Origin of the sequence: Larkinella insperata (assembly GCF_026248825.1) — a bacterium.
GTDB lineage: Bacteria > Bacteroidota > Bacteroidia > Cytophagales > Spirosomataceae > Larkinella > Larkinella insperata.
Map to the genome: position 1 here is coordinate 5310347 of NZ_CP110973.1, position 57671 is coordinate 5368017.

At 54.5% G+C, this 57671-nt stretch carries 46 protein-coding genes (1 of these 46 cut by a window edge); 17 read left to right on the forward strand and 29 right to left on the reverse strand.

The genetic code is table 11. The annotated features are described in order from the left end of the window. Positions 1-150, forward strand: the 3' portion of a protein-coding gene (locus OQ371_RS21400; protein ID WP_265990366.1) for a hypothetical protein. 276 nt of this gene lie to the left of the window's left edge; only the last 150 of its 426 coding nucleotides appear in the window; its start codon lies beyond the left edge, outside the window; it ends in the stop codon at positions 148-150. A 62-nt stretch (positions 151-212) separates the two neighbouring features. On the opposite strand, the gene dnaE is transcribed toward OQ371_RS21400, so the two are convergent. From dnaE to OQ371_RS21425, 5 genes are all read right to left on the reverse strand, one after another. Continuing rightward, on the reverse strand, positions 213-3785 hold the full coding sequence (gene dnaE, locus OQ371_RS21405; protein WP_265990367.1) for a DNA polymerase III subunit alpha: 3573 nt from the start codon (positions 3783-3785) through the stop codon (positions 213-215). Positions 3786-3984: 199 nt separating this feature from the next. After that, on the reverse strand, positions 3985-4788 hold the full coding sequence (locus OQ371_RS21410) for a hypothetical protein (protein ID WP_265990368.1): 804 nt from the start codon (positions 4786-4788) through the stop codon (positions 3985-3987). 89 nt (positions 4789-4877) lie between these two features. After that, complete coding sequence (locus OQ371_RS21415; RefSeq protein ID WP_265990369.1) at positions 4878-6029, reverse strand: NRAMP family divalent metal transporter; 1152 nt, start codon at positions 6027-6029, stop codon at positions 4878-4880. A gap of 117 nt (positions 6030-6146) precedes the next feature. Continuing rightward, complete coding sequence (locus OQ371_RS21420; RefSeq protein ID WP_265990370.1) at positions 6147-9911, reverse strand: hydantoinase B/oxoprolinase family protein; 3765 nt, start codon at positions 9909-9911, stop codon at positions 6147-6149. 195 nt (positions 9912-10106) lie between these two features. Continuing rightward, entirely contained in the window at positions 10107-12635 is a 2529-nt protein-coding gene (locus OQ371_RS21425; RefSeq protein ID WP_265990371.1) for a PIG-L family deacetylase, read from the reverse strand. A gap of 223 nt (positions 12636-12858) precedes the next feature. Between OQ371_RS21425 and OQ371_RS21430 the strand changes: the two genes are divergently transcribed. After that, positions 12859-15543 carry a sodium-translocating pyrophosphatase gene (locus OQ371_RS21430; RefSeq protein ID WP_265990372.1) on the forward strand — a complete coding sequence of 895 codons (2685 nt, stop codon included), beginning with the start codon at positions 12859-12861 and terminating at the stop codon, positions 15541-15543. A 133-nt stretch (positions 15544-15676) separates the two neighbouring features. Here the strand turns inward: OQ371_RS21430 and OQ371_RS21435 are convergent, their stop codons facing one another. The 4 genes from OQ371_RS21435 to trpS all read right to left on the reverse strand — a co-directional run bounded on the left by OQ371_RS21435 (position 15677) and on the right by trpS (position 19034). After that, positions 15677-16243, reverse strand: coding sequence for a 50S ribosomal protein L25/general stress protein Ctc (locus OQ371_RS21435; RefSeq protein ID WP_265990373.1), 567 nt, complete (start codon positions 16241-16243; stop codon positions 15677-15679). Positions 16244-16345: 102 nt separating this feature from the next. Beyond that, positions 16346-17287, reverse strand: coding sequence for a ribose-phosphate pyrophosphokinase (locus OQ371_RS21440; RefSeq protein ID WP_265990374.1), 942 nt, complete (start codon positions 17285-17287; stop codon positions 16346-16348). Positions 17288-17419: 132 nt separating this feature from the next. Next, complete coding sequence (locus tag OQ371_RS21445) at positions 17420-18049, reverse strand: phosphatase PAP2 family protein (protein ID WP_265990375.1); 630 nt, start codon at positions 18047-18049, stop codon at positions 17420-17422. A 10-nt stretch (positions 18050-18059) separates the two neighbouring features. Continuing rightward, positions 18060-19034, reverse strand: a complete 975-nt coding sequence (gene trpS, locus OQ371_RS21450; RefSeq protein WP_265990376.1) for a tryptophan--tRNA ligase — start codon at positions 19032-19034, stop codon at positions 18060-18062. Positions 19035-19188: 154 nt separating this feature from the next. Here trpS and OQ371_RS21455 point away from each other — a divergent pair, with 154 nt between their 5' ends. Together OQ371_RS21455 and OQ371_RS21460 are read left to right on the forward strand one after the other, a co-directional pair. Continuing rightward, the gene (locus OQ371_RS21455; protein WP_265990377.1) at positions 19189-19899 is read left to right on the forward strand and encodes a DUF2461 domain-containing protein; all 711 of its coding nucleotides are present in this window, start codon (positions 19189-19191) and stop codon (positions 19897-19899) included. A 73-nt stretch (positions 19900-19972) separates the two neighbouring features. After that, complete coding sequence (locus OQ371_RS21460) at positions 19973-20974, forward strand: type I glyceraldehyde-3-phosphate dehydrogenase (protein ID WP_265990378.1); 1002 nt, start codon at positions 19973-19975, stop codon at positions 20972-20974. 15 nt (positions 20975-20989) lie between these two features. Here OQ371_RS21460 and OQ371_RS21465 read toward each other — a convergent pair whose 3' ends face one another. Continuing rightward, positions 20990-21283, reverse strand: a complete 294-nt coding sequence (locus tag OQ371_RS21465) for a GNAT family N-acetyltransferase (RefSeq protein WP_265990379.1) — start codon at positions 21281-21283, stop codon at positions 20990-20992. Between the two features lie 187 nt (positions 21284-21470). On the opposite strand from OQ371_RS21465, the gene OQ371_RS21470 reads away from it, so the two are divergent. Next, the gene (locus OQ371_RS21470; RefSeq protein WP_265990380.1) at positions 21471-22790 is read left to right on the forward strand and encodes a peroxiredoxin family protein; all 1320 of its coding nucleotides are present in this window, start codon (positions 21471-21473) and stop codon (positions 22788-22790) included. A gap of 18 nt (positions 22791-22808) precedes the next feature. On the opposite strand, the gene OQ371_RS21475 is transcribed toward OQ371_RS21470, so the two are convergent. Together OQ371_RS21475 and OQ371_RS21480 are read right to left on the reverse strand one after the other, a co-directional pair. After that, positions 22809-23204, reverse strand: coding sequence for a DoxX family protein (locus OQ371_RS21475; protein ID WP_265990381.1), 396 nt, complete (start codon positions 23202-23204; stop codon positions 22809-22811). 90 nt (positions 23205-23294) lie between these two features. Beyond that, positions 23295-25349, reverse strand: a complete 2055-nt coding sequence (locus OQ371_RS21480; protein ID WP_310586589.1) for a TonB-dependent receptor — start codon at positions 25347-25349, stop codon at positions 23295-23297. A 202-nt stretch (positions 25350-25551) separates the two neighbouring features. On the opposite strand from OQ371_RS21480, the gene OQ371_RS21485 reads away from it, so the two are divergent. From OQ371_RS21485 to OQ371_RS21505, 5 genes are all read left to right on the forward strand, one after another. Continuing rightward, positions 25552-26622: a sensor histidine kinase gene (locus OQ371_RS21485; protein ID WP_265990383.1), complete on the forward strand. Its 1071-nt coding sequence runs from the start codon at positions 25552-25554 to the stop codon at positions 26620-26622. A 15-nt stretch (positions 26623-26637) separates the two neighbouring features. Beyond that, entirely contained in the window at positions 26638-27684 is a 1047-nt protein-coding gene (locus OQ371_RS21490; RefSeq protein WP_265990384.1) for a sensor histidine kinase, read from the forward strand. Beyond that, positions 27685-28269, forward strand: a complete 585-nt coding sequence (locus tag OQ371_RS21495; protein WP_265990385.1) for a Crp/Fnr family transcriptional regulator — start codon at positions 27685-27687, stop codon at positions 28267-28269. Between the two features lie 87 nt (positions 28270-28356). Next, entirely contained in the window at positions 28357-29475 is a 1119-nt protein-coding gene (locus tag OQ371_RS21500) for an oxidoreductase (RefSeq protein ID WP_265990386.1), read from the forward strand. Positions 29476-29672: 197 nt separating this feature from the next. Further along, complete coding sequence (locus OQ371_RS21505; protein WP_265990387.1) at positions 29673-30452, forward strand: LytR/AlgR family response regulator transcription factor; 780 nt, start codon at positions 29673-29675, stop codon at positions 30450-30452. Between the two features lie 9 nt (positions 30453-30461). Here OQ371_RS21505 and OQ371_RS21510 read toward each other — a convergent pair whose 3' ends face one another. The 7 genes from OQ371_RS21510 to OQ371_RS21540 all read right to left on the reverse strand — a co-directional run bounded on the left by OQ371_RS21510 (position 30462) and on the right by OQ371_RS21540 (position 36298). Beyond that, a complete protein-coding gene (locus OQ371_RS21510; RefSeq protein WP_265990388.1) occupies positions 30462-30932 on the reverse strand; it encodes an SRPBCC family protein in 471 nt (156 codons plus the stop codon). A gap of 74 nt (positions 30933-31006) precedes the next feature. Beyond that, complete coding sequence (locus OQ371_RS21515; RefSeq protein WP_265990389.1) at positions 31007-31453, reverse strand: hypothetical protein; 447 nt, start codon at positions 31451-31453, stop codon at positions 31007-31009. An 85-nt stretch (positions 31454-31538) separates the two neighbouring features. Further along, entirely contained in the window at positions 31539-32108 is a 570-nt protein-coding gene (locus tag OQ371_RS21520; RefSeq protein ID WP_265990390.1) for a Crp/Fnr family transcriptional regulator, read from the reverse strand. 42 nt (positions 32109-32150) lie between these two features. Then, positions 32151-32798 carry a DAPG hydrolase family protein gene (locus OQ371_RS21525; RefSeq protein ID WP_265990391.1) on the reverse strand — a complete coding sequence of 216 codons (648 nt, stop codon included), beginning with the start codon at positions 32796-32798 and terminating at the stop codon, positions 32151-32153. An 11-nt stretch (positions 32799-32809) separates the two neighbouring features. After that, complete coding sequence (locus tag OQ371_RS21530) at positions 32810-33958, reverse strand: FAD-dependent monooxygenase (RefSeq protein ID WP_265990392.1); 1149 nt, start codon at positions 33956-33958, stop codon at positions 32810-32812. A 481-nt stretch (positions 33959-34439) separates the two neighbouring features. Beyond that, entirely contained in the window at positions 34440-35777 is a 1338-nt protein-coding gene (locus tag OQ371_RS21535) for a sensor histidine kinase (RefSeq protein ID WP_265990393.1), read from the reverse strand. Positions 35778-35878: 101 nt separating this feature from the next. Next, complete coding sequence (locus tag OQ371_RS21540) at positions 35879-36298, reverse strand: EamA family transporter (RefSeq protein ID WP_265990394.1); 420 nt, start codon at positions 36296-36298, stop codon at positions 35879-35881. Positions 36299-36565: 267 nt separating this feature from the next. Here OQ371_RS21540 and OQ371_RS21545 point away from each other — a divergent pair, with 267 nt between their 5' ends. Next, the gene (locus tag OQ371_RS21545; RefSeq protein WP_265990395.1) at positions 36566-36928 is read left to right on the forward strand and encodes a hypothetical protein; all 363 of its coding nucleotides are present in this window, start codon (positions 36566-36568) and stop codon (positions 36926-36928) included. Positions 36929-37031: 103 nt separating this feature from the next. On the opposite strand, the gene OQ371_RS21550 is transcribed toward OQ371_RS21545, so the two are convergent. Further along, positions 37032-39299, reverse strand: a complete 2268-nt coding sequence (locus OQ371_RS21550) for an aconitate hydratase (RefSeq protein WP_265990396.1) — start codon at positions 39297-39299, stop codon at positions 37032-37034. 467 nt (positions 39300-39766) lie between these two features. Here OQ371_RS21550 and topA point away from each other — a divergent pair, with 467 nt between their 5' ends. Continuing rightward, positions 39767-42334 carry a type I DNA topoisomerase gene (gene topA, locus OQ371_RS21555; protein ID WP_265990397.1) on the forward strand — a complete coding sequence of 856 codons (2568 nt, stop codon included), beginning with the start codon at positions 39767-39769 and terminating at the stop codon, positions 42332-42334. A gap of 80 nt (positions 42335-42414) precedes the next feature. After that, the gene (locus tag OQ371_RS21560; RefSeq protein ID WP_265990398.1) at positions 42415-43119 is read left to right on the forward strand and encodes an SIR2 family NAD-dependent protein deacylase; all 705 of its coding nucleotides are present in this window, start codon (positions 42415-42417) and stop codon (positions 43117-43119) included. Here the strand turns inward: OQ371_RS21560 and OQ371_RS21565 are convergent. Next, on the reverse strand, positions 43097-43987 hold the full coding sequence (locus tag OQ371_RS21565) for a YitT family protein (protein WP_265990399.1): 891 nt from the start codon (positions 43985-43987) through the stop codon (positions 43097-43099). The genes OQ371_RS21560 and OQ371_RS21565 overlap by 23 nt on opposite strands. A gap of 198 nt (positions 43988-44185) precedes the next feature. After that, a complete protein-coding gene (locus OQ371_RS21570; protein ID WP_265990400.1) occupies positions 44186-44554 on the reverse strand; it encodes a hypothetical protein in 369 nt (122 codons plus the stop codon). Positions 44555-44715: 161 nt separating this feature from the next. Here OQ371_RS21570 and OQ371_RS21575 point away from each other — a divergent pair, with 161 nt between their 5' ends. Next, entirely contained in the window at positions 44716-45597 is an 882-nt protein-coding gene (locus tag OQ371_RS21575; protein WP_265990401.1) for a bifunctional 5,10-methylenetetrahydrofolate dehydrogenase/5,10-methenyltetrahydrofolate cyclohydrolase, read from the forward strand. A 41-nt stretch (positions 45598-45638) separates the two neighbouring features. Here the strand turns inward: OQ371_RS21575 and OQ371_RS21580 are convergent, their stop codons facing one another. Beyond that, complete coding sequence (locus OQ371_RS21580) at positions 45639-48521, reverse strand: hypothetical protein (RefSeq protein ID WP_265990402.1); 2883 nt, start codon at positions 48519-48521, stop codon at positions 45639-45641. Between the two features lie 164 nt (positions 48522-48685). On the opposite strand from OQ371_RS21580, the gene OQ371_RS21585 reads away from it, so the two are divergent. After that, the gene (locus OQ371_RS21585) at positions 48686-49126 is read left to right on the forward strand and encodes a response regulator (protein ID WP_265990403.1); all 441 of its coding nucleotides are present in this window, start codon (positions 48686-48688) and stop codon (positions 49124-49126) included. 7 nt (positions 49127-49133) lie between these two features. On the opposite strand, the gene OQ371_RS21590 is transcribed toward OQ371_RS21585, so the two are convergent. Next, on the reverse strand, positions 49134-50084 hold the full coding sequence (locus tag OQ371_RS21590; RefSeq protein ID WP_265990404.1) for a hypothetical protein: 951 nt from the start codon (positions 50082-50084) through the stop codon (positions 49134-49136). Between the two features lie 121 nt (positions 50085-50205). Beyond that, complete coding sequence (locus tag OQ371_RS21595) at positions 50206-51636, reverse strand: aldehyde dehydrogenase family protein (RefSeq protein ID WP_265990405.1); 1431 nt, start codon at positions 51634-51636, stop codon at positions 50206-50208. A gap of 74 nt (positions 51637-51710) precedes the next feature. On the opposite strand from OQ371_RS21595, the gene OQ371_RS21600 reads away from it, so the two are divergent. After that, the gene (locus OQ371_RS21600; protein WP_265990406.1) at positions 51711-52790 is read left to right on the forward strand and encodes a helix-turn-helix transcriptional regulator; all 1080 of its coding nucleotides are present in this window, start codon (positions 51711-51713) and stop codon (positions 52788-52790) included. A gap of 84 nt (positions 52791-52874) precedes the next feature. Next, on the forward strand, positions 52875-54569 hold the full coding sequence (locus OQ371_RS21605; protein ID WP_265990407.1) for a hypothetical protein: 1695 nt from the start codon (positions 52875-52877) through the stop codon (positions 54567-54569). A 5-nt stretch (positions 54570-54574) separates the two neighbouring features. Here OQ371_RS21605 and OQ371_RS21610 read toward each other — a convergent pair whose 3' ends face one another. The 4 genes from OQ371_RS21610 to OQ371_RS21625 all read right to left on the reverse strand — a co-directional run bounded on the left by OQ371_RS21610 (position 54575) and on the right by OQ371_RS21625 (position 57603). Beyond that, complete coding sequence (locus tag OQ371_RS21610; protein WP_265990408.1) at positions 54575-55354, reverse strand: hypothetical protein; 780 nt, start codon at positions 55352-55354, stop codon at positions 54575-54577. A gap of 170 nt (positions 55355-55524) precedes the next feature. Continuing rightward, entirely contained in the window at positions 55525-55776 is a 252-nt protein-coding gene (locus tag OQ371_RS21615; RefSeq protein ID WP_265990409.1) for a helix-turn-helix domain-containing protein, read from the reverse strand. Positions 55777-55779: 3 nt separating this feature from the next. After that, positions 55780-56397 (reverse strand): DUF2975 domain-containing protein, encoded by a 618-nt coding sequence (locus OQ371_RS21620; RefSeq protein WP_265990410.1) that lies wholly within the window; start codon positions 56395-56397, stop codon positions 55780-55782. Positions 56398-56535: 138 nt separating this feature from the next. After that, positions 56536-57603 carry an AMP-binding protein gene (locus tag OQ371_RS21625; protein WP_265990411.1) on the reverse strand — a complete coding sequence of 356 codons (1068 nt, stop codon included), beginning with the start codon at positions 57601-57603 and terminating at the stop codon, positions 56536-56538. Between the last annotated feature and the right edge of the window lie 68 nt (positions 57604-57671).

Consider the following 57671-nt stretch of genomic DNA (forward strand, 5'->3'; position numbering starts at 1 on the left):
GCGCGTTTTGACGATCCATCGGGTAATCAGCAGAATGCCATTATTACGCTCGAAGGCAAAGACGGCAAAATAACGTTTCTGATGGAAGTAGCCGAAATGCCCGACCGAAAAATCCGGGTCAATGTCGATAAATTTGAGGAAAAGAAATAAAGTATATTCATTGGCGGCTATCGTTCATAACACTCGGTGTGATCGATAGCCGCCGAACGTTTTTAATTCAGTCGGTATCCTACCCCGTCCATCGCATCGAGCGCTTTGAGCAGCTCGTTGACGGGCGTAATTTTGAAGGGGCGCGATAACATGCTGACTTCCAGCCGATCTTCTTCGTCGGTGACCCGAAGCACCAGGTTACAGGAGCCCGGATATTCTTTCACCAAATCGGTTATTTTGGCCACAAACTCGTTGTTGATCAGCTTTAAGTCCAGCTGCACAGAGAGTTCTTTGCTGTATTTTGTCCGCACCTCGGTAAGCAACTGAATGAAGTTCGGGCGGAACTCAAAAGCGTCGGAGTTCCAGCGGTTTTGCAGCTTTCCTTTCACGTGCAGAAACAGCCCTTCCTCGATATAATTGCCCAGCCGGACAAAATCTTCCCCGAACAAACTCATCTCAACCGAGCCGTTGTAATCCTCCAACTTGAAAATCACGAACGGGTTCCCGTTTTTCGACTGCCGGAGCTGTTTGCTCGACACGATTCCCCCAACGGTTATTTCTTTCCCCTGGTTCGATTCATCAAACAGCTTGTCCACCGTGCAGGTGCAGAAGCTTTCCAGTTCGATCCGGAATTCGTCCAGCGGGTGGCCGGAGATGTAGAAACCAACGACCTCTTTCTCGAATTTGAGTTTTTCGATTTCGCTCCAGGGCTGAACATTCGGCGGTTTGGGAAGCGGAATGTTGGGTTCCCCGCCAGCGCCCCCAAACAGCGACTGCTGAGCCGCCGACTTCTCGGCGTGGTAGTTGTTGGCGTAGCGGGTCAGCTTCTCAATAAAGGTGGCCGTTTCGCCCGCCGGAATGTCGAAAAACTGCGCCCGGTGCATTTCTCCCAGGTTGTCAAATGAGCCCGCGTAAGCCAGCGATTCGAGGGTTTTCTTGTTGACCGTCCGCAGGTTAACCCGGATGACGAAGTCAAAAATATCCTTGAACGGACCGCCTTTTCTGCGTTCCTCAATGATCGATTCAACGGCGGCATCCCCCGTGCCTTTGATAGCCCCCAGCCCAAACCGGATTTCGCCCTTCTGGTTGACCCCGAAAAACCGCTCCGATTCGTTTACATCCGGCCCCAAAACCGGAATGCCGATCGCCTTACACTCTTCCATGAAGAAAGTGATCTTTTCGATGTTGCCCAAGCAGCTCGTCAAGACGGCCGCCATGTACTCGGCTTTGTAGTGCGTCTTGAGGAAGGCCGTCTGGTAGGCCACAAACGCGTAACAGGTCGAGTGCGATTTGTTGAAGGCGTAGGAGGCAAACGCTTCCCAGTCGGTCCAGACTTTCTCGCAGGTTTTGATGTTCAGTTTGTTGGCTGCGCAACCCTCCACAAACTTGCCCTTCATTTTGTCGAGTGTCGCCTTGTCTTTTTTCCCCATTGCCTTCCGCAACACGTCGGCATCACCCTTCGTAAAACCAGCCAGCTTCTGCGACAGAAGCATGATCTGCTCCTGGTAGACGTTGATGCCGTAGGTGTCGGCCAGGTATTCTTCCATTTCCGGCAGGTCGTACTTCACTTCCTCGCGCCCGTGTTTCCGGTTGATAAATGTCGGGATGTAGGCAATCGGACCCGGTCGGTAAAGGGCGTTCATGGCAATCAGGTCCTCAAACCGGTCGGGCTTGAGGTCCTTCATGTATTTCTTCATTCCGTCGGATTCGAACTGGAAGATGGCGTTCGTCTCCCCGCGCTGGAAGAGTTTGTAGGTTTCCTCGTCGTCCAGCGGAATGTCGTCAATGTCGGTTTCGACACCGTTAATGAAAAAACCGCCGTGGTTTTGCCGGATCAGCCGCAGGCACTCCTTGATGATGGTCAGGTTTCGCAGACCCAGAAAGTCCATCTTGATAACGCCCGCATCCTCGATCACCCGGCCCTCGTACTGCGTGATAATCAGTTCGGATTCTTTCGACGTCGATACCGGAACAATGTTCGAGAGATCTTCCGGCGCAATAATGATCCCGGCCGCGTGAATCCCGGTGTTCCGAATGTTGCCTTCCAGCTTCCGGGCCTGTTTCAGCACCTTGGCCTGCAAATCGTTTCCGGATTCGATGTGCCGCATCCGCTTCACGTTCTCGACCTCCTCCGGCTGGATCATCTGCCCCAGCGAATCAATCGGATCCTCAAAAATCTTCTTGAGGGTCATGTTGTAGGTCGGCTTGTCGGGCACGAGTTTGGCCAGTGCGTTCGATTCGGGCAGCGGCAACTCCATCACGCGGGCCACGTCTTTAATGGCCGACTTGGCCGCCATCGTACCGTAGGTCACGATCTGGGCCACCTGCTGCTTCCCGTATTTCTTGACCACGTAGTCGATCACCTTCTGACGGCCTTCGTCGTCAAAGTCGGTATCAATATCGGGCATCGACTTCCGGTCGGGGTTCAAAAACCGCTCGAACAGCAGGTTGTACTTGATGGGGTCGATGTTGGTGATTCCGATGCAGTAGGCCACCGCCGAACCAGCCGCCGAGCCCCGGCCCGGGCCAACCATCACGCCCAGGTCGCGCCCGGCCTTGATGAAGTCGGAAACGATCAGAAAGTATCCCGCAAAACCCATCTGCCGGATGACACCCAGCTCAAACCGCAGCCGTTCATCGGCTTCCGGCGACAGAATCTTGTAGCGTTGCTTGGCCCCTTCGAAGGTCAGAAACTCCAGGTAATCGTCCTGGGAGGCAAAGCCGTCGGGAATCACGAAGTTGGGCAGCAGAATGTCGCGCTTCAGCTTCAGCGTTTCCACCTTGTCGACAATCTCGTTGGTGTTGTCAATCGCTTCCGGCAAATCCTTGAAGAGCGTCGACATTTCCTCGGTATTCTTAAAGTAGAACTGGTCGTTAAAAAACGCAAACCGGGTTCCTTTCTTGAAGCCTTCTTCGTCGTTAAACTCCTTTTCGGAGGGCGTACTCAGTTTTTCGTTGGTATTGACGCATAGCAGGATATCGTGCGCGACCCAATCTTCCCGATCCACGTAATGGGAGTCGTTGGAAGCAATAATTTTGACGTTGTATTTCCGGGCCAACCGCACTAGCACCTCATTCACCTTGATCTGGTCGGGAATCTCGTGCCGTTGCAGCTCGACGTAATAGTCCTCACCAAACCGATCCAGCCACCACTGAAACTCTTTCTCCCCGGCTTCCTCGCCTTTCTTCAAAATGGTTTTGGGTACCGACGCCCCGATGCAGCAGGTCGACGCAATCAAGCCTTCCTTGTACTGGTCAATCAGCTCCTTCGTAATCCGCGGATACTTGCCGTATAAGCCTTCCATGTAGCCCAGCGAGCAGAGCTTGATCAGGTTTTTGTAACCCGTCGGGTTCTTGGCCAGCAGCAGCTGGTGGTAGCGAATGTCTTTCTGTTCTTTGGTAAACTGCTTTTTGGTGTGGTCTTCCACCACGTAAAACTCGCAGCCAACCACCGGTTTGATGCCCTGCTTGGCGGCTTCGGCCACAAACTCAAACACGCCGAACATGTTCCCGTGGTCGGTAATGGCGACGGCGGGCATGTTATCGGCTTTGGCCTTCTTAATCAGTTTCTTGATTTCAGCCTGCCCGTCGAGCAGGGAGTACTGGGTATGGCAGTGGAGGTGGGAAAATTGCATCAGTCCTTGTTTTCAGGAAGAATTTGTTAGCTAAAAATAAGCCTTTCCTGCGAGGTAAACAGGGATTGTCGGCGAAAAATTTCCCCACGATTGATTGTCAGTGATTTAAAAACCGCCCTGTTTTAAGGTTTCGGTCTTCCGATTCTAACGGTGGGCATCCAAACCGCTCCGCCTTTTCAAGCCGCTGCTGGGGTCATTGTCACGTTCTCCGTTTCTTCTTTTTCACCCACTCCTGCCGGAGGGTAATCATCACCGACTCGTGTTCGGATACCGGGTAATTGACCAGCATGTAGGTGGCTTCCCGGCTCATGGGCAGGTACACCAATCCCCGGACGGATTCCCCGGGTTGCAGCCTCGTGGGTTTCATCGACAAGTCCTTCCAACGGTAAGTTTCGTACTCGTAGCGCTGCATCCGGTCGGCAAATAATCCGTGGTCGATCATGCGCTTGGTTTGAATAGCCGCGTAGATGTTGTTGTGCGTCACCCGGTTCTGCACCCAGCGCTCGGGCCGGTGGTTGTTGCGGTTGGTCGAGGTAGCCACGTCGCTGGCAATGGCGGCCACCATCAACACGGTGTTGATCACCTTGGCCGTTTTCAGCCGTTTTACTTCGCGCTGCTGGTTGATGGCCGTGCGGTCGGCTTCCCGAACCGGATCAGCCGCCGAAAACATCAGGGGTTTCTGGGGTGTCCCGACGGCGCTAAACAGCGTTTTCTGTTCCTTATCCAGGGCCGTGTATTCAAAATCGGCCGGATGGACCTCGAAAGGGTGGTCGGTTTTGTTTTTTACTTCAATATCCAGCGCAACGTATTGCAAATCCAACCGCTCAAAGGAGGCTACCACGGCAATACCGTCCTTTTCGGCTTTCGTCGTCGGTCGACCTTCGATCTCGGCCACATCACCGGAAACAGGCGTGAGTTGGTAAACCTTGCTGGCACAGCCGCTTAAACCGCTCAGCGACACGAGACAAACCCACCCGATCAGTATCTGTATTCCTGTCTTCATACCGTCCCTTGTTTGATACCGAAGGTACGCATCTCCGAAGCCAAAATCAATGAACTTTGTGATGAATGATCGCAGGCTTCGATAAACCGTTAACGAAACAAATTCTGCACGGCCAGCCAGACGTTCCAGCCGCCAAAAAGCAGCGAGACGGCCACCACCGTGAGCATCGCGACGTTTTGCAACACCGAGTTCCGGTATGCCTCCGGAATGAGCGTGCGATCGTTGACGGCCAGAAACAAAAACACCGTCACCACTGGCAGCAGAATCCCGTTGATGGCCTGAACCACCACAATAATGGTCACCGGATTGTAGTCCGACAGGCCGAACGCCAGACCAATGCCCAGCACCAGCAGCCAGACCAGCCGGTAATTCCAGGACTTTACCGACCAGCCCAGCAGACTCCGGGCCGTAACCGCAGCCGCCAGCGGGGCCGTCAGCGACGAAGCAAAACCGGCGGCAAACAAGCCAAACGCAAAGAGCATGCCGCCCCAGCTTCCCACCCGGTTGCTGAGGACGTCGGCCATGTTGGTAAAAGAAAAGCCGCCCGTAACGAGCAGCCCCGCCAGCAGCAGCACGACCGAAATCAATCCGCCCAGCAGGACGGCCACCCAGATGCCCAGCCGCATTTCGCTCAGCGTCTGGCCCGACGTAATGCCTGAACCGAAAAACAGGTTGTACGGCACAATGGTGGTTCCGATCAGGCTGTTGATGAGCAGCAACGAACCCGCCGGAAACGACGGCGTCACCAGCGCCCGGGTTACCTCCACCGCCGAGACGGGCGCGCCAAACGCCACGTACACAAAAGCCCCGCCCATCGCAAAAACAACGATGCCCAGAAAATTGGCAATCCACTGCGTCGAGCCAATAGCCAGCAGAATCAGGCAAACCAGCCCGATACCGCCCGTCAGGGCTTTGACCGGCCAGCCCGTCAGCAAGGCCAGACCGGAAACCGCCCCGAGAATATTACCGGCCTGGTATGCCGCACACCCCATCCAGACGGCCAAAAACAAGAGCAACGGTATGGTTTTACCGCGCTGCTGATTGGCCAGCGCAATGGTCTGGCCCAGATCCCGGCCGGTCGCGATGGTGATGCGCGAAGCCGCTTCCTGAAGCCAAACCGTCCCGAGCGTCGCAAACGTCAGCACCCACAGCAGGCTCAATCCGTACTGCGCCCCGGCCATCGTGCAGGCTGTAACCGAACCGGGACCAATAAAAGCGGCCGAAATTACCGACCAGAACAAAATACTGCCCAGACCCGAGCGAAAAGAGAGCGTTTTGATAAGGTAAGAGTTATGAGTTAAGAATTAAAAGTTAAAATAGCGGCTTTTAGCAAACTCTTAACTCCTAACTCTTAATTTTTAACTCATAACGCCCCACCCGCCCCCGCCCGGCGTTTCAATCCGGATGCGTTCGCCGGGCTGCATGGGGCGGGTGAAAATTCCGGGCAGCTCGGTTTCCGCACCGTTGACAGCGATCAGCGTTTGCTGGCCGGTTTGGCCCGCTGCTCCGCCGGCCAGCCCGTAGGGCGCAACGGTTCGGTGCTGACTCAGCAACGTGGCCTGAACGGGTTCCAGAAATTCGATTTCACGAACAATACCGTCGCCCCCGCCCCACGCCCCCGCCCCGCCCGAGCCGGCCCGAATGGCAAATTGATGCAGGCGCACCGGATACCGCCGTTCCAGTTCTTCGGGGTCGGTCAGTTTGGTGTTGGTCATGTGCTGGTGCACCGCCGAGCGCCCCGCAAAACCGTCGCCCGCTCCCGCGCCCCCGCCAATGGTTTCGTAGTAGCCAAACCGCCCGTTTCCAAACAGAAAATTATTCATGGTTCCCTGACTACAAGCCGCCAGTCCTAGGGCTTTCAGCAACGTGTCGACCAGCCGCTGACTGACTTCGGTATTTCCGCCCACCACCGCCGGACACTCCGCCGGGTCATCAGAAAACGTCGGGTTCAGAAAACACGCGGGCAGGTGAAGGCTAACCGGAGCCATCAGCCCCTCGTTCAGCGGAATATCCTGCGGCCCGACCGACCGTGGCCCGCACCACAGTCGTAAAACGTACAGAAGGGCGCTGTTCAGAATGGAGACGTTGGCATTCAGGTTGTGCGGATGCACGGGTGATGTGCCGGTAAAGTCAAAGGTAATGGTTTGGTTTTTCACCGTGATGGTTACGCAAATCCGGTGGCCGTCGTCCAGTTGTTCTTCCGCCGAAAACGTTTGCCCTTCATAGCCGCTCAATACCGTTTGGAGCGCGTCCGTGGCCGACTGTTGTAGCCGTTGCATATACTGGCGGACGGTCGGCAAGCCGTGCTGCCGGACCAGCGCCCGCAACGCCATCTCGCCGGACCGCAACGAGGCCAGGGCGGCTTCCATATCGGCCCGGTTTTCGGCCAGAGCGCGGGTCGGGAAAACGGCTTCCTCGAACCGCTTCTGAATTTGATCCCACAAAAAACGGCCCTTCTTCACGATGTACTGCGGTTCCAGCACCACGCCTTCTTCCACCAACCTGGTGGCGTCGGGGGGCATCGAACCGGGCACTTTGCCGCCAATTTCGGCGTGGTGCGCGCGGTTGATCACGTAGCCGATCAACGCTCCATCGTCGGTAAATACCCCCGCCAGCAGCGTGACATCCGGCAAGTGCGAGCCGCCGTACTGGGGGTGATTGGTAATGATTACATCGCCCGGTTCCAACGGCAGCTTTTCCAGAACGAGCCGGGCGCAGACGCCCAAACTTCCCAGGTGCACCGGAATGTGGGGTGCGTTTACGAGCAATTCGGCCTTCGCATTCAGCAGGGCACAGGAAAAATCCAGCCGTTCTTTCACATTCACCGAAAAGGCCGTCCGCTGCAACTGCGCGCCCATCTCTTCGGCGATGGCCACAAACCGCCGGGCAAATAACTCGGTCTGGGCGGCTTCCAGCAAAGGCACATCAACGATATCGGCCTGGCCAGTAATTCGGGCCACGGCGTTGCGGTTTGGCCCCACCGTGACCTCCCAGCCCGTGGCCAGGTAGCTCGACGAGGTGGTGTTCAGCAGCAACGCCGGTCCGCTGAAATAGTCGCCTTCCCGCAGCTGTGTCCAGGCATACACGGGCAGCTCTCCCGCCGAAAAAGACGGTTCGACGGGCCGGGCTACCGCCGTTGAAACCAGAACCGGCTCCTGCGGTTTTACACTGCTGACAAGCACCCGAATGCTTTCGAGTTCGATGGAACGATGGGCCGGAAAATGACCGTACAATTGCTCGTAACGTACCCGAAAAAGCCGCTGAATAGCATCCATCTCCGCATCGGCTGTTCGGGAGTGGGTACCGGAATACGGAATTTCGAGTGTGCTTTCCTGCCCCTGCAACCGCATGAAAAGGAGCACGTTGCTTGCTTCAATTGGGGTGTCTGCTCCAACGTCCTGCCGCAGATCGTCCGTGGCTCTCTGAATCAAATTTCCCACTAGTGTTGCCAGGTTCGGCGCCACTTCCGCCAGGGGTTGCAGCACCTGCCCGGCGGCCGTTCGCTCGATTCGGGCCTGCCCGATGCCGTAGGCGCTTAACAGACCACCATCGAAGGGTAAAATGAGCGATTGAATCCCGAGGAGTTGCGCCACCGCACAACCGTGCAAACCGCCCGCCCCCCCGAAGACCAGTAGCGCATACTCTTTCGGGTCAAACCCGCGGGCAACGGAAATTTTTCGGATCGCGCCCGCCATGGTTTCGTTGGCAATCCGCTCAAAACCCAGCAAGAGACTTTCTTCCTCTACCGGCTGCCCGGTGTGTCGTTCCATTTGCTGCCGAACGGTCTCCAACGCGGCCCGGGCCTTTTCCGGGCTAACCGGAATGCCAAACAGGGCCGGGTGCAATCGTCCCAGCAGCAGGTTAACATCAGTAACCGTCAGCGGTCCACCAGCCCCGTAACAAGCCGGACCGGGAGCCGCCCCGGCGCTGTGCGGCCCCACCCGCAATTGTCCGTCAAACCAGCAAACCGAACCGCCCCCGGCCGCTACGGTCTCCACCGCCAGCGAAGGCGATTGCAGTTCAAACGAGCCGACTTTCGTTGTAAACTGGTAATCAACCCGGCCATCAAACCGGGCCACGTCGGTGCTGGTGCCGCCCATGTCGAGCGTCAGCGTCCGGGCGATGGACGACGCGTGGGCGATGTGTCCCGCACCAATAACGCCCCCCGCCGGACCGCTCAACAGACTGTCCTTGGCCAAAAACAAGTCGGCTTTCACCAGGCCCCCTCCGCTGGTCATCACCCGAACGGGACGACCGCCCAGTTGCCGGGTCAGATTTGCCAGGTATGAGCGGAGAATGGGTTTTAAGTACGCATCCACGACGGTAGTTTGCGTGCGGGGAACGTACTGAATCGCCGTCGAAATTTCGTGGGAGAGACTTACGCTAAAACCCGCCTTCCGCAAGGCATCGCCCACCTGCTGTTCATGAACCGGATTTCGGTAGGCATTCAGCAGCGACACGGCAACTCCGTCCGGTCTGGCTTCCTGAAGCTGCCCCAGCAGGTGGGCAATGGTCTGGTCAGACAGAGGCTGAATGACCCGTCCGTCGGCAGCCATGCGTTCGTCAAGCTCGCAGGCGGTTTCATACACGACCTCGGCGGGTGGAATATCCAGTTGAAACAGGTTCGGGCGCTGCTGGGTACCGATTTGTAACAGGTCTCGGAAGCCTTTGGTAACCACCAGGGCCACCCGCCCCCCTTTTCGTTCCAGCAGGGCGTTGGTTCCCCGGGTGGTTCCCAACCGCATTTCCAGCGGTGGAAACGGCCGATCTAACGGTGTTAGCGTCAGAAGCCGGGCGGCCAGAATCGGCGCTTCTTCGCCCGTGGACAGTTCAACGGTTACTGGAGACAAAAGCCCCAAATCATTGCGAAGCTGTAAGTTTCCTTCGGAATCCAGGCTCAGAATTTGCGTTGTTTCACCGGTTTCCAGAACCCGCAGCCGATACCCGCCAAAGATGGGTGCCTGCAGCCAGGGAGCTTCCAGCCGGAGCGTCTCGCCCGACGGTCTGACCACTGCCCGGAGGCTACTGCTGCTGAGCACTTTAGTTCGGTGCAGATGCCCGTCCGGGTCCGTTGCCATACCGTCCGTGAACGTTCCGCCGGTATCAATCCAGATTTTCCACATGAATGATTGCCTTCCTAATTGTCCCGCAAAAATGGGGGCTATTTACGGTTTACAAGGCGCTTTCCTGAATTTTTAAGCTCGCTTCGACATTTTGACCTCCAGATTGGCCTAAAAATGAGAGCCGCCCAGTTTCCCAGGCGGCTCCATCTACGGCTTTGTTTCAAATCTGTTACCGAATTCCCCGATCCGGCGGAGTTACTTTCCGACCGAAATCATGTTGGCAAACAGGCGGTATGCACCCGGTACACCCGCGGGTAACTCCCGGAAGAAAACCAGTCCCGTATACATAAAGTGTCCCTTTCCGTATTGGCAGTAAAGTAAACTTCCTTCCTTCGGGGCTTCGTTGGTATCGTGGGCCGAGAAAATCGGTTGATAGGCTTTGTCCCATTCCTGCGCAAAATAAATTCCCCGCTCCTGAACCCAGCCGTGAAAATCCTGATCCGTGATTTTGTTGGGTATATTGAGCAACGGGTGCTGCGGGTTGAGGAACGTCATTTTGGCGTCTTCTTCCGTCACGCGGTCGCGGCCCACCGTGAACGGGTACGGCCCGATCTGATTCACCTTTAAACCGTTCTGAATGAACGAGCTGCCGGGCGTGACGTACTGCACAATCATCCGACCGCCGTTTTTGACGTACTCCATCAGTTTAGCCTGGTAGTAGCGCAACCAGTCTTCGGTGTTGTAGGCCCGGACGCCCACCACAATGGCATCAAAACCCGCCAGTCCGGCGTTGATTTCGCGGGGTCCGAGGGGCGTAACCGTACACCCAATCTGTTGCAGAGCCGCCGGGATTTCATCGCCCGCCCCGGCAATGTAGCCGATGTTTTTGCTCTTGACCTTGATGTCCAGCTTCACCAGCTTGGCTTCGGCCGCGGGAAATATTGTTTGGGTCGGGATGTGCTTGTAGGCCACAACGCGCAGGCTGTTGGCGGCTACCGGCTGGGCCGACGTGCTTTCGCTGACCACCGCCCGCAGTTTTCCTTCGCTATAGGTAGCCGACGGAAACACCCGGAACGACACCCGGACTTCCTGCGATTTTTGCTTGAAATCATACGGTATTTGCGCCGGTTCCACCCGCCAGCCCGCCGGAACCTCCAGTTTCAACGATCCGGCAACGCCCGCCCGGCCAGCCCGCACCACCACATCGACGGTTTTGGGCGTGTTGTCGGCAAATACGTAGACCCGTTCGGCCAGATTCGCCATTACGACCGGTTGCACCACAAAAGGTCGGTAAACTTCGCCATCGACCGGATCGGTTTCCTTGTAATTCCACCCCCGGCTGAAGGTAAATTTTTCCCCGCCGATGTCAAATGTATACAGCGTGGTAAACGCAGACGGGTTTTCGGGCAGGCCGATCAGCGTCTGGTCGTTTACCTGAAATAAGCCTTTGCTCACCGGTTTTTCCAGCCAGTACGGTTGCGAAACGGGCTGATTCGCCGGAATGGAAACCGTCGTTTTAAACTGCGCCACATCGTTGGGTTTCAGAATGAGATTGGTCGCCGTGTCTTTTTCCAGACCCGGCATTTGCAGCCCGACCAGTTTAACCGGAAAGTTAGAGCGGTTGACGGCGGTGCTGGTGACCTGAATCCGGTCGCCCGGGGCCACGGCGTACTCCACCGGGTTTGTTTCAAACCACAATCCCAGACACTGCTGGATCAGGTCTTCCACTTCCAAACGCTTGGCCTTCACGTACGTATTGTTGGCGTCCAGTTGGTTTAATGCCTTATACAATTGCACCAAAACCGGCACGGAAGCCGCCGGTTCATCGGGTTTGAAGCTCGTAATGGTTTGGTTGACCAGTTGCTGCACTTTTTCGCTGCCGCGCACCCGCTTCCAGCTCAGATCAATTCCGTCGAACGGGTCGCTGGGGGCCGGGTCGCCCCCCTTCAGTAGCAGGTAATCGATCTTCACGCCCCGGTTCGGCGCCACACCGAAACCCTGGCTTTTGTGCTGGCTCCGGCTTTCGGCCGCCAGTTCTCCGTACGATTTCCCGAATAAAGGATTGTACAAACCGGTTTCAACGGCAATCACGCCTGCTTCGTCGGGCCGTTTGTTGCTCATGAACGCCCCCGGAATGAACACGTTCCAGAAGATGCGCCGGGGTTGCCAGGGCTTCACCCACTTCAGCTGCTCGGGGTATTTGGTGGGATCGTTGGCGATTTTGAAGGCTTCCTCGGCCAGGTACCCCGACGCGCTGTGGTGGCCGTGACCGGCGCGGGCGTCGGGCGGAAACCGCGTAATGATTACATCCGGCTGGTATTTGCGAATCATCCAGACCACATCGCCCAGCACCTGATCCCGCCCCCAGGTTTTCACGGCTTCGTCCGTCGATTTGGAAAAGCCAAAGTCATAGGCACGGCTGAAAAACTGTTCCGGCCCGTCGATGCGCCGGGCGGCCAGCAATTCCTGCGTGCGAATGACGCCGATGTATTCGCCCTGCTCCGGCCCGATGAGGTTTTGTCCGCCATCGCCCCGCGTCAGGGCCAGGTAACCGGTTCGGAGCTTTCGTTCGTTGGCCAGGTAGGTCAGCATCTGCGTATTCTCGTCGTCGGGGTGGGCGGCCACGTACAAGACCGTCCCGACAACGTTTAATTTCTTAAGCCCTTGGAGAATCCCCCCGGGTGCGGCCGGTTTATTCTGGCCCGAGCAGACGGTCTGCACCCCCAGCAGGCTTACAATCAGGTGAAATGCGTAAAAACAACGTAGTAAAAGTTGGTTTGTCATCGGAAGGAAACGTTCGCGTAAGTATAAAAATCAGTCAGGTCGGGATAACTACTTGTTTTTAAACACCGGCCTTTGGCTTTATAGTTTCTCGATTTTCTGCACCATAAGAAAAGCAAAATATTTTCCCTAAAAAATCTAGCAAATCAACGGTGTTCATTTTCAAATGATACCAATCCGTTTATATTTGCGACGTTCCAAAATATAACCCTATTATTCCTTCAGCATGAATTTCAGCATTTACCTTGTTCCCATTCTGGGTCTGATTGGCCTGGTGGTGATGTACTCCAAATTTATGTGGGTTTCGCGCCAGGAAGCTGGCAACGATCGGATGCAGGAAATTGCATCCTACATCGCCGACGGTGCCATCGCCTTTCTCAAAGCGGAGTGGCGGATTCTGATCGTATTCGGCATTGTGGTGGCTGCCCTGCTCAGCTTTGCCGGTACATTGGTTGAAAATTCCGACTGGCCAATCGGGATTGCCTTCGCCATTGGTGCCTTTACCTCGGCTTTAGCGGGTTACATCGGCATGAAAATCGCCACCAAAGCCAATGTCCGCACCGCCCAGGCCGGCCGGACCAGCCTGACCCGCGCGCTGAATGTTTCGTTCACCGGCGGTTCGGTGATGGGTATCGGCGTTGCCAGCCTGGCCGTTATTGGTTTAAGCCTTCTTTTTATTCTTTTCCATTCGATTTACGTTGGAACAACCGGCGACGTAAACGGGATTCCAATGGAGAAAACGCTGGAGGTACTGGCCGGTTTTTCGCTGGGTGCCGAGTCCATCGCTCTTTTTGCGCGCGTGGGGGGCGGTATTTACACGAAAGCCGCCGACGTGGGGGCCGACCTGGTGGGCAAAGTAGAAGCCGGTATTCCGGAAGATGACCCGCGCAACCCGGCCACCATTGCCGACAACGTAGGCGACAACGTGGGCGACGTAGCGGGTATGGGTGCCGATTTATTTGGCTCCTACGTGGCCACTATCCTGGCCACGATGGTACTGGGCCGCGAAATCCGCATTCCGGAAGCCGAGAATATCCTGGGCCATTCGCCCATCGTACTGCCCATGCTCATTGCCGGTCTGGGCCTGATTTTCTCCATTGTGTCCACTTATTTCGTCCGGGTTAAAGACGACAAGGGCAACGTTCAGGCCGCGTTGAACCTGGGCAACTGGGCTTCCATCATCCTGACGGTTATTGCTTCTTACTTTCTGGTGAATGCCGTTCTGCCCGCCGGTACGCTGGAAATTCGGGGCGTTGAATTCACGCGGATTGATGTGTTTTACGCCATCTTCACCGGTTTGGTGGTGGGTGCATTAATGTCCATTATCACTGAATATTATACGGCCATGGGCCGCCGTCCGGTGATGACCATCGTTCGGCAATCATCGACCGGCCACGCAACGAACATCATCGGCGGTCTTTCCGTCGGCATGGAATCCACGGTATTGCCGATTTTGACGCTGGCCGCCGGTATTTTTATTTCTTACAAATTTGCCGGTCTGTACGGGGTTGCTATTTCAGCCGCCGGTATGATGGCTACCACCGCCATGCAGCTCGCCATCGACGCCTTTGGCCCGATTGCCGACAACGCGGGCGGGATTGCCGAAATGAGCGAATTGCCCGAGGAAGTACGCGGGCGGACGGATATTCTGGATGCCGTTGGCAACACCACGGCGGCCACCGGTAAAGGCTTTGCCATCGCGTCGGCGGCCCTGACCTCCCTGGCCCTGCTGGCTGCGTTCGTGGGCGTTTCGGGCATTACGGGCATTGATATCTACAAGGCCGACGTGCTGTCGGGTCTGTTTGTCGGCGGGATGATTCCGTTTATCTTCTCGTCGCTGGCGATTGCCGCCGTGGGGCGGGCGGCCATGAAAATGGTGGAAGAGGTTCGGCGTCAGTTCCGCGAAATTCCGGGCATTCTGGAAGGAACCGGCAAACCAGAATACGAAAAATGCGTCGCTATTTCCACCCAGGCTTCCATTCGCGAAATGATTCTGCCGGGAGCCATTGCCCTGATCTCTCCGGTTCTGGTCGGCTTTTTGTTTGGGCCGGAAGTGCTGGGCGGTTTCCTGGCGGGCGTTACGGTTTCGGGCGTCCTGATGGGTATTTTCCAGAGCAACGCCGGGGGCGCCTGGGACAACGCCAAGAAGTCGTTTGAAAAAGGCGTAGAAATCAACGGCCAGATTTACTACAAGAAATCAGAACCCCACAAAGCGTCTGTAACGGGTGATACCGTTGGTGATCCGTTCAAAGATACTTCGGGCCCGTCGATGAACATCCTCATCAAACTCATGTCGATTGTCTCGCTGGTTATTGCGCCGTACATCGCCGTGCATTCCAACGAAACGGCGGGGTATGCGCAGGAAGGCGTAGTGGCCGAAGGGACCACGGACGGGGTCGATCTTGAAAAATCGACGGCGGCTGACAATGAAACGGTGTATACGCCCAACCTCGGTTCTTTCCAGGCCGTTAAGCTCACCAACGGGGTGGATCTGACGCTGCCCGAACGCGGAGTTGAGAACAAACTGCTGGCCTTCATTCAGGACGACGACAAAGCCGTAGACAAGGAAACGTGGTTCGATTTCGACCGGCTGACGTTTGAAACGGGCAGTGCCACGCTGGTGTCTTCCTCGCAGGAGCAGTTGAAAAACATCGCGGAAATTTTGAAAGCGTATCCCAATGTCAACGTCAAACTGGGCGGCTACACCGACAACACCGGGAACGCGGCTTCCAACCAGAAACTTTCGGAAGACCGGGCCAATTCCGTTCAGAAGGAACTGGTTGATCTGGGCATTGCCAAAGACCGACTGGAAGCGGAAGGCTACGGGCAGGAACACCCGGTAGCCTCGAACGACACCGAGGAAGGCCGGGCGCAAAACCGCCGGATTTCAATTCGGGTGACGAAAAAATGACTTTTTTAGACCAGAGAGGGTAGACAAAAGACCCAATCTTTCATCTTTTGTCTAACTTCTCCCGTCCAATCAAAGAGAAAGCCCGGTCAAATGACCGGGCTTTCTCTTTAATCTATTAGTTGAATGACCGCAATTAGGCTGCGGTTTTACCCCGCATAGAGCGCGGAATTTCGATGCTGGCAATGGGCAGCAGCGGACCGTCGAGGATTTCAACACCGTCCAGCGTTACCGCACCTACTTTGATTGTTTTGCCCAGATCCAGTTCAGCAACGTCCACATCCACAAAATCCGGGATGCGATCAACCGCTCCGCGCAGTTTCAATTTGCGCATTTTCTGAATCAGCTTGCCCCCTTTTTGCACACCGGGAGCCGTTCCGACGAAACGGATGGGTACTTCAACTTTAATGTCTTTACCTTCAACGATTTCCAGGAAATCCGCGTGAATCAACTGGTCGTTGACCGGGTGAAACTGCGTGTCCTGCAAAATGCCGACGTATTCGTCTCCTTCAATGTTCAGCGTTACTTCGTACGCTTCGGGCGAAGTCAGCAACTGCCGGAACAGAATGGCCGGTGCATAAAAGTGAACTTGTGACTTACCACCGTATATCACACCGGGTACGTAGCCTTCGGCACGAAGAGCCTTCGACTCCGTCTTACCGAGATTCGCTCTGTTATACCCTACAATCTCGTGTTTTTTCATTTTTTTGAAATTTAGATGTTTAAGGAAGATCAACGACTTAAAACAACGGGTAAAACAGGCTAATCGCTGGTCTTTCCTCTGTTGTCTATCCTCTTTGTTCCCCTAGTATTTTATAAAAAGTGAACTAATAGATTCGTGGTCACGAATGCGGCCGATGGCTTTGGCGAACAAGTCCGCTACCGTCAGCACGCGTACTTTGGGGTTCGGCTGGCGCAGCGGCAACGTATCCGACACCACCAGTTCTTCCAGAACCGAATTGGCAATGTTTTCGTGCGCTTTTCCCGACATCACCGGGTGCGTACAAATGGCCCGCACCGATTTTGCGCCTTTTTCCAGAATAATTTCGGCGGCTTTGCACAGGGTGCCCCCGGTATCGATCAGGTCATCGACCAGCACGACGTTGGCGCCTTCCACGTCCCCAATGACCTGCATCGAGGCAATTTCGTTGGCGCGTTTGCGGTGTTTATCGCAAAGCACAATGTCGGCGTTGAAATGCTTGGCAAACGCCCGCGCCCGGGCTGCTCCGCCCACGTCCGGCGACGCGATCAGCAGGTTGTCCAGGTTTAGACTCTGGATGTAGGGCACAAATACGGATGCGCCCTCCAGATGGTCCACCGGGAAATCAAAAAATCCCTGAATCTGGCCCGCGTGTAGATCAATCGTCATCAGCCGGTCTGCCCCGGCGGCTGCCAGCATGTTGGCAACCAACTTGGCGGCAATGGCCACGCGCGGTTTGTCTTTCCGATCCTGACGGGCGTACCCGAAGTACGGAATCACGACCGTGACGTAGTGAGCCGACGCCCGACGGGCGGCATCGACCATCAGCAGCAACTCCATCAGATTGTCGGCGGGCGGGTTGGTGGAGTGAATCAGAAAAACATCACACCCCCGAACCGACTCTTCGTAGCTGGGCGATAGTTCGCCGTCGCTGAATTTACGCAGGGTGTAACCACCCAGGTCCTTGCCGTACTGACGAGCAATCTTCTCTGCCAGATAATTGGATTGACTACCTGAAAAAATCTTAACCGTGTTGAGGGATGCCATTCGGTGCCGAAAATTTCCGCAAAAATACAAAGATTGTTCGACTCTTGGGAAGTGTCGCCCAAAGTTTTCTGCAATTAGGCCAACAATAAGATTTCTACTTTATTTTCTTGAACAATGGGATGAAGTTTTCGCCTACTTTTCTGCCAGCGCGAATCGTTTTGAAAGCCTGCGGTATAAAACAACGCACCCAACGGCCATCAAAATCCCAACTCCGGCCCCCGCTAGCACGTCCAGCGGATAATGCGCGCCCACGTAAATCCGGCTGTAGGAAACCAGTAGCGCCCACCCAAAAAGCCACTTGACCCCCGGAAACCGCCGACCCACCAGCAGCCACAACGCCATCGACAGAGCAAACGTGTTGGCGGCATGGGAGGACGCGAATCCGTAGGTCCCTCCGCATTCGAGCACGGGGTGAATCAGCTTTTGCAGCGCTGGTTCGTGGCAGGGCCGCAGCCGCAGCGTCAACGGTTTCAGCAGCGCCGAAGCCGTCTGATCACTCAGGGCCACGGCTGCTACCAGTGTCAGCACCAGCCCAATGGCCTGTTTACGGTATTGAAAACTCAGCCAGCCAATCAGCAGCACATAAAATGGTATCCAGGTATTTCGCTTCGTCGCCCAAATCATCACTGCATCCAGCCAGGGCGCATACAGGCCGTTTAGCCAGAGAAAAAGATCAGTATCGAGTTGGTTGAGGGTTTCCAAATTGAATGAGTGAATGAGCGAATAGCTCCGCTGAAAGGGGTAATTTACAGAGCTATTCACTCATTCACAATTAATTGTAGCCTAGTTTTGTCCGGACGCGTTCGAGGGTTTTGGCCGCCACGGCCCGGGCTTTTTCTTCGCCCACCCGCAGTTCCTTTTCCAGCTCGTCGTTGTTTTCCATGTAGTACGTAAACCGTTCGCGGGGTTCGGCAAACTGGTCGATGATCAGTTCGTACAGTTCTTTTTTGGCGTGACCGTACCCGTACCCGCCGGCCAGGTAGTTCTGGCGCATCGTTCCAACCTGCTCGTCACTGGCCAGCAGGGCGTAGAGCTTGAAGGTGATGTCGGTTTCCGGATTTTTGGGTTCCTCAAGGGGCGTTGAATCCGACACGATTTTCTTGATCACCTTATATAACTCGTTGGCGGGCTGGAAAATATCGATGTAGTTGTTATACGACTTGCTCATCTTCTGGCCGTCGATGCCCGGAATGGTCATGATGCGCTCGTCGATCTTCGACTCCGGCAGCACAAACACGTCTTCACCCACCTGATTGTTGACCGCGCTGGCCATATCCCGGGTCATTTCGACGTGCTGCCGCTGATCTTTGCCCACCGGCACAATGTCGGCGTCGTACAGCAGAATATCAGCCGCCATCAGACACGGGTAGGTAAACAAACCCGCGTTGACGTCCGACAGCCGCTCGGCTTTGTCCTTGAACGAATGCGCGTTGGCCAGCATCGGAAACGGCGTGAAGCAGTTGAGATACCAGGCCAGCTCGGTGTGCTCCGGTACGTGCGACTGCCGCCAGAACGTATTTTTGGTCGTATCGAGCCCAAACGCCAGCCAGGCCGACGCCACCGCCCGGATGTACTCCCGACGCAACGCCCCGTCCTTGATGGTGGTCAGCGAATGCAGGTCGGCAATAAAGAAAAACGAATCATTATCGGGCTGCTCCGAAAGTTTGATGGCGGGTTTGATGGCCCCCAGAATATTCCCCAAATGCGGTCGCCCGCTGCTTTGAATACCGGTAAGAATGCGAGACATGGCTTTTTGAATGAGCGAATAAGTGAATGATAGAATGGAAGAATAGCTTTGCAAAAACCTGCAACTTGAGAAGCTATTCGCTCATTCACTCATTCACTCATTCACAATTAAACTTCGTGCAAACTTCGCTATTTCTGGTTAGCTTTGGAACAGTATGAAGACGAAAAACACTCCTAATTCGCAGCTTACCGTTCAAACATTTGACTTTCTGCGCGATCTGGCCCAGAACAACAACCGTGAATGGTTTCAGGCCAACCGCGCCCGTTACGATGCCGCCAAAACCGAATTTGAAGGATTCGTGGGCCGATTGTTGCAGGGCATCGACTCCTTTGAGAGCCTGCCCAATACCACCGTGAAAGACTGCATTTTCCGGATTAACCGCGACATCCGGTTTTCGAAGGATAAAACCCCGTACAAAAAACATTTTGCCGCGGCCGTCGGACCGGGCGGACGGCATTCGGGCCGGATTGACTATTACCTGCACCTGCAACCCAACGGCGAAACGTTTCTGGGTGCGGGCATGTGGCAACCCACGCCCGCGCATCTGGCCAAATTCCGGCAAGAGGTGGATTACAACGTCGATGAACTGAAGGACATCATCGAAGCGCCGGAATTCCGCACCTACTATCCGGAGGTTTCCGGCGAAAGCACGAAAACCGCCCCGAAAGGCTACTCGGCCGACCACCCGGAAATTGACCTGCTGCGCCGGAAAGAACTGTTTTTCATTCACCGGTATTCGGATAAGGACGTGCTCAAACCGGGCTTTGCCGACGAGGTGGTGAAGGGCTGCCGACTGATCAAACCGTACTGCGATTACCTGAATTACCTGTTTTACGACGAAAAGGACGAAACCGTGAGCCTCTGACGGGAATCAAAAAGCAAACGGTTCGTGTTACCAAGATGAACCTTTTTGTTTCATCTGTTTGACCCCATCTGTTATGGCGACTATTGCTCTGCATGGTTTCGGGCGCATCGGACGACAATTCCTGCGCGTTGCGTTAAGCAAAAATCTCTTTGTACCGGTTTCAATTTCCGACATTCGCGATGAAGACACCCTGGCGGCTCTGTACGCGGTCGACACCAACTACGGGCGCTGGCCCGAGCCGGTGTCGGGCACCGAGGGCAAACTGACCATCGGCGACCGGGACATTCTCTACATCAATTCGTCCAAAGAGATTCCGGACTGGGCCGCGCTGGGCGTCGATCTGGTGGTCGACTGTACGGGCCGGGCAACGGTTCGGGCGGGGGCGCAGGCTCACATCGACCGGGGTGCCAAATACGTGCTGGTCAGTGCGCCCAGCAAGTCACTGGCCGACTGCGACGCCGTGCTGTTGAAAGGAATCAACCTGGATACGTTCGATCCGGCCAATCACCACATTGTGAGCATGGGGAGCTGTACGACCAACGCCCTGGCCGCCCCCATCAAGGTTATTCTCGAAAACTTCGGCATCCAGTACGGTTTGTTCTCGACGGTTCACTCCTACACAAACACCCAGTCGCTGACCGACCAGCCCATGAAAGACCGTCGCGATTCCTGGGCCGCGGCCGAAAACATCATCCCCTCGTCGTCGGGAGCCGCCCGGGCTTTGCAGTTTATCTGGAAAGACCTCAAAATCACCGGAAAAGCCTACCGCGTTCCGACCCGTACGGGCAGCATCGCCGAATTGAACCTGATTACGGAAAAAGACTGCACGGTCGAAGAAGTCAACGATGCGTTCCGCAAAGCCGCGGCTGAAGGACCGCTGAAAGGCGTGATGGACGTGCTGGAAGGCGAATGGGCCTCGTCGCGCATTGTGGCCGACCCGCACACCTCGCTGATGGATTTGCCGCTCACCGCCAAACAGGGCAACCTTTTGTCGATTGCTTCCTGGTACGACAACGAGTGGGGCTTTTCGAACCGGCTGGCGGAAGTAGCCGCTTACCTGGCCGGACGGATTTAACCGTTCCCGTCCGCCCTAGCGTTCCGGCGTCCAAACGTCCTTGTACCGTTCCGGATGCCGCTTGAACTGAACGTGTACGTAAGGGCACAGGGGCACCACTTTGAGATTATTCTGGCGGGCGTACTCCACCATCGCGGTGAGCAGTTCGCCCGCTATTCCTTTTCCCTCCGCTTCCGGCACCACTTCGGTATGGTAAACCGTCAGGGCTGAATCAGACTTATCAAAAACCATCTCGGCAATGGTGCGTTCTCCTTCGCGGATGTAGAACATTCCCTTCCCCTTAAGGAGCATCAACTGAACTTTTTCCATAACAAAAGCTTCTCTAAAAGCCGGTTCCTCCGGCCCAACGGTGCAATACCGACAAGGTCACGATAAATTCAGTATTGCGCAACGATAAGCGCCAAGATTTTCGCGGGTTTTACCGGTTCTCCCCCATTGATGAGCTTGTCTTTTGGCGATAAATCCGTTTATTTCAGGGCAATTCCTCCCTACCGAAATGAAATATCCGTTGGTTCTGGTTTTCTGGTCCGCCCTGCTTTTCACGGCCTGTCAGCAGCAGAAAAAGCTCCCCGTCACCCTGCAACTTCCGCTGGAGATCAAAGACGGCTACGGACCGTTTCAGCCGGGTTTTGGCGAGCTGACCCCCGAATCGGACGACTACCCTAAGAGTGTCCCCAACCGAACCAGCCGTTTGCCAATCAAGGGCATTCCAAAAACCTGGGTAAATACGGTTAAAATCCGAATTGACCTGCAGCCTTATCAATTTATCTACCAAAATTTTTGCGCTGGCAACATTGATACGGCCTGGTTCAACGGATTTCAATCATACTGGAAATGGACGCCGGATGAACGGGCCTTTTCGGCCAGCCCCATCCGCTGTTTCGTGTATGCCATCAAAGGATTTGACACCGTAGCCGACGAGTGGGCCGTGATGGTCGATACAAACAACAACCTTGATTTTAGCGATGAAACCGCCGTTTATCCGGAGGTGATTCGTGACGGAGCCATACCCGACGAGATTCGTAAACCGCTGAGGGTTGAGTATGAAGTTTATCAGCACGGAAAAGTCCGTAAGGCCCAGACCCTCATGAGCATTCGCCGGAAAGGGGAGCTGTTCCTGTACAACTTTCCGCACCATGCCGTCGCCACGGACCCAGGCGGGAATACCAACCGGCGCATTTTCGTATCGTCCGGTTTTTCCCATCTTGATTTTACCCTGCCGGATCTCGCCCTCCCCGCTTCGGTGAACAGAACGGGGAAAGTCGATCCGCAGGAACTCATTTCGCTTGGAGAAATTATTGAACTTGAAGGGGTTGCGTACCGAAATAAAGGTGTAGACTTTGCCCGTAACGTCTTGCGGCTGGAGCGCGCCGATCTGGCTACGCAGACCTTTACCCTGCAGCCGGGGCAGCCATTTTGGCCCTTTGAAGCCCGCGAATTCACCACCGGCAAATCCGTAGCGCTGGCCGATTTTCGGGGCAAATACGTCTACATTGATTTCTGGGCTACCTGGTGCAAGGGCTGCGTGGAGGATATGCCGGCGCTCAAAGAAGTGTACCGCAGTCTCGACAAAAACCGTTTTGCCTTTCTGGGCGTGGTGAGCGCTGACAAACCCGAGCGGGTCCGGGCATTCCTCCGAAAAAGAGCCGTTGAATGGCCGCAGATTTTCTCGGATTCGACGGATAAAATCACCCAAACTTACGGTATTCGGACACTTCCGGTTACGGTTTTGCTCGATCCCGACGGCAATGTGCTGGCCAAAGACCTTCGCGGAGCAGCCCTATCGGAAAAATTACGCGAACTAGCCGCCCGGTGAACCGTACGGTTCACGCATTTATGGACGGTTTTCGGCTTCGCGCAGCAGAAAATAAAACGCCAGTACGTGAATGAGCTGAATGCTGACGGCGCTCCACTCCTCCCGGAGCGCCGAACCGAAAATCAGGGAAGCCATCGTCAGACCACCCGCCAGACCGCCCCAGATCAGGAACCGGCCGCCTAGAAACAACAGAATCCCGATGGCCAGTTCAACAAACGGCAGCGTCAGGCCGAAGCCGCGAACCAGAAAATCCGGCAAAATGGTAGCCGAAAAATCCCCGACCATTTTGTCCGCAAACTTCGTCAGTTTAGGAATGCGCACCAGACCGTGCATCGCCAGGTCGACGCCCAGCCCGAGTTGCAGAATCAGAAAAGCAAATTGCGTGTTATTTCGTGGAAAACTTCCTCTCGCCATTGTTGAAGTACAGTTGTGGCCTGAAGTTTAGTACTTAATATACCGTCTACCAACACACTAAATACTAAACTTCAGCCAGTAAGACTTAAATTACCACCTGACCGCCAGCTTGACACCGCCCGTCAGATTGCGGCCCGGAGACGCATTGTAATACCGTCCGCCGAACGCGTTCAGGTCATAGCCCAGGCTGTAGGTCTGGTCCAGCAGGTTGTCTCCGCTCAGGTACGCTTCCAGCGTCCAGCGGCTGGCCAGCGTTTTCCGGTAGCCAATGGTTGCGTTGAGCAAACGGGCCACGTCGGACCGAACCGTATTGGCATCGTCCAGCGGAAACCGGTCGATAAACTGGTGCGTCACGTGGGCGTAGAAGCCCAGTTTCGTTTCAGCGTCGATACCCGTTGCGACCACCGTCGGCGGAACGCCCGTCACGCGGTTGCCCGACACGTTGACATCCCCCTGCTGGTAATTGCGGAAACGGTAGTTGGTCAGCGTCGTGCTGTTCCAGACCCGGACGTTTTGCCAGAAATTAGCCGGTTTCGGCACCACAATCGCGTACGACAACTGGGCTTCCAGTCCTTTCTGATCGGTGGCCCCGGCATTGATGAAATACTCGGCTCCGCTTTCGACCGAGCGCCGGACAATCGTCTGCCGCAGCCGGAATTGATAAGCCGTCAGGTCAAACTGGAACCGGTTCAGCCGTCCGCGCACTCCGAGTTCCAGGTTGGTGCCGCGCTCGGGTTCCAGCGTCGGATTGAACGTTCCTTCCGAGGGCCGTACTTCCTGAATCGTGGGGGCGGAATACCCCGTGCTGAGGCTGGCAAATGCCGACACGTTCTCCCCGATTTTTTTCAGCAACGCCACGCGCGGCAGCCAGACCGGGTCAAAACCGCGCGGCTGGGCCACAACCGGCTGCACCGAAAACCGGGTAAACTGGTAGGCGACTTCGTTGCGGCTGATCCCGGCGGTGGCAATGATGCCCAGCGGCAGGGTGGCTTCGAATTGAGCAAAAATGACCGATTGCGTAGCCCGCAGTTCGTCATCGGCCTGCAACGTGTCAGGCTGCCCGGCCCGGTTTCCGTAGTTTCTGTCGACCGTGAAGTTATTCTGCCACTCCCCCCCAAAGACGAGTTGCGTCGGAACGCCCTCTTCAATCATCTGCCAGCGCGTGACGGTCCGGCCACCGATTCCCTGATCAGCCCGCTTTTCGTAGTTGGTGATGAAAGGGTTGGCGAAATCGGTGAGAGAACCGTATACAACCGTGGTGTTCTGGATGCGGTCGCTCCAGCGGTATTGGTGCGAAAAGCCCAGGTAACCGGTTTTCTGGTAGATGGCCGCCCGCTGCCCCACGCTCCCCGGCGACACGCGCGTGGCCGGACGAGCCTGCCGCGGATCGGCCAGGTACTGCGCCTGGTTCAAGCCGCCCGGCGTCTGGTACATTAGATCGGAATATAGACCGATAATGGAAATCGTCTGTTTAGGATTGACGGCAAACGTAGCGTTCAGGTTCAGGTTGTCGCGGTACATGCGGCTGTTCTCGCGGTATCCATTGGATTGCAAGTGGCCGTAGTTGACCGAAATCGCTGCGTTGTTTTTACCGGTCTGAATGGTATAGGTCTGGCCCGACAAGCCGTAGGCTCCCACCAGCGCCCCCACTTCGGCACGGTTGGCCTGCTGACCCACGGAACTGGTCTGGCCACCCAACAATACCGTCCCCCCCGTTCCCGCTCCGTATATACTCCCCGAGGGTCCCTTGATAACTTCCACCCGGCCCACCGACCGCACATCGACCGCGTTCAGGTAAGTCGTTCCGCCCGCGTCGGTCAGCGGGAGTTCGTTCCAGTAAATTTTCACGTTGCGCACCCCAAACGGCGAACGGATGAGACTGCCCCGAATGGAAAGCCGGTAACTGCCCGGCGACCGTTCGTCCATCCGCACCCCGGGCAGCGTATTGAACGCGGGCACGAGGCTTGGCTGACCGAAGCGCTGATTGAGATCTCTGGCGGAAAGGGTATTGATGGAAGCCGCCGTTTCCATCAGGGAACGGTTTGTTTCGTACCCCCGAACCGTCACCTCCGCCAGTTGAACCGTATCGGTTTCCAGACGGGTAGAAGACGGTTGCTGGGCGGCTACCGCAATTGGTAATAGCACTAAAACGGAAAAGTATGCATTCATATTTATACGGACTACTTGGGTTTTCTACAAAGCTAACGCGTCCAAAGGATATTTTACTCTTTAGCGTGTACTAACCTCAATTCAACCCCAAAAGTCGGCGTTTCAAGCAAGTCTATATTGAGTAAGCGGTCTGCGACCCCTTATTTTTACAAAAAATTAAATTCAAATTACAAAGTACGTGACAACGTTTGAGAGACCGAACGACCGATGGCTCCGCTGGATAGGAATCCCGCTGATTGTCCTGCTGGCGAATCTGCTTTATCTGAAGGATGATCAGCACAACCCGGTGTTGTACACCGGCTGGGTATTTATCGGAATGGCGTATGTCACGCTGGCTTGGGAAGGTTCGGTGAGCTGGGTGTATTACGTGCGCAAACTTTTCCCGGATGCCCGGCATTCGCTCCGGCGCATCCTGATCACGTTTACCGGCTATTTTCTGCTGGCGGTGGTTTGCCAGTCGCTGTTTGTGTTTCTGACCGACCTCAGCGGGCTGGCCATCATTCCCATCACATCCCACGTCTACCAGGCTTACATCGGCATCGGTATTTTTTGCTCGCTGCTGCTGGGCATCACCTACGAAATCATCTATTACCTGCACCAATACCGTCAGGCCGTCGCCGAAGCCGAAGCCATTCAGAAATCCCGGATTCAGGGGCAGTTTGATAGCCTGAAAAGCCAGGTCAATCCGCATTTTTTATTTAATTCGCTCAACTCGCTTTCGGCCCTGATTTCCGAAGACAAACAGCAGGCCAACCGGTTTCTGGAGGAAATGTCGAGTGTGTACCGGTATCTGCTGCAATCCAACGACCGCAAGCTGGTTACGCTCCAGACCGAAATCCGGTTTATTGAATCTTTTTTTTACCTGCTGAAAGCCCGCTACGGCCCGGCGATTGAACTGCACACGCACATTGCGCCCGAGTTGCTGGATCATTACCTGCCCCCGTTCAGTTTGCAGATGCTGATCGAAAACGCCATCCGCCACAACATCATTTTGGCCGACCGCCCGCTGGTTATCTCGCTCCAGGCCGACGCCAAAAAACACACCGAGCCCACGCGGTTGCAGGTTTCCAACAACATCCAGCGCAAAAACATCCAGGTCAAGAAGCAGCCCGGCGGACTGACGCAGCTCACGGAACGGTTCAAGCTCCTGCGATTGCCCCGCCCCATTATTCAGGACGACGGCCTTGCGTTTAGCGTGCACGTGCCGCTCATCACGAAAGATGCCGATTTTTTGATACATTTACCCTGACTTTTCCGTACCAATGTGGGCTTAACATTAAATCGGTATACCCAGAAAGATACCTGGATTGCCCTGGGTATTCTGCCGACTTACTACTTTTTTCTGAACTACATGCTGTTGGGGCGGATTTACCTTCAACGGCTGGACGTTTTTGTACTGTCTACCCTTTTTACGGCGCTGGTCTGGACACCGGCTTTTTTTCTCCACGCCCTGCCCGCCGTTTATCTGCGCCAACGCTACCCCCACATCCGGCAGACCTGGATGCGCCTGAGTTTCGCCGTGCTCATCCACATGATCATGTCTTCGGCGGTGATTATTCTGCTGTTTTACCTGTACGGCTGGGTCGACTTTCCGGGGTTTGAATTCAACACGGATCGGCTGCGGTGGGCGCTGGTTTTGGGCATCGTGGGAAACCTGGTGGCTAACATCGTTCACGAAAGCGTGTACACGTTTGAAAAATGGTCGCAAACCATCAGTGAGACGGAAAAACTCAAGAAAGCGAACCTGCAAAGCCAGCTCGATAGCCTCAAACAACAGGTAAATCCGCACTTTCTGTTCAATAGCCTCAACACGCTCTCTTCACTGATCGACGAAGACACCGAGAAAGCGGAGCTGTTCATCGAAGAATTGTCGAGCGTGTACCGGTATCTGCTCCAGACCAACGAAAATGCCCTGACCAGTCTGCGCGACGAAATGGCCTTTATTGAATCGTATTTTCACCTGCTGAAAACCCGTTACGGCAGCGGTATTGAACTGGATGTGAGTATTGCCGACCGTTACCGCGAAGCCCGCTTGCCGCCCCTGACGCTCCAGATGCTGGTCGAAAACGCCGTCAAACACAACATTATCCTGTCGGAGCAACCGCTGCAAATCCGGATTGAAACGACGCCGACCGGCCAGTTATCGGTTTCCAACAACGTCCAGCGTAAGAACGTCCGGGTGGCTTCCAACGGCGTCGGGCTTTCCAATATCGCCACGAAATACCAGTTGCTCGGCCACCAGGGGTTGGAAATCGACAAGTCCGAAAGCTGTTTTCGCGTCACGCTACCGCTGTTGCCCCTCGAGCCGTAAATGAATACGTTTCATGCTTTACGCCGTCATATTGAACGCAAAATTCCGCTGACGGACGGCGAATTTGCCCACGTTACGGCGCTGTTTGCGGTAAAAGAGCTGGCGAAAAAGCAGTTTCTGCACCGCCAGGGCGAAGTCTGCCGCTACGAAAGTTTTGTGGTGAGCGGCTGCCTCAAATCCTACCACACCGACGAAGGGGGCGATACCCACATCCTTCGTTTTTCGGTGGAAGACTGGTGGGCGGGCGATCTTGACAGTTTTCTTCACCAAACGCCCTCATCTTTCAGCATCGAAGCCGTGGAGCCCGTCACGCTGCTGGTCATCGACAAACCCGGCCTTGCTTTGCTCTACGAACGCGCGCCTAAACTAGAGTCGTTTTTCCGCATCCTGAACGAAAATGCGCTGATTGCCACTTCGCAGCGGGTTATCAAAAACCTGAGCCTGCCCGCCGGGGAACGGTACCGGCTCTTCCGGGCCGCCTACCCCCAGCTGGAACAACGGGTTCCGCTGAAAGACATTGCTTCCTACCTGGGCATCACGCCGGTTTTTCTGAGCAGACTCCGCAACGAACGAGCCTCCGACTGAAGCCCAACAACGGCCCATTTCTAAAACTAGGTTAAGCGTAAAGTCGGCAAAGCGCGGGAATTTTGTACGCATCAATCCCTTACGAACATGAGCCAGATTCCCGCTTTCTTCGACACCATTGCGCTGGGCCGTCACCGGCTGTCCAACCGGTTTGTGGTAGCCCCCATGACCCGCATCAGCGCCACCGACGCGGGTGTTCCGACCCCGGCCATGAGCGACTATTACGAAGCGTTCGCAACCGGCGGTTTTGCCGCCATCATCACGGAAGGCACTTACACCGACGCGCTTTTTTCCATCTCCAACCCTAACCAACCCGGCCTGGTGACTGCCGACCAACTTGCTGGCTGGCAGCGGGTTGTGGAGCGCGTAAAAACGCACCCGACGGTTTTCATTGCCCAGTTGATGCACGCCGGGGCCCTGTCGCAGGTGCTGACCAAAACCGTAGCGCCTTCAGCCATCAAACCGCTCGGCAAACCGTCGGCTTCGTCCGGTGGCAACTCGGCCTTCGTCGTACCGGAAGCCATGACGCCCGCAATGATCCAGACGGTAATGGCGGGTTACGTTCAGGCGGCCCGCAATGCCGTGCTAGCGGGTTTCGACGGGGTAGAAATCCACGGAGCCAACGGCTATCTGCCGGATCAGTTTCTGACGGCTTACACCAACCACCGCACCGACCAGTACGGCGGCAGCGTCGCCAATCGGTTCCGGTTTGTGGCCGACATTATTGAAGCCGTCCGGGCGGCCGTACCGAGCGGTTTTCTCGTCGGATTACGGTTGTCGGAAGGCAAAGTAAACAACCTGGCCTACCGCTGGGAAGAAGGGGCTGACATGGCCCGGGCGGTTTTCGCCGAAGTCCGGAAAGCCGCGCCGGACTACCTGCACATTGCCGCCGAAGGCGGGGGCTGGATGCGGGAATGTCTTTACCCCGACGGCAGTTCCTCCACCGGTATTGCCCGCCAGCTGCTGGATTGCCCGGTTATTGCCAACGGCGGTCTGCACGACCTGAATCTGGCCAGCCAGCTTCTGACCGAAGGCCACGCCGACCTGCTGGCCATTGGACGGTACGCCATTGCCAATCCGGACTTTCCGCAAAAAATCAGGCGGGGCGACAAACTGATTCCCTTCCGCAACGAGATGATCAAACCGTCGGTTTCCCTGGAAAATACCCGGCAGTATTTCGGTCAACGGACCTGCCAGGTAGACTGATACCGGTTATTGCCGAATAACCGCATCCGGCGTTGGCGCAAGGGGGCCGGTTCATGGCTTCCCTGTGCCGCTTCGCCCCGCCATTATGCGGTTTCAACGGGGTGGCATTTGGAAAAAAGGGGGCAAATATGCTATTTGTACAACAATTTAACCCTTGAACAAACACTCCTTTTGCCCCTGAATAACGACCGATGTGTATGGATGTACTGGTAATTGAAGATGAAGAACTGGCGGTTCGCAAGCTAACGAAGCTCTTACAGGATGTCGATCATTCCATACGAATTGTCGGCACAGCCGCCAGTGTGCGCGCATCGGTGCAATGGTTGCAAACGAACACCTCGCCCGATCTGATTCTGATGGATATTGAACTGGCCGACGGCCAGAGCTTTGAAATATTTGAGCAGACGCCCGTGGTATCCCCGGTCATTTTTACCACCTCCTACGACGAGTACGCCCTGCGCGCTTTCAAGGTCAACAGCATCGATTACCTGCTGAAGCCCATCAAGCGCCACGAACTCGAAGCCAGTCTGGCCAAACACCGGAAACTCCACACGCAGGCCGAACCCGAAACCGGCGGGGGCCGAATGGCCATTGAAGCCCTCGTGCAGCAACTCCGGCAGCAGATTCAGCCGACGGAATACCGCAAACGGTTTCTGGTCAAGCACCTGTCGCAGTGGATGCCCATTGAAATTTCTGAAATCGCGTATTTTTATTCGGAAGAAGGCGTCAGCCTGTTTCGGACCCGCCACAACCAGAAGTTCTCGGTCGACTACACCCTCGACGAACTCGAAGCCATGCTCGATCCCACGCAGTTTTTCCGGGCCAACCGGCAGTTTATCGTTGATATCAACTGCGTCCAGCAGATCCACCCTTATTTCAACAACAAATTGAAGCTGACGCTGAAACCGTCGCCGGATGAGGAAGTGCTGGTCAGCCGCGAACGGGCAACCGAATTCAAGAAGTGGATGGGAAAGTGAAAAACGGCTTTACAAAAGCCGTTTAGGCAGTTCGATCAACGCGTTGGGGGTTTCTTCCAGCAGTTGTTTCACCCGCAGCAGGTCGTTGCGAAACTGGCGCTGCAACTGATGAATCAGCAACGGCGCCATCAGCCGCTGCCAGCCTTTTAGCTCGACACTCATTTCGTAGGTGACCCGGGTTTCCTTGTGTACGCGCTCAAATAGCCGTTGCTCCCACAAATCGACCGGGCTGTTGACGCTTTCGTGGGCCGTCCGCCGGTTGGGCGCGGCCGCCGTCACCTCGGCCATAATGGTCATCTGCTGGTCGAACAGCCGCACTTCCTGGTGCAGTTTCATGCCCGACCGGGCCAATCCCGGCATATCCTGCCTTAATTCGTAGAGATTGCTCCGCCAGAGCAGGTCGTATTCATAACAGCCTAGCAACCCGTAGACTTCCGTTAAGGGCAATCGGATTAGTTCAGCATGTCGAACGGTAATCATGAACGGCGGTCGATGTCTAGGATACGGGAGGTTGCTCAAGGCAAAAATGGTGCGAACTGAAAACCGGCCCTTTTTTATTCATTCAAATGGCCCTGCTGGTACTGCTCACCGACAAACTGCTCGGCCTCGGCCAGCGTTTCGCACAGGCGGGTCGGGATAATCGGGTTGCTCCGCTCAAACAGGGCTTCCGACGAAAGTTTCGAAAACAAATCCGGCGACAGAATGCTGATGTTATACCGCACCCCGAATTCACGCAGCCGGGGAAAATAATCCTGCACGATCCAGTCGACGGCTCCGGCCCAGGCCACGTCAAACTCTTTGGTGTCGTGGACGTGAAACCGGCATCCCCGCGCCTGCCCAACGGTCTGCTGCCAGTCCAGCATGGTCAGCGTGGCCTGCATTAGTTCCTCGTCCGTGCAGAAGCCGATCCACTTCATCAACAGGTAATTTTTCGCGGGTTCGTCCAGTAAAATGGCGTAGACGGCCCCTTCGCTATTTTGTATTCTTCTCAGTTCATTCACGGCAATTTTACTCTTTGGACTTGGCACCTTTCCCCCCTCATTCATCGCGAACACCGCGGCACCCCTAGTGAATTACAAATATACTTCAAACGCCCACACCCGCCCGGTATCGGCCCAGGGTTTCGGGCGTAATTCCCAGGTAACTGGCGACAAATTCTCCCGGGATACGGTTTAAGACTTTCGGATGCTCCTGCAACAACCGGCGGTACCGGTCCTCGGGCGCATCTCGCAGCAGGGAAGCTTCCCGCCTTTCGACCCGCGTCAACTGGTCCTGCAGGAGCAGCGTGGCAAATCGCTGCCAGGTCGGATAGGTTCGGCAGAGGTGCATCACATCCTCGAAGTTCATCTCGAGCAGGTGCGTTTCCTCCAGCGTAGCCACGTTTACGTTTGACGGTTTCTGGGTAAAAAAACCGACAAAGGAACCCAGCAACGAGTTTTCGAAAACAAATTCTTTGGAAACTTCCCAACCGTCGACTTCGTAGAACAGCCGTCCGCAGCCTTTTTCGATAAAAGCGATCGTCTTACAGAGATCACCCGCCCGGACGTAAATCTCGTTGGGCGCCAGCACACGGGGATGAATGATGCGTTCGAGGGCAGCTTTTTCTTCAGCGGTGGGGTTGGTAACTCGTTCAATGTTGAACAGGACGCGCTGCATACGGCTATAATCTTTCAATTTAGGGCTAAAATGGGGAAAACATCACGAAAAAGCAAACCGATGCGCAGCGTACAGCTCCGGCAGGAAGGATTCAAAATTGCCGACTTCTTCGACGTTGTGGGTTAGCCAGGCCGGTCCCATGTCGCGCGTAAACACAAACCGGTGCAGCAACGGGTTCAGCAGCCACTGCCCCAGCCGGTTTTCGGCGCCCACCTGCATCCGCGACAGGTACCGGGTTCCCCCTTCGACGGCAACGAACCGATGGGCCAGCCGGAACACTTCCACGCCCAGTATCCGGCGGATGAGCGTGATGCCTTCCGAGTCCAGTTTAATCACTTCCTCCACACTGTCGATCAGGTGGTGCCTATTGCCGCCAAACGCTTCCACGATGCGGAACGACGCCCCAACGCCCGCTCCCCCACCGGGCGCGGGTTTGGCCAATTCCCAGTGAATATGGTCGATGGGGTGCCAGACCAGGTAGCGGGGGTATTCCACACCGTTCACGTTCATTGAGCCCCCGATGTGGTGAAACCACCAGTTTAGCATGTCGGGCGTAACGCCCCGGATGATATCGTGTTCAATCCGCAGTTCGAAGCTCCCGTAAGGCAGCGTCTTGCACTGCGTCCGGGCGCTCTGGAGCGGTTTTCTGATCCAGTTGATTTCCCGGTTGGGGGGCAGTTTCCAGGCCATGCATGAAGGGGTTAAAAGTCAACTTTATACAGCGTTTCCAGTTGTCGTTCGTTTACGCGGGCGGGCAGCATTCGGAACAACCCGTTTCGCAGGGTGGCCAGCACGGGATTTTGCAGTTGAGCGACCTGACCAACGCGCCGGGAATTTTCGATGATAAATCGGGTCCGTTTCAATCGCCGTTGCTCAAACCGCCGAAAAGCATCCGGGACCCGGTCGGTACGGGTCAGTTCATCGGCCAGCACGACCGCATCTTCGATGGCCTGGCAGGCTCCCTGCCCCAGGTTGGGCGTTGTAGCGTGGGCCGCGTCGCCCAGCAGCACTACGTTGCCGAACGCATACCGGGACAACGGTTTCAGGTCCATAATATCGTTCCAGAGTAGATTTTCTTCTTTCGTGCGGGAAATGATTTCCGGAATCGGCGCGTGATACCCGCCAAATTGTTCAACCAGATCGCGGACTGTAAACGCCCGGAAACGGGGGTCTTTGGCCGGAGCGTTGGTGGTGGCAAACCAGTAAATTTTATGATTCGCCAGCGGAACGATACCCACCCGGCCCTTCGCGCCCCAGGTCTCGGTGGCTTCCGTCAGGTTCAGGCCGGTGCTGTCGACCACCGACCGCCAGGCCGTATAGCCCGCGTAACGCGGCAGGGAATCGGGCAGCAACTGCTTGCGGATGGCCGAGTGGATGCCGTCGGCCACAATCAGGTAGTCGGTCTGGTGCACGGTTCCGTCGTCAAAATAAATCAGGCATCCTTGGCTGCTCTGGTCGATGGAAACGGCCCGTTTGCCCAGCACAATCGGGCAATCCGTCAACTGGTTGAGCAGCGCCTGGTGCAACGCGGCCCGGTGAATGGCGAAGTTGTCAGTACCGTATTTTTGGCTGATGGCCCGGCTGTCGGTTCGCGTGATGGTCCGGCCCCGTTCGTCGAGAATCACAAATGCATCCAGCAAACGACCGGCGGGCAGCACGGCAGCAGCGATGCCCAGTTTTTGAAAAGCACGGACGGCATTGGCGGCCAGCGCCAGTCCGGCCCCAACGGCTTTGACGGTTGGAGCGGCTTCAAACAAAGTGGCCCGGATGCCGGCTTTGCGCAGGGCGATGGCGGTGGTCAGGCCCGCAATGCCGCCCCCGATGATGGTAAAACGCTGTAGGTTTTTCATTTTAAATCAGTAATTAGGTCCAAAACGTAAGGGTCCATGCCGTTTTACGTCTTTTAAAACAGGGCGAGGGTCAGTCGACTGGAAGGATTGCTTGTGTTCTGAAAAATGACGGGCAGGTGGTCCCAAGCCCTCCTTCCAACTTCGTTCCGATCGCTCTCGTAGCTTCCATTAAGTGTTTTCAAGGTTAGTCCGCTGGGGAGTCGAAATGGTTCACCGGCTGGACGGTCTAGGGAATCCCCAAACCCGGGACCAACCGACTCCATATCTTTGGTTTTCACGGCATTATCCGCTTGAAATGACTGACTGCCCAGCCACAAGACAGGCGATCAGCACAAGCAGCGCAATTCGTTTTTTCATGAAGTATTGCAATCACTCTCCGGAAGCGTTGGGTGTGGTTGGTGGCCCAAAATTGGGTTAGGTGGACCGTCGAAACCATGCCAAATTCCATGAAACGGAAAAACGCGGATGTGAAGCGGTTGTCTTACCGGATCAAGGGCAGCGTGACGATAAACTCGTCGTCGGTTTCCTGAACGGTTGGCGTGGGCTGACCCAGCATTTTGTACTTTGTGAGGATGTTGAGCAAACCTTTCTTGGTGGATTTCACCCGATCGACGGACCGACGCTGTAGATTATTGCGGATAATGAGCCATCCAGACTCGGTGGTGCCAATATAAATTTTCAGGGGTTTGTCGCCCGACACGATGTTGTGCTTGACGGCATTTTCAATCAGCAGCTGGAGCGTCAGGGGCGGCAGCTGGTCAACCAGAAAATCATCCGCAACCTCAATGGTATAGGCGATGCCGCGGCCGTAGCGGGTTTGCATCAGGTGCAAATATGAGTGGATAAAATTCAGCTCCCGTTTCAGTGTGGTCAGTTCAAAATCGTGGGTTTGCAGGATGTACCGGTACACACTCGCCATTTCATCCACAAACTGCTCGGCCTTAGCGGGTTCCTCGACAATCAGTGACGACAATGAATTCAACGAATTAAAGAGAAAATGCGGATTCAGCTGCGACTGCAACGCCCGCATCTGCACTTCGGACATTTCCTGCCGGAGTTGTTGCACGGCCAGCTCAGCTTCCAGTTGTTTACGCTCGTGTTTTTCCTGCTGCCGTTCGATTTTCTGCTCCAGAACGGCCGTTCGAATGGCGGCTTGCCGCTGCCGGTAGCCCAGTCCCAGCGAAAAGCAGATCAATTCGAGAATAATGCCCATCTGCATGGGGGTAATGGGTGCCTGCCAGAAGTAGACAATTTCCTCCGAGGCTTCGTCCAGAAAAGTCAGGATCATGGCCAGGGTTGCCCCCAGCAGCAAAAATGCCGATCCCACCACGAAGTACCGCGCGATGACATCATCCAACTTGATGATTTTATAAATCGCGTAGATCGCCAGTCCGATCATCAACACCCGGCCGACATCGTGCGCCGTGTTGTACAGCCGCGGATAGGTGTCTGCCGCAAGGTAGCAAATCCAGCCTTGGAGCAGGCAGTACCCCATGATGCCAAGGCGGGCGTAGTGCAGCACCCGGTATAAAACCGGCAGCCGCTTTCGTAACCCAATAAAGGCATCGGTAAAACTGAAGTAAACCAGGTAAGCCAGCATGGGCGCGCAGACCCGGGCAAAGCTCCAATCGGTTGGGGTAAGACCCAGCAGGTCGCGGATTTCGGGAACCCGAAAAACGAAGTACATCAGCCAGGCCAGCATGTAGAGCGTGTACAACCCGTATATCCGCTCCCGAAACGTTACCCACTGGACAACGTTCAGCAGCAATATCGATATAACCATACCGATAAACAGAGGCTGCCAGATTTCATACGTCATAGGGGGTACGGGACTTGTTCATTCGTATTCGCACAAACTTATCAATTCCGGACTAAAAAAACCGCCTGGCCCCCAAACGGCTTAGTTACCGGATGACTTCCTCACCGCGACAGCGCAATCATTACCGCCCCGATAGCCATCAAAACGGCCCCGATGATGAGCTGGGCATTGACTTTTTCTTTCAAAAAAAATACGGCGAGAATGATGGTGAACACCAAGGAAATCTTGTCCAGCGGAGAGGCCCGGGCGGCATCGGTCAGTTTCAGCGCCCGAAACGAAAGCAGGGATGAGATGCAGGTAACCACGCCCGCCACGATCAGGTAAATCCAGACCTTGCGATCGATGCGGCTCACCTCAGCAACCATTCCCTGTCCGATCACTACGCTCCAGGACACAACCAGAATGCAGATGGACTGGATAGCGAAGGCCAGACTGGGATTAACATTCTTAATACCTGCTTTTGATAGCGTCACAACGACCGCCGATGACAAAGCCGCCAGAAGAGAAAAAAGTACCCACATGTGCTTGTTGAAGAAATAGTCTCATATGGGATAAGTCTGGAAGGCCCCAAAATGATTTATAATCTGATTGAAAGGAATGCTGAACTTAACCATATTATTTTCAACCTGCCCGTGGAGACCCTCCTATAATACAAGTAAAACACGCAAGTTGCTCCTCTCCGCCCCTCCTGAGCGCCCTTTTCAAGAAAAACTGTCTTGACAAGCAAATTTTTTAAAACAAACGATCAGCCCTGCCGGTTTATGATACAAATAAAACATAGCACTGTTATGAAAATTGCGGTAGAGAAAGGACAGGATAAAACCGTGTTGGCCGACGGTCGGCAAACCGTCACCATTACTGACATTGAGGAGGGAACAAGTGAGAATAAAGGTATTCCTTTTTTTGCGGTCCGCTTCGAGAACGAAGACGGGTATGTGTCCCACCGGTTTTACCAATCCCCGGCGGGTATGCCCGCCATCATTGGTTTGTTTGAGCAGGTAGGCATTGAAGCCAAGGAAGGGCAAGATCTGGATACAAAGCAACTCCTGGGTAAGCAGCTTACTATTGAAGTGGGCGAACGGTCGTACACCGATCCGGAAACCCATAACGAGCGGACCCTGAAGCAGGCCGTTAATTTTCTGGCGAGTTAGAGGCTCCACAGAAAGCCGTTTACCCACGGCACTTAAACAAACAGAAAGCCCGCAGAACTAGCAGTTCTGCGGGCTTTCAACATTTTAAACAACTCCGCGCAGCTTAGGCGTTTTGCTTCTGCTTGATGAGGTTCAAGGCCGATCCGGCTTTAAACCACTCAATCTGCGTTTCATTGTAGGTATGATTCACCTGGAACTCCTGAGTCGTACCATCCGCGTGGTTCAACCGGATCGTCAACTGGCCGTTCGGAGTAAATTCCGTCAGGCCCAGGATGTCGATGGTGTCGTCTTCCCGGATATCATCATAATCGTCCGGATCGGCAAACGTCAGGGCCAGCATTCCTTGTTTTTTCAGGTTGGTTTCGTGAATCCGGGCGAATGATTTCACCAGGATGGCCCGCACAGCCAGGAACCGCGGCTCCATGGCTGCGTGCTCCCGTGACGACCCTTCCCCGTAGTTTTCATCACCCACCACGATTGAACCAATACCGGCGGCTTTGTAAGCCCGCTGAACCGCTGGCACTTCGCCGAACTCACCCGTCAGCTGATTTTTTACGGTATTGGTTTTCTCGTTGTAGTAGTTGACCGCCCCAATCAGCATGTTGTTGGAGATGTTGTCGAGGTGACCGCGGTATTTCAGCCACGGACCCGCCATCGAAATATGGTCAGTCGTACACTTGCCTTTTGCCTTGATCAGCAGTTTCAGGCCGGTCAGGTCGGTGCCTTCCCAGGCTTTGAACGATTCGAGCAGTTGCAAACGGTCCGAAGTCGGACTCACCACAACCTGCACCCCGCTGCCGTCTTCGGCCGGTGCCTGGTAACCCGCATCTTCCACGGCAAAACCGTTGACGGGCAACTCGATTCCCTGCGGTTCGTCCAGCATCACTTCTTCACCCGCTTCGTTGGTCAGTTTGTCCGTCATCGGATTGAACGTCAGGCTACCGGCAATGGCCATAGCCGTCACCAGTTCCGGCGATGCCACAAACGCGTGGGTATTGGCCAGACCGTCGTTCCGCTTGGCAAAGTTCCGGTTGAAGGAGGTAATGATGGAGTTTTTACGGTTCGGGTCGTCGATGTGCCGCGCCCACTGGCCGATACAGGGCCCGCAGGCATTGGCCAGCACGACCCCACCAATTTTTTCAAATGTATCCAGCAAACCATCGCGCTCGGTTGTGTAGCGAACCAGTTCCGAGCCCGGGGTTACCGTGTATTCCGAATGCGTTTTGAGGTTTTTCGAAATGGCCTGCTGCGCCACGGAAGCGGCCCGGGTCAAGTCTTCGTACGAAGAGTTGGTACACGAACCGATCAGACCAACATCCAGTTTTTCGGGCCAGCCATTTTCCTTAACCGCCTGCGCGAATTTCGACAGCGGCCATGCCAAATCCGGCGTGTATGGGCCGTTGACGTGCGGTTCGAGTTCCGACAGATTGATTTCGATTACCTGATCGTAATACGTGGCCGGATCGGCGTATACTTCGTCGTCCGAACGCAGGTACTGACGCACGGCATTAGCGGCTTCCGCCACATCCGCCCGGTCGGTGGTCCGTAAGTAATCCGCCATCTTTTCATCGAAGGCAAAAATTGACGTTGTAGCGCCGATTTCAGCTCCCATGTTACAAATGGTGGCCTTTCCGGTAGCCGACAGGCTATCCGCTCCGTCGCCAAAGTATTCCACGATACAGCCCGTTCCGCCTTTTACAGTCAGGATACCGGCCACCCGCAGGATAATGTCTTTCGCCGAGGCCCAGCCCGATAACTTCCCGGTTAGTTTCACGCCGATCAGTTTCGGCATTTTCAGTTCCCAGGGCAAACCGGCCATTACGTCGCAGGCATCGGCACCACCTACCCCGATAGCGATCATACCCAGACCACCGGCATTGGGAGTGTGGGAGTCCGTACCGATCATCAAACCGCCCGGAAAGGCATAATTTTCGAGCACAACCTGGTGGATAATCCCGGCCCCCGGTTTCCAGAAACCGATGCCGTATTTATCGGATATAGACGACAGGAAGTCGTACACTTCCCGGTTTTTATTGTTGGCATTTTCAAGATCCTGAACGGCGCCCACTTCGGCCTGAATCAGGTGATCGCAGTGCACCGTCGACGGTACCGCCACCTGCGGACGACCCGCCTGCATGAACTGCAAGAGGGCCATCTGGGCCGTTGCGTCCTGCATTGCCACCCGGTCGGGCGCAAAGTCAACGTAGTCCTTACCGCGGTTGTAAGCCTTCTGGGGAATACCGGCACTGAGGTGAGCGTACAATATTTTTTCCGACAACGTGAGGGGACGACCCACCACTTGCCGGGCTGCTTCGACACGTTCGCCAAAACCGTCGTATACGCGCTGAATCATGTCAAAATCAAAAGCCATAGACAGGAGGAATTTAAGCAGTGAATAGAATCATGTATCTAAATAGACAACACCCATTACTGGAAAATGAGTTTCCAAATAAGCGTGTCAAAATTAGATGATTTTCCTTCTAAAATAAAATGAGCGGACATTTTCGCGATAATTTGTAAACGTTATGAATTTTAGGACGGAATTTTTCCCGCCGGCCAGTCAAGACTGACCTCCGCAAGTTAGCATCCGGCCCCGCTTGTTTCTGCCGCCCAAAGGAACGGTTGAACCTGAACCCCAAAGATTATGCTTTGGTCATATAATACCATTTTTTTCGGAACGTTTGCTCCCCAAAAATGGTTATTACACCATAAGCATTGCCCGCCGTACTCATTATTCCCTCCGCTCAATTTGTAAGTATTATGTCTTTTGCTTCTATATTTGGCACGAGACGTGGGAGCCGATTGTCGGCGCAATTTTAACATTCAACCTGAATTCATATGTCAAAAAACCTGGTTATCGTGGAATCACCCGCGAAGGCGAGGACCATTGAAGGGTATCTGGGTAAAGATTTCGTGGTGAAATCCAGCTACGGCCACGTACGGGATTTGCCGAAAGATGATATGGCGATTGACATCCCCAATGGCTTTCGTCCCGTCTACGAAGTCTCTCCTGACAAGCGTCAGGTTATCAGCGAATTAAAGAAATTAGCCAAGGAGGCCGAAGAAATCTGGCTGGCCACGGACGACGACCGTGAAGGCGAAGCCATTTCGTGGCACCTGAAAGAAGCGCTTGGTCTGAAAGAAGACACCAAACGGATTGTCTTTCACGAAATCACCAAAAAAGCCATTCAGAACGCCATTCAGTCGCCCCGCCGGATCGACATCGACCTGGTGAATGCGCAGCAGGCCCGGCGGGTCCTCGACCGGCTGGTGGGTTTCGAGCTGTCGCCGGTTTTGTGGAAAAAAATTAAATCGGGTAGCTCCATGGCCCTGTCGGCGGGTCGGGTGCAGTCGGTTGCGGTGCGGCTCATTGTGGAACGCGAACGCGAGGTCGACAACCACAACACCAAATCCAGCTACAAGGTAACGGCGCAGTTTCTGGTCGACAACGGCCGTGTGCTGAACGCCGAACTGCCCAAGAGCTTTGCGACCCTGGAGGAAGCGCGGGCCTTTCTGGAAAAATGCCGTGAGGCCGTTTTCTCGATTAAAAATCTGGAAACCCGGCCCGCCAAGAAATCACCGGCCCCGCCGTTTACGACCTCAACGCTGCAACAGGAAGCTTCCCGGAAGCTGTCCTTCTCGGTGTTGCAAACCATGACGCTGGCCCAGAAACTGTACGAAAGCGGTAAAATTTCGTACATGCGGACCGACTCAACCAATCTTTCGCAGGAAGCCATTGAGAAGGCCAAGCAGGCCATCACGAATGAATTTGGTGAAAAGTACGTGCACACCCGCCAGTATAAAACCAAGTCTGAGTCGGCGCAGGAAGCCCACGAAGCCATCCGGCCTACGGATTTTTCGGTGAAAGCTGCCGGGGCAGATCGCAACGAACAACGGCTGTACGACCTGATCTGGAAACGCTCGATTGCCTCGCAGATGGCCGACGCGCAGTTGGAGCGGACCACGGCCACCATTGCCATTTCAACCGCATCCGAGGAGCTGATCGCCCAGGGTGAGGTCATTAAATTTGACGGTTTTCTGAAAGTTTACCTGGAATCGACCGACGACGAGGACGAAGAAAGCAAAGGCATGTTGCCCCCGCTGTCCATCGGTCAGGTCCTGAACATGGACCAGATGAAAGCCACCCAGAAATTCAGCCGCCCGGCCCCGCGCTACACGGAAGCGAGTCTGGTGAAAAAACTGGAGGAAATGGGCATCGGCCGTCCGTCGACTTACGCCCCCACGATCTCGACGATCATCAAACGGCAATATGTCGTCAAGGAAGACCGTCCGGGCAAAGAACGGGAGTTCAAGGAATTGACCCTGAAGCAGGGCCAGATTCAGGAGAAAACCGGCAAGGAAAATTACGGTTCCGAAAAAGCCAAGCTGTTTCCGACCAACATGGGGCTGGTGGTTAATGACTTTCTGGTTGAATACTTTGAAGGCATCGTTGACTACCGGTTTACGGCGAACGTCGAAAAAGAGTTTGATGAGATTGCCAGCGGCAAAATGGGTTGGCAGGACATGATCAAAAACTTTTACGGCGACTTCCACCGGAACGTCGAAACCGTACAGGGCGCGGCTCTGACGGGGGCGAAACCGGGCAGCCGGGAACTGGGCCTCGATCCGCGTTCGGGCAAAAAAGTATCCGCCCGGCTGGGCCGCTACGGCGCGTACGTGCAGATCGGAGAAGCCACCGACGAGGATAAACCGTTGTTTGCCAACCTAAAAAAAGGCCAATTGATCGAAACCATTACCCTGGAAGAAGCCCTCGATTTGTTTTCGCTGCCGCGCGAAGTCGGCTTTTTTGAAGATAAACCGATGGTGATCGGGATCGGTAAATTTGGCCCGTACGTCAAACACGACGATAAATACGTTTCGCTGACGAAAGATGATGACCCCTATACCATTACGGCCGAAAGGACCATCGAACTGATTCAGCAGAAGCGGGTCGAAAACATCAACGAAGCCATCGGCGAATTTGAAGGTAAACTCATTACGACCGGCAAAGGTCGTTTTGGTCCGTACATCAAACACGACGATAAGTACATTTCGCTGCCCAAAGGAATATTCCCCGCTACGCTGACTCTGGACCGGGCCATCGAACTGATTCAGCAGAAACGGCAGGCGGAAAGCAATAAATACATTAAAGAGTTTCCCGAGAATACGGCGGTGAAAGTGGTCAATGGCATGTATGGCCCCTACATCGCGGTTGGCAAACGCAACGTTAAAATTCCGAAAGACGTTGAACCGGCTTCGCTAACACTGGAAGATTGCCTCCGACTGGCGGGTGACACCGTTCCGGAGGAAAAAACCAAAGCGAAGAAAAGCACCAAAGCGGCTGTAACCACTACCGCTGCCGCCAAGAAACCAGCGGCCAAAAAAGCCGTTGCCAAAAAGAAGTAACGCCCAGCCGACTATCTTGTTAGACCGTTTAATACGAAAACCACTCGCCTGGGCGAGTGGTTTTTCTAATCGATAGCACGATGAAAAATCTTGTGGTTCTGTCCGGCGCGGGCATCAGTGCGGAAAGCGGGTTGCGGACGTTTCGGGACTCCAACGGATTGTGGGAAAACCACCGGGTAGAAGACGTAGCCACACCTGAAGCTTGGTCTCGCAACCCCGATCTGGTCCTGGAGTTTTACAACCAGCGACGCAAACAGGCTCTGGACGCCCAGCCCAATGCCGGACACTTGGCGTTGAAGCGGCTGGAGCAACACTTTGCTGTTACCATTATTACCCAGAATGTCGATAACCTGCACGAAAAAGCGGGCTCTTCGAACGTTATTCACCTGCACGGCGAACTGTTTAAATCCCGCAGCACCCGCGACCCGCGGCTGGTTTACGACATGGCCGGCTGGGAATTAAAAAAGGGCGATTGCTGCGAAAAAGGCTCGCAGCTCCGTCCCCATATTGTCTGGTTTGGGGAGGCCGTCCCGATGATGGAAACCGCCGTGGAAATTGTCGACCAGGCCGATATTCTGATCATTGTCGGTACGTCGATGGTGGTTTATCCGGCGGCCGGACTGATTGATTTTGTCCGACCCGGTGTGCCCATTTATGTCGTCGATCCGAACGTTCCGGATATCCGTCCGCGGAAGAATCTGACCTTTGTTCCGGAGCCAGCCACAACGGGTTTGTCGCGGCTGGCGGAACAATTGATTGCGGCTAATGCAGCGGGCGGTGTTTAATCATGCCGCCCTTCACATCGGCAATACTGTGTTCAATCAAAAAGGCTTTTTCGTCTACCTCACTGATTTTATCCTTCAGACGGGTAATCTCCAGACGGGTTACCACGGCGTACAGAATGTTAATATCGTTCTGGCGTAACCCGCGTTTTCCGAAGCCCTTCTCTCCTTTCAACACCGTTACACCCCGGGCTAATTCTTCGGTGATCAATTGCCGTACTTCCTCGTGCCGGTCGGAAACGATCATGACGGCAATGTATTCCTCAATACCGTGAATAATGAAATCGACAGTTTTCGACGCAGCCAAGTAGGTCAGCATGGCGTACAAAGCCGTTTCAACGTTGATAAAAATGGCAGCCGAACCGAAGATCAAAATGTTGATGACCATAATGACATCCCCCACCGACATGAATGACCGACGGCTAACGTAAATTGCCAGAACTTCAGTGCCATCGAGTACCCCGCCCCCCCGCATGGCCAGACCAATACCGGCCCCGAGGAAAAAACCGCCGAAGACAGCAATCAACAGCTTATCGGTAGTCACGATGGGATACGGTATAAACGCCAGACACAGCGCCAGCAGCCCGATTCCGGCAGCGGTTTTAAGGGCAAACGTCCAGGAAACCTGCCGAAAGCCCATCCAGATAAAGGGGATATTGACAAGCACCACCAGAATGGCCAGGTCAATACCCGTTTTCAATTGCAACAGCAGCGAAATCCCGATAACGCCCCCATCCAGAAAGTCATTGGGAAGCAGAAAGCCCTTTAGGCCCATGCCCGCGCAGAGCACGCCCAGAATAATCATAAATGCTTCCTTTATTTCCCGGTAAACGGCCGACGTCTTTGCCTTTTGTATGCGTGTTTTTACCATGATCATGTGTGGTTTGTGGACAAATAATTTACAATGAGAGAAATAGGGATATAGCTCACCTAACGGGTTCAGGTCGCCAGACCGCCAGGGGTCTGTATTCAATCTGTATCCGGTGAGTCGTGAAAACCGTCCTGATGGTGACGGGTCTTTAGGAGCGAAGCCAAAGGGAGCCGGGCTCCCGCTATCGGTTGGGCAGAATCAAGGGGCGTTTATTGCGATCTGATGGCCGAACAGGCGCCGGAAATAAGCGAAGAAATAATAGGGTACGCTGCGTTGACGGATCAGTCGGGGTTCCCGGATGAGGACCCAAACCGTCGGGATAATGGCGAAAAAAGCCGGCGGCACCTGGTGCGAAACCGTCGGGGCCACAATGACTTCGTGAACGATGGAGTGGGAAAACTCATCGGTCAGGTGATCCAGCAGGTCGTGGTCCGACGAGGTTCCAATGGTAACCACCTTCCATTCCGCACCGCTGGCCACACCGGCCGGCGACCCGGCCCAATAGCCAAGCGCCCACCCGATCAGCAGGAAGCAGAGAAATGAAAATATGGTCCGATAAAACTTCATCAAATTAAAGACGCTGGGGGCTAGAAAAATGCAGGATACAATGCGGTTTTTACAAGTATAGTGAATTTTTCCGTAAAAAGCCAGTCTGATTCCAAATAATGAGCAAAGCCGCACCAGGTCCGGACAAAACCGCTACCTTTGCCTTTTTATTGATTCGACGCATGCAACTCCTTGACGGCAAACTCCTCTCCCAGCAAATCAAACAGGAACTCGCGGCTGAAGTAGCCGACATCAACGCACAAGGCGGCAAGATTCCGCATCTGGTTGCCATTCTGGTCGGTACCGCCGGCCGCAGCGAAACCTACGTAGCCAGTAAAATGAAAAGCTGCGAAGAAATCGGGATGAAGTCCACGCTCATCCGGTTCGACGATTCCGTTACGGAAGAAGAACTGATCAATGCCGTTCGGGACGTGAATGCTAACCCCGACATGGACGGCCTGATCGTTCAATTGCCCCTGCCCGCCCACGTCTCGGCGGACAAAGTGATGGAGACCATCGATCCCGCCAAGGACGTGGACGGTTTTCATCCGATCAACATTGGCCGGATGGCCAAGGGCTTGCCGGCTTACATTTCGGCGACGCCCCAGGGCATTCTGGAAATGCTGAAACGGTATGGGATCGAAACGGCGGGCAAACACTGCGTGGTAGTAGGCCGCAGCCAGATTGTGGGCCTGCCGATGAGCATTCTGATGCAGCGCAACACCAACCCCGGCAACTGCACCGTAACGCTCACGCACAGCCGGACGCAGAATCTGCCCGAGATCTGCCGTACAGCCGACATTCTGATTGCCGCCCTGGGCCGCCCGGAGTTTATTACCGCCGACATGGTGAAGGAAGGCGCCGTGGTAATCGACGTCGGCCTGGAACGGGTACCGGACGCGACCAAGAAAAGCGGCTTTTCGCTGAAAGGCGACGTTAAGTTTGACGAAGTGGCCCCCAAAACCAGCTACATTACACCCGTACCCGGCGGGGTTGGCCTGATGACCATCTGCTCCCTGATGCAGAACACCCTCAAGGCCGCCCGCAAGGAAGTATACAAGTAATAAAAAAGCCCACGGGTCCACCCCGTGGGCTTTTTTATTAATTAAATTCCGATACCGATCACCAGCGGCTGCACAATCATTTCACCGGATTTCAGGTTATAAATCGTCCGGACGCCCGCTTCAAAAGGAGTGCGAAGCCGCAGCACGTTGAACACAAACGATACATCCAGCCCTGTCGTGTAAAATTGGTTATAACCAGCCGATCCCGGCATTGGTGAGCGGCTTTCCCCCTGCGCAAAATCGTAAAAGCCGGCGGCTTTTACCCGTTGAATGTAAAGCCAGCGCCCAACGGCCCAATGCGGATTGAGCAGCGGCAAACGGTATTCGGCGCTGGCGGTCATCAACTGATCGTAGCTGACGTAGGGTTGCCCGCGCGGAAAAAACACCGCGGCCGCAAAGCGATACGTGCCCCGCATCTGCTCCTGATACCCCGCCCGTACCCGCAGGGAATGATGCTTACCGACACCCGGCAGGTACACACTACCCTGCAAGGCCCATACCTCCCCGCGTAATGCCCCGCCAAACGGTGTGTTGCGCCAAACCGCCGATACCGTCTGGCCCCAGCGCGGAGCCACATCCTGTTTGCTCATCTTCAGCGTCCGGGAATACGACAAACCGTAGGACAGCCCGTTCAGTACCCGCCCGAAGCCCACTTCCGTGATGGGCCGCACGGGCAGATCATACCCGCTGACCTGTTGTAGATTGTAATACGCCGAAAGGTAGGCGCTTTGATTGTATTTCGAGGTGGTAAGCTGCAACGGAATCCGAAATCCCGCCGTCAATTGATTGTAGTTCCACGAATCACTCCGCAAAGAATCAAGCGGGGTCCGCCGATCCACGTAGACGGAAGTAGACCGTTGCCCCCGCTCAAAGCCAACGTCGAGGATGGGAAACCAGCCTTGGTAGCTTGCATTTGCGTAATAATTGACGGTTCGTTCGGCCTGATTGTACCCTAAGCCCACACCAAGCTGCGTTGTACTGAGCAAGTCCTGAGATTGCAGGCCAACCGTGCCGCTTTGCCCGTCGGAACTAACCACCGGCCCCCAACTGTAAATATTAACGGCATTGAGCAATCGGCTGTAACGACTTTTGGGGTATTCTTCGGGTGCGGACAACGAATCGGCCAGGGCCGAACGGACGGCAGCCGCGCCGGGTTCCTGGGCAATGAGGGGACCAAAGTACCGCACCGACTGGTCATTAACCTGCCCCGCGGGTACCCAACGGGACGGATCAATCGGCATTTCGGCAATGCGGTGACCGCTCGCCCGAAAATCGTGAAAAATCAGCTTTTTACCGTCCCCGGAAACCGTAGGATGATACGCCCCCAATGGCCGGGAGGTAACCTGGTAGGTCTGGCCGGTTTGGGTGTTCAGCGCGTAGATGTTGTCGATGCCCGACTGGGGCGAATTGTAGAAAACATACTCTTTCCAGGGCTGCGGATGGCTGATATTCTGGTTGACAACCGGCATCAAATCGCGCCGGGTGCCGGTTTCTGCATCAATCCGCTGGATGGTTTTGCCGCTTCGTTTTCGGATGACAGCCACCAGCGTTCGGTTATCTTCCTGCCAGCGGGGCTGGACGTAAAAGTCGTTCTCCGGATTGTCCAGAACCCGCAGTTCCTGCCCTGTTTCCGAATCCAGAATCACCAGCCGGGTCTGGTAGGCTTCGTCGTTTCGAACGGCCACTACCCGTGATCCGTCGGGCGAGAGCGCGGCCACCGAATAGCGACTTTGGTGGCTCAGACGGCGTAGTTTTTGGGTCTTGAAATCATACAGTTTAATTTCAGAATCGATTTTCTGTCCAAAACGCACGTCGTAGCGAAACTCGGTCCAGCATATTTTCCCGGCGGCCGCCGACAGCATTTCGGGGTTGTTGTATAAACCGGGGATAAAAACCCGGGTTTCCTCTCCGTTGCGATCCAGACGGACAAATTGCGTAATGTCTCCCAAACCGGATTTAACGGCAACTACCTCCTGATCAGAAATGGACTGCGGATATTGGTAGTTGGTAAACACCTTTTCCGACGCCTTCACCGGATAAGTGACCGCATCGGTCAGTTTCAATCCTTCCTGTTGTTTTCGCCAGGTTTCTTCAATATCGGCCATCAAGCGGTCGTAAAGCTCCTCCACCCGGTAACGGGTCGTTTTTTTGATGCCATTGGAAAACGAAAACGGATACAGCGGGAACCGATAATACCGGTTCAGCACATCACTCCAGGCAGCGGCCCCGTGGGTTCGCTTCAAATAAGTAGACATAAAGTAGCCCAATACGTAGTGATTGGGCACATTGTCGCGGTAAGAACCCCCGACAGCCTTGGGGTAGCTAAACCGCCGACCGGCCAGCAGATTGGCCCGCATTCCGAGGTCAAAATGGGGAATCCGGCCCCGCCCGCCCCCGGTTAAAACCGACTCAGTTCCAACGGCATCTCCCTCCCAAAACCAGTCGGGTACCCCCAGCGTCAAGGCCGCCAGAGCCGTGTTGCCAAACAACGTATAAGCAGCACGGGTAAGCCCCTGCAACGCTTTGTCGTACTGGACTACGTGCCGGAATTCGTGCACCGCCAGCAGGTCAAGCCAGGCGAGGTTGCCGGCCAGAAAGGGGTCCTGCGGGGGCGTCGCAAAGAACTCCGAGCGCCGGGGCAGCAGCGTCACAAAGCCGTTGCTCTGCATGGTCTGGTTCTGCAGAATGACCGACAACCGGCGGGGCTGTTTCTTCAACGTTGCACTGACGGGTTGATAAACCTGTTCCAGACGCCGGGCGGTTTGCTGGGCCGTCTGATCGAATCCCCGGGGGTACAAAACCCGAAAATGGGGCGTGCGCACCTGATACCAGGAAAGAGAAGGTGGATTCTGATCGAGAACGGGAAGAGTCTGGGCCGCGGCCGACAAAGAAGAAAGTAATAAAATCGGCAACCAATAACGCATAGAAAAGAACAGCAAAATCAAAAAATGTAACCGGTAAGGTACTGTAAATAAGGTAATCCGTTGAATTTAGGCAAAATATAAATCCATAAGTTGGCAATCGTTATGAAAACCGCTATCTTCAATCGCTCAATCCGGGACGTTGTTCTGTGCCCACCGATTTCTCTATGTTGCCAAATAGACCGTTTACCATTTTAGTTGCCGAGGATGATGAAGAAGATCGGCTGTTATTGGATGAAGCGCTGATGCAAAATGGATTATTCGATTGCGGACGATTCGTTGAGGACGGCGATCAGGTCATGGAATACCTCCTGAATTGCCTCAGCCCGGATGCCCTCAATCCCCTGCCTTCGCTGATTATTCTGGACATCAACATGCCCCTCCGCAACGGTCTGGACACCCTCCGCGCCATCCGTTCCAACAACCAGTTGAAGAACATTCCGGTCCTGATCATGACATCCTCGCGGCAGGAAGTGGAGAAAGCGTACCGGATGGGCGCCAATTCCTATCTGGTCAAACCCATTCTGTTTGACGACCTGATCCAGATGATGGGTGACGTGGCCACCTACTGGCGGGACACCGTCAACCTGCCCAACACGGAATACTAGGCCCCGGTTAGCGTACCATATGGTATAAAACCGACGCCTTAAAACGCATTTCCCTGAAAAGCCGCGTGGGCCGCAGACCGCCCCCGGTGTAATACCGGTGAATGATATTTTTACTATTTCCCTGAAAATGAAGCGTGTGCAGCAACACGTCTTTCTTTAAGAAAACGTTGTGAGCCATCGGGAAGCCGTTTTTCATCACGATCTTTTTACGACCCAGGCCGAATTCGTATTCGTCCAGGTTGTAGTTCGTCGCCATGCAGATGTTGTGGTCAAACGCCGAGCTGTTCAGCGATTCGGACAGGTTGCGGATGCGGGTACGCTCTTCTTCGTAAAAAACATACAACGCCGTCATGTCCGAGATACCGGCGCGGTCGTTTTTAATAATTTTCTCGGCCCGAATCTGATCCATGAATGCCATCAGCCGGGGCTCGGTATACAGGTTGCCAGCCAACTCGCAGAAAAGATTGATGCCCTCCCAGGTCCAGTACGATGAATGACCCGAAGACGACCGGACCCACTGATAGTCAGCGCCAACATTAAATCCCGCAATGTACTGATTCAGACCGGTTTGGTCGACGTATTTGGTCAGATCCGAATAAATCATCACGTCTGAATCGGCCACGAACACCTGCTGGTAGCCTTCCCGGCGCATGAGTTCCTTGACCAGGTACCAGCGAATGAAACAGAACAGTTCGTAATGGTAATTGTTGGGCGACGAATGCTTGTAGACTTGCTCGAACTGCTCGGTCTCTTCGTTCAGCAAATCCCGGATAGTATGGTGAATCAGAAACGGAAACCGGTTGTTGTCTGCGTCCCCTATTAAATGAATCGGGCTATCTGGGTTGGAATTTGCGGCCTGACGTAATGTAAATTCAAGGTAATGACTATAGTTCTGATGAACAAAGACAATGGGAATGCCCGAACGATCTCCCGCTTTCTGATTAAGCCTGGTTATCATTCCCGGGGTGGTATTATACTCAGTTGAAGTCGGAGAGGTATTAGTCATAGTGATTTGTTGAGTAAAAGTCGTCACTAAGATAGACATTCCTGGATACGGACCCAATAATCCAAGAAAACGTTTAAAGGTATTTGATGAAAAAATTGACCAGCTTTTTCACCCTGTCTGAATATGGCGGATAGATCAAATCGAGTACGCCAAACTGCCGATTGACCACTCCGCGGGCGTTTGAAAACTCCTGAAAACCGTAAAATCCGTTTGACTTTCCGATACCGCTTTGATTTACACCGCCTACCGGCAACTCCGTATGGGCGAAATGAACGAGCGTATCGTTGATCACCGTGTTACCGGCCGTGGTGCGCTCCAGCCAGTACTGCGCGGCCGCCGTTGTCTGACTAAATAGGTACATGACCAGCGGTTTGTCCCGACCCGTTAGGTAACGCTGCACTTCGTCGCGCGTGTCGTAGGCGATAATGGGCAGCAGCGGACCAAAGATTTCTTCCTGCATCACTTCCATATTTATACTCACGTTTTCCAACAGGGTCGGTTCGATGAAACGGTCGTTTGGATCAGTCTGCCCGCCTATTAAAACCGTACTGCCTTTAGCCTGGGCGTCATCCAGCAGGGCCTTCAGCCGGTCGAAATGGCGACTGTTAATGATCCGGGCGTAACTCTCCGACGCCTGAACCCCCATGCCGTCGGCATTGTACATGCGCTGGACGGCTTTCTGAATGGCTGCCACCAGCCGGTCTTTCACCGTCCGCTGCACCAGCACGTAATCGGGTGCCACACACGTCTGACCGCTATTGACCCATTTACCCCAGGCAATTCGGCGGGCCGTCGCTTCAATATCCGCCGTTTCGTCCACCAGGCAAGGAGACTTTCCACCCAGTTCCAGCGTAACGGAACTCAGGTTTCGGGCCGCAGCGGCCAGCACTTGCTTGCCAACAGCCGTACTGCCGGTAAAGAAAATATGATCGAAAGGTAATTCCAACAGATTTTGAGCCACCGTAGCGTCGCCTTCTATGACGGCCACTTCCTCCTCGGGAAACAGGCTCCCAATCATCTCGCGAATGAAATCCGTAGTAGCTGGCGTTAGCTCCGACGGTTTCAGGATTGCCGTGTTTCCGGCGGCAAGGGCCGAGATCAACGGTTTGATGGTCAGGTAAAATGGATAGTTCCAGGGGGCAATAATCAGGGTGACGCCCTTGGGCTCGTAGCGTACGTAGCTGGACGTTCCCAACATTCCTAAGGGGGTTGGCACGGAATGCGGTTTAAGCCAGTTTTTTACCTGCTGGAGGGCCACATTCAGTTCGTTGTTGGTGGCAAACAACTCCGTCAGCTCCGTTTCCGCCGGGGGTTTTCGAAAATCGGCGTAAAGGGCGGTAGTCAGACCGGTCCGATTCTTTAGCAGATACGCCTGAATTTTCTTCAGCTTGGCGATTCGTTCCGGGGCTTTCGTTAACGCGACGGTGCGAGCCTGCTGGCGTTGCGCATCGAATAACTGCCGGATTCGGGCCTTATTTTCGAGATTATCCGTCACGGTTTCCATCTCACAAGCACGTTTTCATTGAAAAAGCGGGTAATAATACAGAAATACTAATATTTTTGTCAAAACACTGTTCCATGAGCATTGTCAGCAACAACATCAAGTACCTCCGTCGACTCAATGGATTAACCCAGGAACAATTTGCCCGGCGGATTGGCATCAAACGGTCGCTTCTGGGCGCTTACGAGGAAGCTCGGGCAAACCCCAACCTCGACAACCTGATGTCGATTGCCCGCGCGTTCAACACAACCGTTGACAACCTGCTGAAAAGCGATTTACGAAAAATTCGTGAGACGCCCGATCTTTCTTTACCGCTGGATCGGCCCGCCGGTTCAATGAACTTTCCGGCCCCGCCCCTGCCCAAAGAAGTCCCTGAGCCCCAAAATCCGGCGTCGGCTCCCAAAGCCTTGTCCACGGTTCTGGAAAAATTCTACCAGTACCCCACCGGCAAACCGGTTGTGAATGCGCCCAAACCGCCGGAAAACCCCCAGCAAATCAAGCTGGTGGCGCAGCGCATCATTCCCCGGCCGATTTCGGTGCGGGAAGGTTTCTCTCCGTATCCAACGAGTTTTAAACAGCCTGAACCCCAGCCCCTGACGTTCAATAACGCTTACGAAAACAGCCGTCCGAATGCGCATTCAACGGTCGAGCGGCAATCCGCCAACGGCCTAGATACGCACCACAACACCATTCCCCTGGTTCGGAAACGGCAGTACAACGAGTATCTGCAACGGTATCAGCAGACGGATTTTTTAAACCGGCTGGCCGTTTTGCAATTGCCGTTTTTACCGCCCGATCATTACCGGGCGTTCGAAACCGGCGAGGACTTTACGCTGCCCGGGGCGCACCTGATTGGTAAATTCATTCGAAACTGGTACGAGATCGCCGACAGTAAACTGTATGTTCTGCTGGTGCAGAATCAGGGGGTTTTGTGCCGACGGGTGTTTAACCAGGTCAAGCTGAAAGGAACACTGCTGCTGACGTCCGACCAACCCGCCATCGGCAGCCGGGAGGTTGCCATTCGGGATGTGCTCGAAGTGTGGGAGGTTACGGCTTTTGTTAGTCAGCAAATGCCCGAAGCGAGTCCTTCCCTGGACGGCATCCGGAGTCTGGTTGAGGATCTGCGGTACGAACTCGACCGGATTCAGAAAAAATAAATTTTAATAGCTAGTTTTCGGGTACTCAATCACGACCACCCCGATGAGAACAGCTGGCTTTGTTTTACTGACTTGGTGAACTCATTGCTCATTAACATCCCACCGACTCAAAAGCGCAGGGGGCAGACAGTACTGAACTGGATTACGGGCCTTACTGTCCTCTTTGTTATCGGCTTTTTTTTGTATTATGTCGATGCCTATTCCGTCAACTTTCCGTTTCAGGACGACAATAGCTTACTACAAATCATTCATGAAATCCGGAAAGATCAAGGTTGGAAATCTAATTTCACTCAACTTTTCCGGCCCGAAAACGACCACCGTATTTTTGTCCCCCGGCTGATTAGTTACCTGGATTATCTGCTGACGGGCCACCTGAATTTTAAGCTGTTTATTTTCGTGGCGGCTGTAAATCTGGTGCTGGTTACGGCATTTATTTACCGGTTGTTTCGGCGGCTTGCCCTGCCCTTTTATTACTTTCTGCCCATTCCGTTCCTGCTGTTTCAGCCCCAGTACCACGAAGTCAGCATCTGGGCTCTGACGGGCTTGCAGCACATTACCCTCCTGCTCCTGCTGGCCTGCTGCCTGACTTTGCTGCGAAAACCGACAGCCCTGAGGTTGGGAATTGCGGTTGTTCTCGCTACGCTGGCGACGTTTACCCACGGCAACGGTATCCTGGTTTTTGCCACCGGATGCTTTCTGCTCCTGCTTGAAAGAAAGTACAAAAGTCTGATTCCGTGGGGTGTATTTATGGCCCTGGCGCTGGTATTTTATCTGTCGGATTATACGCCCGGAAGCGGGGTCAGAAGTACAATCAACTGGGCGTATTTACCGGCCTCGTTTGTTGCCCGAATTGGAGCCAGCTTATCGGTTTTTCCGGCCGTGTCGATCGGCGCATCCATTGCCTGGGGGTCGGTAATTTGTTTGCTAACTTTACCAGTACTTCTTATCCGCTTTTTTACCTCGTTTAAAAAGCGGCCCCTTGTTGATTCGTTTCGAAATGAATTGTCCGCCTTTTTCTGTTTTATCCTCTTGACCATCGGGTTAATCACCGTTTTTCGGGCGTCTTCCGATCTGGTTCTCGAAAATCGTTTCAAGATTTATGCGGCTTTGAGTTCCTTGTTTTTTTACCTGTTTCTGCTCGACGGTTTTCCCAAACTGCGAAAAAGCTTCCTGCTGCTTTTTACGGGTTTTGCCGCCCTTATTTTCGTCAACGCCTACACGCTCTACACCCCGGAGGTAGCCAGCAAACACAGCCGGTTGATGGCCGACACCTACAACTGGCGCCAACACCAGACTGAACTAAACAATTACAGCACCATTGAAAGCAGTCTGCCCTTTTTGATTCCGGCCTACCGGCAGGGCTACTGGCAAGTGCCCGACCTGTTCAATGGCTTGGGCGAATTGTTGCAAACCACCGTACAGCAGAAGGATTTCAAACCGTACCGTCTTCAAACGCAGCGGTTTTTGCACGAAGGGAACGGTCCCCCGCAGTTTTCGGTGACCGTTCATTCCTTACCACTGGCCCGTCAGCACCTGCACGACAATCTGTTTGTGGTTTTGCACAGTGAGGCCCGTCAAAAGACGTATCTGGCGGGCACGCTGCCCAAGTTTGCCGGCTGGCGACGGTTCTTGACGCAGGGGACCTATTTCGACGCCAGTCTGTCGACCGTTTTGCCAATAGAGGCCGTCCAACCGGGCGAATACCGGCTGGGCTGCCTGCTGAAAAAAGCCGATGGTCAACTCGAACTGGTGATGATGCAACAGACCGTATCGTTTTAAGCCCGTCAGGATTGGATCAGGCGAGTCAGCAATTTACGCAGTTTGCCAACGGCTCCTTCATCGCCAACCACCGCCGTTCCAATTTCGTACCACTCCGGCGTCCCCAGGTTTAGGTACCGACCGGGTTTGCGGGGCGGTGCCGTCAGGGCTTCTTCGCTGTTGTAATCAACGCCGTAGAAAACTTCCATCATCGCATTCAACTCCTTCCAGGGCAGGGTTGTGGAGCGGTTCTGGTTGTTGCGCCGGATTTCCAGCCGGGTCTCCCGCTGACCGAACGAAGCCGTCAGCCGGGCTTCGACGCGCCCTCCATTCTCGATCTCGACGTACGTTGCCTCAAACGGCTTTTCCTTGCCGGAAATTTCGAACACCGCCTGAATCAATTCCTGGCTGAGAAATTGCCATTCGGTCCGCTGAACGGGCGCACCCGACCGGCTGCCCTGCGGTTTCTGCTCGATCGTTACCAGAAAATACTCCTGATTATCCGTCAGTTTTTCCTCGTCGAACGCTTTCAATTGGGTTTTCCGGACGAGATCCCCCACGGGTTGCACCCAAACCGCCGGTAGCTGCCCCGACCACTGGTAATCATCGTTGGGCGTAAAACCTTCTGCCACAATTTCGTCTTCTTCCAATTCATCGCGATCCGTGTACGTCATCGTCAGCTCGACGGTGAGCCGTTTATCCGCTGAAGCGCGAAGAATAATCGTAAAAAAATGGGCATACGGCGGAGGCACCACCATCGCGGTCTGGTACCGAATTTCCAGTTTATCGAAAGTTGAATCAGCCATTCCAGGTAAAATGTTTAGCGGCTTTGCTTACCCGCTCCGCAAAAGTAGCACGGATTCCGTTACCCGCTCCGCATCCGGCTTTGAGGAGTAAAATATACCCTACGGGACCAGTCTGGAGCAACTAACGGGTACCGGCTCATTCCGACGTTGACCGGCGACTAAAGTTGTATTTATGTGTCTAAAAACTCAACCGGGTGCGTGTTGCCGCTGGCAGCGGGCGACTTCACGTATTCAAGAATATCCGCGGGCTGGCAGTCAAGCGCTTCACAAATCCTCTCGAGAGTGGAAAACCGGATGGCTTTGGCTTTGCCGGTTTTAAGAATTGACAGGTTCGACAACGTGATGTCCACCTGTTCAGCCAGTTCGGATAATGACATTTTCCGGCGCGCCATCATGACATCCAGGTTTACAATAATCGGCATGGGTTAAACGGTTAACGCGTTTTCTTCCTGAAATACGATACCCCGCTGGTAAATCACAGCAATGGCGTAAACAATCAACCCCGTAATTAGCCCATTGCCCAACTCCGTGATCAGGTCAAAACTGGGGCTGGAGAGGTGTCGGTGCACCAACCTACCAAACACCAGATAATGAATCAGTCTGATTAAATCGGAAGCCGCAAACAGAATGGACAACACAACCAGGCGCCTGAAAATAGACTTTTTGAACGGGTCAACTACGTTCGCTTCCCCAAAGATCCGCCGGAATTGCCACAGAATCGTCATAACAAGCAGCAGGTTCAGCATATTCATACCAAAAAAGTAATACCCTAAGTCCGAATTCGGCTTAAACTCCAGCCGGTACCGATTCGAAATGGCCGATAGCTGAGCCAGTCCATCTTCCGAATAATGCCTCTTCGGCTTTTCATCTGCTTCATCAGATACCATCACCTCTTGGGTAAACTGCGCCTTCATCTGCCCGGTATTGCCTTCATAAAAAGAGAGGGCACCAACGCAAAAAACGGCGATGGTAATCAATACCATTAAATAAAACAGGATGCTCGTCGCGATTCTGAGAAAGGAGAAAACGAATTGTGGCTTCATGGGATTTAGCAGTTAGTCTGAACCAAACCTAAGCAAATCCTCCTTACTAAACAACAATTTTTTATCGGTAATCAATAAACATTTGTTGTTCCTCAAAAATATTAAATAGCTATTTTTGTCAAATGAAATTCGATCTGTTCACATTTTCTCCGGAAAGCAGGTGGCAGCAATTCTTTTTTTGTCAATTTTCCCGGTTGGTGTCTCCTGAAAAACCGGAAGTGCCAGAACTTTCCTGGGCACAGCATACGGCCCTATTTTCTGGCGAACGGTGTTTTTTACAGCGTCAATACGGCTCTCCGGCCATCCGTTCTCATCCTCCACAAACAAAACAACTTGCTGGCCCAGCCGCCCGCCCGGTACACCATAGATGAAAAACCGGGTCTGAAGGTGCTCCCGTGCCAGCACCCCGGCAATGACCTCTTCCACCCGTTCCGGCTGAATCTTGACGCCCCCGCTGTTGATGATCGAATCAGCCCGACCGAGCAGCCGAAAGTGGCGCGGATCGATCAACTCCACCACATCATTGGTTTGAACCGTTTGAAAATCGGTGGCGGCTGCGTTGATGTTCAGGCAACCCCGGTTATCCACGCCAATCTCAACCCCGTTTAGCGCCCGAAAAACGTCGGTCTGGCCCGGACCGTTGATCCGGCGGACGGCAATGTGGGAGACGGTTTCGGTCATTCCGTACGTACTGAACACGGGCGCTTCGATGGCCTGCACCCGGCTGGCCAGCGCCTGATCCACGGCGGCCCCGCCCACCAGAATGGCTTTCATCCGGTTCAGGACCGGCAGTGAACGTTCGGCCTGATCGAGCAGGGTGTGCATCTGCAACGGGACAAAAGCCGCAAAATCCAACGCATCCAAACTGGCATCGAACCCCTGAAACGGATTGGATGCGGGTTCTACCACGGTTAAATCCAGCCCGAGTTCCAGCCCCCGCACGAGCATCATCACCCCGGCAATGTAATCGATGTTAAGGCAAGCCAGCGCCCGGTCACCCGCCCGAAGTCCAAACGTTTGTCCCGTCAGGTGGGCGCTGGCCCTCATCTGGCTACGGCTTAAAATGATGGGTTTGGGCGCACCGGTCGAACCGGAGGTGTGCAGGGTGAAAAAGGATTGTCCCGAAAGCCAGGCCCGGCAAAAGTGGACGGCTTTGGCTTCGTAGTCAGTCTGGGGTTCGGGTAAATAACCAGGGGCGATTCGCATGAGTTGTACAGGATGAATCGCAAAAATACGCTACTTTTGCCCCGATTTGTTGTAGTTACCCGAAGCGA

Excerpts from the sequence above, each read along its gene's own strand:
- dnaE (WP_265990367.1), bottom strand. The coding sequence starts at position 3,785 with ATGCAATTTTCCCACCTCCACTGCCATACCCAGTACTCCCTGCTCGAC.
- OQ371_RS21410 (WP_265990368.1), bottom strand. The coding sequence starts at position 4,788 with ATGAAGACAGGAATACAGATACTGATCGGGTGGGTTTGTCTCGTGTCG.
- OQ371_RS21420 (WP_265990370.1), bottom strand. The coding sequence starts at position 9,911 with ATGTGGAAAATCTGGATTGATACCGGCGGAACGTTCACGGACGGTATG.
- OQ371_RS21425 (WP_265990371.1), bottom strand. The coding sequence starts at position 12,635 with ATGACAAACCAACTTTTACTACGTTGTTTTTACGCATTTCACCTGATT.
- OQ371_RS21430 (WP_265990372.1), top strand. The coding sequence starts at position 12,859 with ATGAATTTCAGCATTTACCTTGTTCCCATTCTGGGTCTGATTGGCCTG.
- OQ371_RS21435 (WP_265990373.1), bottom strand. The coding sequence starts at position 16,243 with ATGAAAAAACACGAGATTGTAGGGTATAACAGAGCGAATCTCGGTAAG.
- OQ371_RS21440 (WP_265990374.1), bottom strand. The coding sequence starts at position 17,287 with ATGGCATCCCTCAACACGGTTAAGATTTTTTCAGGTAGTCAATCCAAT.
- trpS (WP_265990376.1), bottom strand. The coding sequence starts at position 19,034 with ATGTCTCGCATTCTTACCGGTATTCAAAGCAGCGGGCGACCGCATTTG.
- OQ371_RS21455 (WP_265990377.1), top strand. The coding sequence starts at position 19,189 with ATGAAGACGAAAAACACTCCTAATTCGCAGCTTACCGTTCAAACATTT.
- OQ371_RS21460 (WP_265990378.1), top strand. The coding sequence starts at position 19,973 with ATGGCGACTATTGCTCTGCATGGTTTCGGGCGCATCGGACGACAATTC.
- OQ371_RS21465 (WP_265990379.1), bottom strand. The coding sequence starts at position 21,283 with ATGGAAAAAGTTCAGTTGATGCTCCTTAAGGGGAAGGGAATGTTCTAC.
- OQ371_RS21470 (WP_265990380.1), top strand. The coding sequence starts at position 21,471 with ATGAAATATCCGTTGGTTCTGGTTTTCTGGTCCGCCCTGCTTTTCACG.
- OQ371_RS21475 (WP_265990381.1), bottom strand. The coding sequence starts at position 23,204 with ATGGCGAGAGGAAGTTTTCCACGAAATAACACGCAATTTGCTTTTCTG.
- OQ371_RS21495 (WP_265990385.1), top strand. The coding sequence starts at position 27,685 with ATGAATACGTTTCATGCTTTACGCCGTCATATTGAACGCAAAATTCCG.
- OQ371_RS21500 (WP_265990386.1), top strand. The coding sequence starts at position 28,357 with ATGAGCCAGATTCCCGCTTTCTTCGACACCATTGCGCTGGGCCGTCAC.
- OQ371_RS21505 (WP_265990387.1), top strand. The coding sequence starts at position 29,673 with ATGGATGTACTGGTAATTGAAGATGAAGAACTGGCGGTTCGCAAGCTA.
- OQ371_RS21510 (WP_265990388.1), bottom strand. The coding sequence starts at position 30,932 with ATGATTACCGTTCGACATGCTGAACTAATCCGATTGCCCTTAACGGAA.
- OQ371_RS21520 (WP_265990390.1), bottom strand. The coding sequence starts at position 32,108 with ATGCAGCGCGTCCTGTTCAACATTGAACGAGTTACCAACCCCACCGCT.
- OQ371_RS21525 (WP_265990391.1), bottom strand. The coding sequence starts at position 32,798 with ATGGCCTGGAAACTGCCCCCCAACCGGGAAATCAACTGGATCAGAAAA.
- OQ371_RS21530 (WP_265990392.1), bottom strand. The coding sequence starts at position 33,958 with ATGAAAAACCTACAGCGTTTTACCATCATCGGGGGCGGCATTGCGGGC.
- OQ371_RS21535 (WP_265990393.1), bottom strand. The coding sequence starts at position 35,777 with ATGACGTATGAAATCTGGCAGCCTCTGTTTATCGGTATGGTTATATCG.
- OQ371_RS21540 (WP_265990394.1), bottom strand. The coding sequence starts at position 36,298 with ATGTGGGTACTTTTTTCTCTTCTGGCGGCTTTGTCATCGGCGGTCGTT.
- OQ371_RS21545 (WP_265990395.1), top strand. The coding sequence starts at position 36,566 with ATGAAAATTGCGGTAGAGAAAGGACAGGATAAAACCGTGTTGGCCGAC.
- OQ371_RS21550 (WP_265990396.1), bottom strand. The coding sequence starts at position 39,299 with ATGGCTTTTGATTTTGACATGATTCAGCGCGTATACGACGGTTTTGGC.
- topA (WP_265990397.1), top strand. The coding sequence starts at position 39,767 with ATGTCAAAAAACCTGGTTATCGTGGAATCACCCGCGAAGGCGAGGACC.
- OQ371_RS21560 (WP_265990398.1), top strand. The coding sequence starts at position 42,415 with ATGAAAAATCTTGTGGTTCTGTCCGGCGCGGGCATCAGTGCGGAAAGC.
- OQ371_RS21565 (WP_265990399.1), bottom strand. The coding sequence starts at position 43,987 with ATGGTAAAAACACGCATACAAAAGGCAAAGACGTCGGCCGTTTACCGG.
- OQ371_RS21570 (WP_265990400.1), bottom strand. The coding sequence starts at position 44,554 with ATGAAGTTTTATCGGACCATATTTTCATTTCTCTGCTTCCTGCTGATC.
- OQ371_RS21575 (WP_265990401.1), top strand. The coding sequence starts at position 44,716 with ATGCAACTCCTTGACGGCAAACTCCTCTCCCAGCAAATCAAACAGGAA.
- OQ371_RS21580 (WP_265990402.1), bottom strand. The coding sequence starts at position 48,521 with ATGCGTTATTGGTTGCCGATTTTATTACTTTCTTCTTTGTCGGCCGCG.
- OQ371_RS21585 (WP_265990403.1), top strand. The coding sequence starts at position 48,686 with ATGTTGCCAAATAGACCGTTTACCATTTTAGTTGCCGAGGATGATGAA.
- OQ371_RS21590 (WP_265990404.1), bottom strand. The coding sequence starts at position 50,084 with ATGATAACCAGGCTTAATCAGAAAGCGGGAGATCGTTCGGGCATTCCC.
- OQ371_RS21595 (WP_265990405.1), bottom strand. The coding sequence starts at position 51,636 with ATGGAAACCGTGACGGATAATCTCGAAAATAAGGCCCGAATCCGGCAG.
- OQ371_RS21600 (WP_265990406.1), top strand. The coding sequence starts at position 51,711 with ATGAGCATTGTCAGCAACAACATCAAGTACCTCCGTCGACTCAATGGA.
- OQ371_RS21610 (WP_265990408.1), bottom strand. The coding sequence starts at position 55,354 with ATGGCTGATTCAACTTTCGATAAACTGGAAATTCGGTACCAGACCGCG.
- OQ371_RS21615 (WP_265990409.1), bottom strand. The coding sequence starts at position 55,776 with ATGCCGATTATTGTAAACCTGGATGTCATGATGGCGCGCCGGAAAATG.
- OQ371_RS21620 (WP_265990410.1), bottom strand. The coding sequence starts at position 56,397 with ATGAAGCCACAATTCGTTTTCTCCTTTCTCAGAATCGCGACGAGCATC.
- OQ371_RS21625 (WP_265990411.1), bottom strand. The coding sequence starts at position 57,603 with ATGCGAATCGCCCCTGGTTATTTACCCGAACCCCAGACTGACTACGAA.